Origin of the sequence: Streptomyces sp. RB17, from assembly GCF_009604455.1 — a bacterium.
Taxonomy (GTDB): Bacteria; Actinomycetota; Actinomycetes; order Streptomycetales; family Streptomycetaceae; genus Streptomyces.
The window spans coordinates 224,828-282,498 of record NZ_WEGL01000006.1; the positions used below are offsets into that span (position 1 = coordinate 224,828).

Genomic DNA, 57,671 nt, shown 5'->3' on the forward strand with positions numbered 1-57,671 from the left:
GGCAAAGGCGAGATCGTCGCCCTGGTCGGCGAGTCGGGCTGCGGCAAGTCGACGCTGGCCCGGGCCCTGGTCGGACTGGTCAAACCGACCAGCGGCCAGGTGCTCTACCAGGGCGCACCGCTGGACTACTCGGCCAAGGCGCTCAAGCAGTATCGCCGCCACACGCAGTTGGTCCTGCAGGACCCGGGCGGCGCCCTGAACCCCAAGCAGAACGTCTACGACGCCGTGGCCCTGGGACCCCGCCTGCACAAACTCACCGAGGGGCTGCCGGAGCGGGTCCACCAGGCACTGGCCCGTACCGGGCTGCGCCCGCCGCAGGACTTCGCCGGCCGCTACCCCCACGAGCTGTCCGGCGGGCAGCAGCAGCGTGTCGTCATCGCCGGCGTGCTGGCCCTCGACCCCCGGGTGATCGTCGCCGATGAGCCGGTGGCCTCGCTCGACGCGTCGGTGCGCGGGGAGATCCTCAAGCTCATCCTGCAACTGCGCGACGAGCTGGACCTCTCCGCCCTGGTCGTCAGCCACGACCTCGGCCTGGCCTGGAACATCGCCGACCGGGTCGCTGTGATGTACCTGGGCCGGGTGGTGGAGCAAGGCACCGTCGAAGAAGTCCTGCTGCATCCGAAGCACCCCTACACCAAGGCGCTGCTGTCGGTGATCCCCAGCGGCGCCGAGGACTGGCGCCCCACCCTGCTGACCGGCGAGCCGCCGGACCCCACCGCGATCCCGCCGGGCTGCCGTTTCCACCCGCGCTGCCACCGCTGGGCCACAGCGTCCGAGAAGGAACGCGCCGAAGCCGCCTGCGACCGCCGTGCCCTGCCCGTCCTGGCGGCCGATGTCTCCCACGCCGCCTGCCATCTGCTCCGCTCGAACGCCCCTACGGAGTCCGTATGACCCTGCTGCGCCCACCGGCGCTCCGCCCCGGCGACACGGTCGCCGTGATCTGCGGCAGCTCGCCCGTCGACGACCAGGAGCACCTGGAGTCCGGCCTCCGTGCCCTGACCTCCGTCGGTCTGAAGCCGGAAGTCCTCGCCTCGGCCCGCGACACCGGCAGCATGTACGACTACCTCGCCGGCGACGACGCGCTGCGCGCCCAGGACCTCACCCGCGCGCTGACCGACCCCCGGTATGCGGGCGTCCTGATGGCCTGCGGCGGCTACGGAATGCAGCGGACCCTGGAGCTGATGGACTGGAGCCTGATCGACGCCTCCTCCCCGAAGGTCCTCGTCGGCTACTCGGACGTGACCGCGCTGCTGGAGGCGCTCGCGGCGAAGCTCGGCTGGGTCTCGCTGTTCGGCCCCATGGTCGCCTGCAGCGGCATCTGGGAGGGCCCGCAGGAGTACGACTTCCAGCAACTCATGAAGCTGCTCTACACACCCGAGAGCGTCACCCGGCTCGCCTTCCCCGGCTCGCGAACGCTGGTCCCCGGCGTCGCCGAGGGCCTCACCATCGGCGGGACCGCCACCCTGCTGACGGCCGGCCTCGGCACCGACACCTCCTACCCCGCACGTGACGCGATCCTCTTCCTCGAGGACGTGGACGAACTGCCCTTCCGGCTCGACCGCGTCTTCACCCAGATCCGCCGCGCCAAGGACTACCTCGACGGCGTGGCCGGCATCGTCCTCGGCACCTTCACCGAATGCGGCGACCCCGAACACGTCGACCGACTGCTCGCCGAGCGCTTCGGCGACCTGGGCGTGCCGGTGCTCGCCGGCGTCAACATAGGCCACAACACCCGGATGCAGACCTACCCGATCGGCGTCCGCGCCCGCCTCGACGCCGACGACGGAACGCTGACCTTCCTGGACCAGGTGCTGGCCGACCGGCAGGGCTGACGCAAGCCGAGGACGGCGAGGCGGCCGGGACGAGGACCGACCTCGTCCCGGCCGCGACGCACGAGCGGGTCGTGCGGGACGGCGCTCGCCTCCGCGCGGTACGCCTCGCACCGTTCCGTCCAGATCCCCATGACCGTGTCGCCTCCCACGCCCGTGTCCGTACTTCCGCCCGGGCGACGTGGACACCAGTGGGTCCCGGAAGCAGAAGCCGCAAGCCGGGCAACCGGCTTGCGCTCCTTCGTAGGGGTCTTCCACTCGTCACGAGGTGGAGGACGTCAACCGACATACAGGCGGAGCAGGTCCTCTTCCGTCTCCCGGCGGACGATGACACGGGCCACTCCGTCGCGGACCGCGACCACCGGCGGGCGGGGAATCATGTTGTAGTTGCCGGCCGCGGAGCGCTGGTACGCCCCCGAGCAGGGCATCGCGATCAGATCGCCGGGGCGGACGTCCCGGGGCAGATCGATGCCGTCGGCGAGGATGTCGCCGGTCTCGCAGTGCTTGCCCACGACGGTGAAGTCTCCCGGGGCGGCGACGCTCGCGCGCGAGGCCAGGACCGCCGTGTACGCCGCGCCATAGGTGGCCGGTCTCGGGTTGTCGCTCATGCCGCCGTCGACACTCACATAACGGCCCTTCACCGTGCCCACCTCGTAGACGGCGACGGTCGTGGCGGCGACGATCGACCGGCCCGGTTCCAGCGCGAGGCGCACGTCGTCCGGCACCGCCGCGCGCAGGACCTCGGCGAGGTCGGCGGGAGCGGGGGCGTCTTTCTCGCCGGGCAGATAGGGGACACCGAGGCCGCCGCCCAGGTCGAGCTTGTCGATCGTGACGCCGTGCTCGCGCTCCACCGTACGCAGGAACGCCACCATCCGTTCGGCCGCGGTGCGGAACGAGCCCAGGTCGAAGATCTGCGAGCCGATGTGCGAGTGCAGCCCGACCAGGTCCAGCGCCGGCTCCGCCACCACCCTGCGGACCGCCTCCGCCGCCCCACCGGAAGCCATCGACAGACCGAACTTCGTCCGCTCGCCTCCGGTAGCCCACGAGGCGTGGGTGTCGGCCTCCACCCCGGGCTTCACGCGGACCATGACGGCCTGCCGGACCCCGCGCCCGCGCGCGGCCCGCGCGACTCGGTCCAGCTCGTGGAACGAGTCGAGCACGAAGCATCCGACGCCCCACTCGACGGCGCGCCGGATCTCGGCGACGGATTTGTTGTTGCCATGGAAGACGACCCGCCCAGGGGGCATGTTGCCGCGGCGTGCCACGGCCAGCTCGCCGCCGCTGCACACGTCAAGGGACAGCCCCAGCTCCCGCAGCCAGCCGACCACGGCCGGAGCCAGGAATGCCTTGCCGCCGTAGTGGATATCGGCGTCCGGGAACGCGGCAGTCCAGGCGGCGCACCGTGCGCGGAAATCGTCCTCGTCGAGCACGTAGACCGGCGTGCCGTACGTCCTCGCCAGTTCTGTGACACCGATTCCGCCGATTCGGAGCTCACCGTCGGTCCAACGCGCGCTCAGGGGCCACACCTGGTCCACCACACTGTTGCTAGCCATGCCGCCGAAACTAGGCACACAGCGCGCCCGGACCGAGGAAGCCTCAAGGAAGTGGATGCTCAGGCACGCTTCTGTCACGCGGGCCCGCGTCGAGGTGCACTACGTGACACACTCTGGGTCGGAGAAGCCCGGCTTTCTTCGGTGAGTACGACACCAGAAGGTTCTTGGTCTGCTGGTGGTATGGGCGTCACGCCTCGCTGACCTGTGTAAAACGTGGCCACGTGTGGCTCGTTGGAGCCGTCGGCCCGGGAATGGTCCGGAACTTGTCCTCGGCGAGATCGGCCTGGTCATCTGTTGCCGCCGCACCCCTCGGCTCGAGGACGGCTCCAAGCGGATGTGTTGGCCCGCCCTGTGCTAGGGCGAGGTGGGCAGGTGCGGGGAGCGGAGCACGAGCAGGGTGATCTCGCTGGGGGCGAAGACGCGGAACGGCGGGCCCCAGAAGCCGGTGCCGCGGCTGGTGTAGAGGAGGGTGCGGGCGCCGTGGTGGCTGAGGCCGGCGAGGGCGGGCTGGTCGATGCGGACCAGGTGGTGGAAGGGCCAGATCTGGCCGCCGTGGGTGTGACCGGAGAGCTGGAGGTCGATGCCGTCGGCTGCCGCCCGGTCGACGAACTTGGGCTGGTGTGCCAGGAGCAGGACGGGCAGGTCGGGGTCGGCGCCTTTCAAAGCTCCGGCGAGGTGGGCGCGGTGGCCCGCCAGGCCGGAGGACTCGGCGGTGACGTCGTCCACGCCGGCGACCACGAGGCTGTCGCCTCCGCGTTCGAGCAGCAGATGGCGGTTGCGCAGCGGCTCCCAGCCCAGCTCGTCCATCAGGTCGACCCAGCCCTGGGCCTCGCTGTAGTACTCGTGGTTGCCGGTGACGTATACACGGGCCCGGGTGGCCCGCACGGTACTGAGGGGGGCGGCCTGGGCGCGGCGGCGCTCGGCCGTGCCGTCCGCGATGTCGCCGGTGTGGCAGACCAGGTCGGCTTCCAGGGTGTTCACCGTCTCGCATACCCGCGCCGACCAGCGGGCGCGATCGAGCGGGCCGTAGTGGGTGTCGGTGATGAGGACGACGCGAAGGCCGTCCAGCCCGGCACCCAGTCGCGGGAGTTGCACGTCGAGTCGGCGCACGCGAGGCACGCGGCGGGCCTCGGCGTACCCCCAGCCGAGCAGTACGGCGGTTACGCCGAGGACGGCCCAAGTGACGATTCGGGCCCGGTCCTGGCTCTCGCCGACGCCGGCCACGGTCAGGGCGAGCCGCAACAGGACGCCGAGCAGAACGGACCAGGTGAACAGGACCCAGCTGGTGCCCAGCAGGGTGTCACCGATGATCGCCGCCCGGTCCTGCTGGCGCCGGCCGTGGCCGCGCACCATCGCGAGCGGCATACCGATGAGGCCGAGGGCGAACAGGGCGGTGCCGACCAGCGTGACGGGCAGCGGCCAGTGCTGGCCGCTGTGCAGGAGAACCCAGCAGGGCACGGCCCACAGCAGAACGGGGGCGATCAGGGGGATGTAGCGCATCAGGCGGTGCAGTCGGCTCTGCCGCGGCGCTCGCGCTTCACCGTCGGCGGGTCGGATGTTGCTGGTGGCGGTCACGTTTCCCCTCCCTGACCAGGCTGCCGTCTCGCGCACTGTATCCGGTCACCCTCGAGCCGGCCGGACCGGCGTTCATGGACGCGGCCCCTTCGAGCGCGCCCCGGCGGGACGATGGCCCAAGCCGATGATGGCGAGTACCGGCCTCACTGAAGCCGGTCAATGCGCCCCCGCAACAGGCTTTGTAAGATCGCCGGCCGCCGGGATCCGTGCCCCACGGTCGTACCAAGCCGGACCATACGAAACGCCGCCGAGCATCATCGAGTGCGGCTGTCAGGTCCGACGCGGTTGGTCCGATCTTGGAATGATCCACACAGATGTCCAGATGCTACGCCGCGCCACTGACAGTCAGCCACGGCTTTGAGGTCCGATGATCAGTCCCGCGGGCAGGGGAGTTGAGGGTTGGATGGAGGGTCATCATCCGCTGCCATGAGGGATCACCGGCGGTGCGATGGTCCAGGCGGGTGTGTGGCAGTACATGCGCCGGCTGGTGGCCGACGAGCGGTGGCAGTGGCGAGGGTGACCCCAACCGAGGCTTCGGCACGTAGGCGTCGGTTATTGCCGCCCAAAGTTGGCTTGCGTCGCTGGGACGGTGGGCTTGCTGCAACCGCAGTTGCCGAGCCGGCCGGCGCCGGCGCCGGACGCCGCCCTTGAGTCGCTGCTCGCGGATCCGGCCGCGGGCCCCGATGGCCGAGCGGGCCCGCGCGCACGGAAGGTCGGACGTGGCGGAGAGGCTGGTCGACATGATCGTCTCCGCCGCGTCCGGCTGACGCCCGGGGAGGGGCAGGGCAGGTGGCGTTCGGAGCTGCGGTCGATGAGTTCGGCGACGGCGGCGAAGGCGGCGCTGTCGTGGCGACAGGGATCCGGCATGTCCTGCCCGTCCAGGTACAGGTGCAGGTGCAGCTTGCCTAGTGGCAGGGCCGGCCATGCCGTGCGGCGAGGCGAGGGCCCCAGCGACCATGGCGAGCACGCTGTCGGCTATGGACGAGCCGTTCCGCGTCGACGGACGGCTCGGTGGCCGGTCAGGTCGTAGCCGCGCGCGGCGGCCTGCACGATGGGATCGGGCACCAGCTCGCACAGGACGCTTCCTGGGCGAGGGTGCGGCAGTGGACGACGTCCTTGGTGCCCTGCCGGCTGCTGGGCTTGACGACGAGCAGGCCCTGCGGTGCCTCGTCGAAGGCGGCGGGCGGGACCATGCGTGGAGGACGCCGTTCGGCCCGTGGTTGTACCGGGACGGATTCATTTGGAGCCCGCGCAGTGGCGTAGGGAGCCGTGTTGATTGCGGAGGGTAGCTCCGGTGGCGGGGTGCCGGGAGCGCAACGATGCCTCCAGGCAACCGACTTCCGGCTGTGGAAGAGGCCAAGTTTCTTGGGGCTGTGGCTTGGACGGGTCTTCGCCTCGTTCCTTGATGGATGCTCGGCACCGATAAGCGAAACTCTTGCCCGGGGTGGCCGCCCGGCAGCATGCAGCGGTCGGCCCCTGCGGCGACCGCTCGAGCTTCCGGCCGGGGAAAGGCACTGGCCAACACCGCCCTGCAAGCTGGAGCTCTTACGCTGCTGGCGCAGGGCAGCAATCCGCCGGCCGTGGCCGCAGAGCGGTGGCCACCCGGCCACCCGCTCCGAGTCATACGGTCCCACCTGGCACAGGTTGTAAACACTGTCCGTGAGCGTCCAGCCAGTCCAAGATGAGCGCGTAATGCCAGGTCAGAGCATTGTGGTCGCGGGGAGTCGACGCAGTCGGTGATAGGCGTGTGAGAGCGGCGTTCGACGAGGAGCCCCGCAGATGCGGCCCGGCGTGGCTTCTGAGTAGGTGGGTTGAAGCGTCCGTCGTGGGCACCGTTGCACTCGGGTTCTCCTCTCTCGAGTACCCGCAGCAAGGACGCGGCGCCGACACGATTCTCACGGCCGATGCGCAGCATGCGATCCGGGAACTCTTCGCGGCCGACCAGGACGTACTCAGTTCAGGAGATGCCCGTGGTCCGGGCATCTCAGCCCGTGGCGTCGCCCCGCTCGGCTCGCAGGGCGTCCCGATGGGCCGCGGGCCCCCGGCCGAACCAGCGCTGGCAGGATCGGCTGAGCACGCTCTGCTCGGTGTAGCCCAGCTCGTGGGCCAGCTGTGTCAGGCTCATGCCCGTGTCGCGGAGGTAGTGCTGGGCGACCTCTGCACGAACCTGCTCCACCAGACCCGCGAACGTCGTACCCTCGGCCGCCAGCCGGCGCTGGAGCGTCTTCGGGTGCACGGCGAGCTGATCCGCGACCAGGTTCATCGCAAGGGCGCCCGTCGGCAGCAGCTGTCGCACGAGCTCACGGACCGGGCCTGTCAGCCCGTGGCCTCGGGTGGTGATGATGCTGTCGAGGTAGTGCACCAGCGCCTGGTGGGCGAGATGGTCGTAGTTGAGCTCCCGGCCCAGGTCGGCCGTGCGCAGTACCAAGCCGGCTCGCCGCTGGGCGAACAGGACGGTACAGGAGAAGTACTCGCGATAATCGGCCTCGTCGGTGAGCGGGTCGTGCGGAAGGTGAACCTGGAGCGGGTGGTAGTCGCTTCCCATGAGGAAGCGGAAGACCTGGAGCGCGATTCCGAGTGACAGCTCCGTTACCTGGGCCAGCGGAGGCAGTCCCTCCGTGAGTACCCGGAATTCGAGGAACGTGCGCTCGGACCTTGGCAACGTCTCGACCGTCACCTCGATGGCCGGGCCGTACGCGGCGAGGTAGGTCTTGAAGGTTTCCAATGCCGCACTCATCGTCGGGGCGGTCCGCGCAGCCACCCCGACCGGCCCGAAGATCTCGATGCCCTGGCGCAGGGCGAGCCGTCGTCCGAAGTCGAGGTCGCCGGTGGCTCGAGACGCCGCATTCAGGGCGAGCACCAGGCTGCGATAGGTGATGAAGACCTCGTATTTGCCCTCGTCCTCGGAACGGACACCGGCGGAGCGGAGGATCGGCAGCGGGTCGGCCCCCCGCTCGGCGGCAAGCTCGGAGAAGTTGAGCAGACAGGTGCTCCGAATCATGGCCATGTCCTGAACTGTCAAAGAGTTGTCCTCTGCTGTCAAGACCACAGGGGTGGCGTTCCTGGAGGGTTGCGGCATTCCCGAGCCAGATTCGAATCCGAGGTGCAGTTATGTCCGAAGCGCAGCGCGGCGCAGCGGTGGTCATCCGTGGCGGCACCGTCTTCGACGGTACGGCCGATGCCCCTGGGCGGACGGCGGACGTCCTGGTGCGTGACGGCAGGGTCGAGCGGATCGGTGAGATCCGGGAGATTCCCGAGGGTGCCGAGGTGGTGGACGCCAAGGGCTGCTGGGTCACCCCGGGCTTCATCGACCTGCACACGCACTACGACGCCGAGCTGGAGGTGTCGCCGGGCCTCACCGAGTCGGTGCGCCACGGCATCACCACCGTGCTGGTCGGCAGCTGTGGCCTGTCCTTCGCGGTGGGCACGCCCGAGGACCTGGCCGACCAGTTCTGCCGGGTCGAGGCGATTCCCCGGTCGACCGTGCTGCCGATGCTGGAGCGGGTCAAGCGCTGGGACACCCCGACCGCGTACGTCGAGCACCTGCGGGACTCGGCGATCGGCCCGAACGTCACCAGCATGCTCGGCCACAACGCCGTACGCGCCCATGTGATGGGTCTGGGACGCAGTCTGGACGAGAAGATCAAGCCGACCGAGCACGAGGTCGGTACGATGCTCGGGCTGCTGCACGAGTCGCTCGACGCCGGCTACCTGGGCATGTCCTTCAACACCCTGCCGTGGGACAAGGTCGACGGCGACCGCTACCGCAGCAGGCCGATGCCCTCGGTACACGCGGACTGGCGCGAGTACCGCAGCTTCACCAAGGTGCTGCGCGAGCGCGACGCCATCTGGCAGGTCGTGCCCAATCTGCAGAACCGCCTCAACTTCCTGCCGATCATGCTGCACAGCGGCGGCTTCCGGCGGAAGCCCATGAAGACCATGATGATCTCCATGGTGGACTCCCGGGCCTTCCGTGCGTACTACAAGATCGCCGGACACCTGTCCCAGGGCATCAACAAGCTGTACGGCGGCAACATCCGCTTCCAGTCCCTGCCCAACCCCTTCGACCTGTGGGTGGACGGCCTGGAGGTCCCCATCATCGAGGAGCTCGGTGCCGGCACCGAAGCGCTGCACGAGACCGATCCGGACAAGCGCAAGGCCATGATGTACGACCCGGCCTTCCGCAGGAAGTTCAGCCGCCAGTGGCACAACCCCTTCGCCGGCCGCGCCTACCACCGCAAACTCAGTGAGCCGAAGATCGTCAACTGCCCGGACCCGTCCCTGATCGGCAAGACCTTCGCTGAGGTGGCCGCCGAGCGCGGCGTCAAGCCCTTCGACGCCTTCCTCGACCTGCAGGGCGAGTACGGCAACGACCTGCGCTGGTACACCGTGCTCGGCAACGACCGCCCCGACCAGCTGGCCTGGATCGCCAACCACCCCTCGGTGCTCATGGGCTTCTCCGACGCCGGCGCCCACCTGCGCAACATGGGCTTCTACAACTTCCCGCTGCGCCTGTTCAAGCTGGTCCGCGACCGCGCTGCCGAGGGGAAGCCGGTCATGTCCACGGAGCGGGCCGTGCACCGGGTCACCGGTGAGATCGCCGACTACCTGGGTATCGACGCCGGCTACCTCGCCGAGGGCCGTCGCGCTGACCTGGTCGTGGTGGACCCGGCCGGGCTCACCGACGAGGTCGACCAGGCGCACGAGGAGCCGATGGAGGGCTTCGACGGCATGGAGCGCCTGGTGCGGCGCAACGACGCCGCGGTGCGCGCCGTGTACGTGAACGGCCGGCTCGCCTGGGACGGCAGGCAGCCCGGCCGCGGTTTCGGTAGCGAGCGAGGCTTCGGGACATTCCTTCCGGCCACTGGCACGGCCTGACCGACTTTCGGGAGGTGGCGGTGCGGGCCGCGGAACGTGCGTCTCCGGGGCCCGCACCGCCCGTACCCCCAGCATGGCTCCACAGTTGCTGACCTGGAGTTTCGCTGGATGATCAGCCAGCTTGGAGGTGCTCATTGATCAAGCCTGCGACGGCCTGCCGACGATCGATCCGCGCTGTGAGCAGCCGCTGGGCTCGTGCCCGTGTCGGCGGCACGGCATCACGCTGATCCTCTGCGCTCTGGCCTGCCTGGCCCTGCCGGCCTTCCACACGGCCCTCACCGTGGTCCTGCTGCTGGGGTTCGGGCCCGCCGGGTTGATTTCGGGCTCGCCGGGTTGATGGGGAGCGTCGCGGCGATCACGGTCGCGGAACTCGCGCCCGGTCGGCGCCGTGGCGGCGCCCTGGGCCCGATGGACGCGGGGGTGACCACCGCCGGACTGATCGCGCCGACGCCGACCGGCCACCTGGTCGACACCCAGGGCGCGGCCGGTTACGGGCACGCCGTGCACCTCACCGGAGCCCTGTTCCTGCTCGGTGGTGCTGCCGCCGTCCTGATGATCGACGCCGCACGTGACGCGCGCCGTCTGGTCGAGTGACCCACCCCCGTTTCCGACCGCACCAGTTCGCCACCGCCAAGGAGTGAAGTGAACACCCCCACCCTCGACACCGCCGCCCTCGACCGTGTCCTGTGCGCACTGCGTGCGAACGCCCAGTCGTGGGCAGATGCGCCGCTCGCGGAGCGGATCGGCCTGCTGGAGCGGCTCCTGCCGCGGATCGCCGACGGCGCGGCCGAGCTGGCCGCGGTCGGCGCCCGTGCCAAGGGATATGGCCCCGACTCCCCTTGGGCTGCCGAGGACTGGGCCGGCGGGCCCTGGGCGCTGGCCCAGAATGTCAGCGCTCGTCTGCATGTGCTGCGGCGGATCGCCGATGGCCGCGACCCGCTGCCCGCCGGGGCGGTGCGGGAGCAGGACGGCCGGACCTGGGTGGATGTCTTCCCGGCCATCGGCTGGGACCGGTTGCTGCTGGGCGGCTATTCGGCCCAGGTCCGGATCCGTCCTGGTACCACGGCTGAGCAGGTACGGGAGCGGGCGGCCGGACAGTACTGCGGCCGCGCCGAGATCCCCGGCCTCGCCCTGGTCCTGGGCGCGGGGAACGTCGCCGCGCTGACCGCGGCCGACATCCTCCACAAGCTGTACGCCGAGGGCCAGGTCGTCGTCGCCAAGATGAACCCGGTCAACGCCTATCTGCGCCCCCACTTCGAGCGGATCTTCATCGAGTTCATCGAGCGGGGCTGGGTGCGGTTCGTCGACGGCGGCTCCGCCGAGGGCGCCTACCTCACCACCCACGACGGCGTGGACACCATCCACATCACCGGCAGCGAGCGCACCCACGACGCCATCGTCTGGGGCACCGACGAGCAGGCCGAGCAGCGCCGCCGCAGCGACACCCCGCTGATCGACAAGCCGTTCACCAGCGAGCTGGGCGGCGTCAGCCCCTGCATCGTGGTGCCCGGGGAGTGGAGCGCGGCCGACTTCCGCTACCAGGCCGAGCACATCGTCACCAGCAAGATGAACAACTCCGGCCACAACTGCATCGCCAGCCAGATCCTGGTGCTGCCCCGCTCCTGGGACGGCACCGAGCGGCTGCTGGAGGAGATCCGCACGGTGCTGCGCGCCCTCCCCGCCCGCACCGACTACTACCCCGGCGCGGAGCAGCGCCTCGCCGCGGTCCGCCAGGCGCACCCGGAGGCCGAGAACCACGCCGACGGCTGCCGGCTGCTCGTACCCGACATCACCGACCACAACGACGTGCTGCTCACCGGCGAGGTGTTCGCCAGCGCGCTGGGCGTGGTCCGTCTGCCCGGCGGTACCCCGGCCACATTCCTGCGCCACGCCGTGGACTTTGCCAATGACACCCTGCCCGGCACCCTGGGGGCCACGCTGATCGTCCACCCGGCCACCGAGAAGGCCCATCCCGAGGCGGTCGGGTCGGCCATCTCCGGGCTGCGGTATGGAACCCTCGGCGTCAATACCTGGTCCGCCCTCGGCTTCCTGCTGGGCTACACGCCCTGGGGCGCCCACCCGGGGCACACCCAGCAGGACATCGGCAGCGGCATCGGCTTCGTCAACAACGCCTACATGCTCGAGGACATCGAGAAGACCGTGCTGCGCGCCCCCTTCGCCCCCACGCCGCGCGGGCTGTTCACCGGCTCGCCGTCGCTGTCGCCGCGCCCGCCGTACTTCGTCACCAACCGCGCCGGCGTCACCACCCTCGAACGGCTCACCCGCTTCACGACCGCGCCCGGCATCGCCCAGCTCCCCGCCATCTTCGCCTCCGCCCTCCGAGGCTGACCCGTGCGGCCTCCCGATGAACCTCAACGACTTCCTGATCCGTGCCGCCGCCGACCACGGGCACCGTCGCGCGGTCGAACTCGGAGACCACGGGCTCACCTACACGGAGCTGGACGCCCTGGCCGGCCGTACCTCGCGTTCCTCGCCGCACGCGGCGTCGCCCCCGGCGACCGGGTGGGCCTGATGCTGCCTGACCCGACTGAGTTCCCCGTCCTGTAGCCGGTGCCGTCGTGGTGCCGATGAACCCCATGCTCAAGGCACGCGAGATCGTCCACCAGGTGGCGGGACTCCGGTATGGCCCTGCTGCTCGCCTGGGCTTGACTCTGTCGGGGTTCTTGGGGCGGTCGACGTCAGCTCCCGGGGGTTCGCCAGGACTTCGACCGGTGGATTCCATGTTGGTCCAGGAAGTCCTGGAAGGCCGTCGGTCGCCGTGGCGGGTGTGTTTCGCCGGCCAGCATGCCGTGTCCGTGGACGAGTTCGTTGACGGTGCTCTCCACTCCTGAGCGGACCGAGTAGCGGGCCTTTCAGTCAGGAGTCTGCTGCTCGGCGCGGACCCGGACGTGCAGGTCGCGGAGTTCTCGCGGAGGGAAGCTCAGGTTCCGGGCTCTCTGGTGGGAGGTGGTGCACCGAGTGCAGACCGGGCAGGGCCGGCACTGGCCCTTGGTGAACCGGGCCTCGGTCAGCGGCCGCGGTGGGTGAAGAGGTCGGGTAAGGGCCTTGCCAAGCCCGCACAGTTCGCGGCGACGCGACCATGCACGGCTGATGCCCCGCCCGGCGTTCTTGCGCCCGCACGGGCCGCGGTCCCTTGTCCGCCCTTGACCGACCCATGAGTGGGCGTTCCGATCGTGCCGCAGGTTGTGCGGCGGCACCGCCAGGGGATGTCGGTGCCGGATAGGGCTCCAGTGGTTCGGGACCGCCGACCTCATGAGCGCGACGGCCAGGTCGGGATCGACCGGCGCGTTCGGCGCGCACCATCGGCACGGACCCCCTCCGCGCCTGATGTACGAGTAGCGCTCCTTGACCTCCCTGCCGCACGGCACGTGCCGGCAGCGCCATGGGGGTGTCGCCGTGGGATACAGCTCCAGCGGTTCCAGGCCGGCCGAGCGCATCAACGCCACCGCCTCCTCCGGGGGTATCGGCGCCGTGCCTGAGCAGTACCGGCAGCCGCCCTGCCTGCCCGCAGCAATGTTGCCCAGCCGCGGTGTCACTTCTCTCCCGCACGCTTCATGGCGGCAGCGCCAGGGCTTATCACTTCCTGGACAGGGCTCCAGTGGTTCGAGTCCGGCATCCCGCATAATCAGCACTGGATCACGTGGATCCTTCCGTGGACGTCCCGTCCCACCCGGCCTCCTCCTGCAGTGCCCGATATCCGGGGTGAGCGTCGCACGCGGCACTGGCTACGGCCTTGTTCACGTCCAGAGCTTGGGGCGGGCTTCCTCGCGGCAGCCCTCCTGCAAGCTGCTGTCTTCTTCGTGGCGTTCGGTGTCGGCAGCTCATGGACGTCGGCAGGCCCGTTCTCACCGCGAGGAGCCTTTGTCGCGATCCGGATTCGTTCAGGGCGGCCATGAGGGAAGAGCTCCCCCGGTGCTGTCCGCGGTTCGGGCGCGGCCTACGGGTATCGGCGGGTCGCTGCGCTCGTGAGCGGGCAGCTCGTGGGGTGATGTCCTTCGGCACCATTTGGTCCGCGACTGGTCCGGGAGAGACTCCCTTGGATGTCAGACAGCAGCGCGAAGACTCCAATTAATTACAGAGTGTAGCCGTTTTTTCAGGTTGCCTGGAGCGCAACGACGCCTCCAGGCAACCGACTTCAGGCTCTAGAAGAACCCAAGCTTCTTGGGGCTGTAGGAGCAAAGAAGGTTCTTCGTCTGCTGGTAGTGCTCCAGCATCATCTTGTGCGTCTCACGGCCGATTCCGGACTGCTTGTAGCCGCCGAACGCCGCGTGCGCGGGGTAGGCGTGGTAGCAGTTGGTCCACACCCGGCCCGCCTGGATCGCGCGGCCCGCGCGGTAGGCGGTGTTGGCGTCCCGGGTCCACACGCCCGCGCCGAGGCCGTACAGCGTGTCGTTGGCGATCTTGATGGCGTCATCGAAGTCGTCGAAGGAGGCCACCGAGACGACCGGGCCGAAGATCTCCTCCTGGAAGATCCGCATGCGGTTGTCGCCCTCGAACACGGTCGGCTGGACGTAGTAGCCGCCCTTGAGTTCGCCGTCGTACTCGATGCGCTCGCCGCCGGTGAGGACCTTCGCGCCCTCCTGCCGGCCGATGTCCAGGTAGGAGAGGATCTTCTCCAGCTGGTCGTTGGAGGCCTGGGCGCCGATCATCGTGTCCGTGTCGAGCGGGTGGCCCGGCTTGATCTGCCGGGTGCGTTCGACCGCCGCCTGGAGGAACTCCGCGTAGTGGCCGCGCTGGATCAGTGCCCGGGACGGGCAGGTGCAGACCTCGCCCTGGTTCAGCGCGAACATGGTGAAGCCCTCGAGCGCCTTGTCGCGGAAGTCGTCGTCGTGCGCCCACACGTCGTCGAAGAAGATGTTCGGGGACTTGCCGCCGAGTTCGAGGGTGACCGGCTTGATGTTCTCCGAGGCGTACTGCATGATCAGCCGCCCGGTCGTGGTCTCCCCGGTGAACGCCACCTTCGCCACGCGCGGACTGGACGCCAGCGGCTTGCCCGCCTCCACGCCGAAGCCGTTGACGATGTTCAGCACACCGGGCGGCAGCAGGTCCGCGATCAGGCCGACCCAGTAGTGGATGGAGGCCGGGGTCTGCTCGGCCGGCTTGAGGACGACCGCGTTGCCCGCGGCGAGCGCCGGCGCCAGCTTCCACGCCGCCATCAGGATCGGGAAGTTCCACGGGATGATCTGCGCGACGACCCCGAGCGGCTCGTGGAAGTGGTACGCCACCGTGTCGTCGTCGATCTCGCCGAGCGACCCCTCCTGCGCACGGATCGCGCCCGCGAAGTAACGGAAGTGGTCGATCGCCAGTGGGATGTCGGCCGCCAGCGTCTCCCGGACCGGCTTGCCGTTCTCCCAGCTCTCCGCGACCGCGAGTGCTTCGAGGTTGGCCGCCATGCGGTCGGCGATCTTCAGCAGGATGTCGCTGCGTTCCGCCACCGGCGTACGGCCCCACGCCGGCGCGGCCTCGTGCGCCGCGTCCAGCGCCCGCTCGACGTCCTCCGCGGTGCCGCGCGCGATCTCGGTGAACGGCTGCCCGTTGACCGGCGACGGATTCTCGAAGTACTGCCCGCGCAGCGGCGGCACGTACTCCCCGCCGATGAAATGGTCGTAACGCGCCTGGTAGGAGACGATCGCGCCCTCGGTGCCCGGCGCCGCGTAACGAGTCATGCTGGTCTGCCTCCCGGTGCAGCGCTGCCCGCCGTTGGGCAGCTCTCGGGCGCGAGGCTAGGCGGGCGGACGTTGCAACCACGTTGCGCCGCGGGCCCGCCCCGGCGTCCGGCCGACCGGTGCCGTCAGCTCGGCCTCCAGTGCGGCAAGCCGCGACCGCACCGGCGCCGTGGGCCGCACCGCGGCCAGCGCCCGCCACACCTCCAGGTCGTCCTCGCCCCACGGCGCGTGCGCCCAGTCCGCCAGCAGATCCGGGTCGCCGTGCGCGACGAGTGCGGTCCGCAGCCCGTCGGCGAGGCGGCTGCGCAGCCGTACGATCGCCGGCGCCTGCGAACCGGGCAGCAGCGGACCGGTGTACGCCTCCGCCGCCGCCGTGACCGCGCCCGCCCTGAGCCGCCGCTCCACCACGGTGACGTCCGACTCGACCGCGGCCGCCAGCCGGTACGGCCGCGAGGCGAGCAGACCGGAACCCAACAGCCTGCGCAGCCGGGCCAGTTCGGCACGCAGCGTCACCGGCGTCACCGACTCGTCCGCGTACAGCGCGCACAGCAGCTCGTCACCGCTCAGCCCCTCGGGATGCCGGGCCAGCAGCACGAGGATCTCGCTGTGCCGACGGCTGAGCCGGATCCGGCTGCCGTCCAGGACGAGCTCGGCCTCGTCCCGGCCCAGCGCGCCGAGCAGCGGCGTGTCCACCGCGCTCCCCGGTGGATCGAGCAGCGCGAGCTGCGCCTCCGCCGCCCGCGCCACCGCCTGTACGAACCCGAGGCTGTGCGGATGCGCCAGCCCGTCCCCGCCGGTGATGTCCACGGCGCCCAGAACCTGCCCGGTGCGCGGATCGTGTACCGGTGCCGCGGCACACGTCCACGGCTGGACCCGCCGTATGAAGTGTTCCGCGGCGAACACCTGCACCGGCCGGTCCACGGCGACCGCGGTCCCCGGCGCGTTCGTGCCGACCGCGCTCTCCGACCAGCGCGCCCCCGGTACGAAATTCATCCCGTCCGCCCGGCGCCGGGTCGCGGGGTGTCCCTCGACCCACAGCAGCCTGCCGTGCGCGTCGCACACCGCCAGCAGATGCTCGCCGTCGGCGGCGAACGTGCCGAGCAGCTCCCGGAACAGCGGCATCACCCTCGCCAGCGGGTGCTCGGCCCGGTACGCGCCGAGGTCGCCGTCGGTCAGCTCCACGCTGGCCGTGCCGTCCGGCCCGACACCGGCCCGCGCGCTGCGCCGCCACGACTCGGCCACCACCGACCGCACCGGGCGCGGCACCGTGCCCGCCGTGGTGAACGTCTCGTGCGCCCGGCGCAGCACACGGACCCGCTCGGCGGGGTCGGCCCCCGGCTCCAGGGCCACCCACGGATCGGTCAAGTCGGCCTCCCCGGACGGTGAAACAGTGACGTCGGTCCCGCGACCATCGTCTTCCCGCTAGGCGAAGTTGACCAGCCTCAGGTAGCGGACCCAGTCCCAGTACGGGCCCGGATCGGTGTGATCGGTGCCGGGCACCTGGTAGTGGCCGATGATGTGCTCCCTGTCCTTCGGGAGGCCGTACTTCTCGCAGATCGCCGCCGTGAGCCTCGCCGACTGCTCGTAGAGGGCGTCGGTGAAGTAGGACGGCTGGTCCACCCACCCTTCGTGCTCGATGCCGATGCTGCGGGTGTTGTAGTCCCAGTCGCCCGCGTGCCAGGCGATGTCGGCCTCGTGCACACACTGCGCGACATGCCCGTCCGCCGAGCGGACCAGATAGTGCGCGGACACCTTCTTCTCCGGATTGCCGAAGATCGCCAGCGCGTTGGCGTACGTCTCCTGCGTGACGTGGATGATCACGCGGTCGATGGCGTAGCGGCCGGGACGGTCGGACGCGGTGTAGTTGGAGGGACTCGCAGGCTGCCATTCGGCGGGCGGGTAGTCGACGGCCCCGGCCCGCGCACCGGCGCGTGGCTCGGGGAGCAGGGCGTAGGGGACGGCGGCGAGCGCGGCGCCCTTCAGCAGCCGTCGTCTGCTCAGGCGCGGCTTGCCCTGGCCCGCCGGTAGCACCGGATCTCTTCGCTGTGCAGGTCCAACCGGATCCATGTCCATGCCCATCGGCGGGTGCCTTTCGGAGTGTGGGGGGCGTCAGGAGTTGTGGGGGTGTGTGGGGGCAGCCACGAGTCGGGAGCGCGTGTCCGGGGGCGCGGCCGCTGTCAGCCCCGCAGCGCCCGCGCGGTTTCCCTCAGCCGCGCGTGCACGCCCCGGTACGTCTCGCGGGCCGGGAGCCACTCCTTGCGGAGCTTGGCCACGCATGTGTAGTTCGTGTCGCACACGTTGGCCAACGGGGATTCCACTGCCTGGGTTGCGAATTGGTACGCGTCCGGCTCACTGAACCCGTAGTCGCGCGCCAGCCACTGCACCAGGTCGAGCTGCGATATCCGGAACGCGTCCTCCAGCGGGCGCGCCGAGCCGGTCGAGATGATGTGGGTGTCCGACTCCAGGCGGGGCCACGGTGTGGCGACGTCCTTGAGGAGCTCGACGACCACCACGGTGTTCATCGCACACTCCACGGCCACGCCGCAGGTCTCGCCCTCGCCCTGCCGTGCGTGCCCGTCGCCCAGGCTGAGCAGGGCGCCCTCGACGTTGACGCCCAGATAGCAGGTGACGCCGGCCCGCATCTCGGGGGTGTCCATGTTCCCGCCGTGCGCGTCCGGCACCAGGGCCGAGCGCACCTCGAGATTGGCGGGGGCCACGCCCACCGTGCCGTGCATGGGGTCCATGGGCAGCTCCACCTCGATGTCGCTGTCCTGGGCCTGGAAGAGGGCGGTGCGCCGGGCTCGGTCCAGCTGCCAGATCCAGACGCGTTCCGGCAGCGGGGGCTGCAGGCCGGCCGTGGTGTGCGTGGAGGTGAGGGCGCCGAAGAGCGGGACCGTCGTCGACGCCGCCCAGTCGCGGGCCGGTTCGATGGACACGAAGTGCACGGCCACGGTGTCGCCGGGTGCGGCGCCCTCGATGTGGAAGGGGCCTGTCTGCGGATTCAGGAACGGGAACTCGCAGACCTCGGAGACGAGGTCCTTCTCGGAGCGCACCCGGCCGGCGAAGCAGTCCTCCGTGTACAGGTCGAGAACCGTGCCGGGCGCGATCCGCGCCACAGGCGGCGCACCGCCGAACGTCCAGGCGAATTCGTCCGGTTCCGGGCGCACGGTGAGGATGCGAGGGTCGGTCATCGTGGAGGTGGTCCCTTCTGGACGAAGGCGGTGGGGAGCTTGCGGACGGGGCGCCCGCGGGTCACCGGGGCACGGTCCCGTCGTGCCGTGGCCCGGCCGGGTCGTACGCGTCGAGGTGCACCCGAGCGGTCTCGGCTATGCGCTCGGGGTGACGCCGTATCAGCAGGAGCAGCACCACCACGCCGGCCGCCATCCAGATGCCGACGATCGGGCCGGCGTAGGACACCGGGGCCGTCAGTTCGGTGACGAAGTCGAAGACCGGAAGACCGGCGGCCGTCAGCAGGGCGGGGACGAAGGCCGCGATGCCGAGCACCGGGAACAGCAGATGCCGTACCGGCTTGACGGCGGCCCGGCCGGACCGCAGGAAGTAGCCGGCGCAGGCGAGGTTCACGACGATGTAGACGCCGACGACGACCGTGACGATCACGGTGGCCAGCAGCAGGAACGCGGTCACGGGGTCGTAGCCGAAACCGAGTCCCAGGACCGCCCCGACCGCCACGAGGGTCTGCAGTGAGATACCGGCCACGGGGGAGCGGTGCCGGGGGTGGAGCGTGGCGAGCAGGCGGGGCAGGACCCGGACGCGGGCCAGGGCGAAGGCCGTACGGGTCGAGACGTTGGCGCACGCGTTGGCGTTGGCGATCGTGGAGTTGATCACTGCCAGGAAGACCAGCACCCAGAACAGGCCGAAGGATGCCCGGGCGACGCCGTCCCAGGAGGCCGCACCCGAGGCCCCGAACTTCGCGAAGCGGTCCGGGCCGAAGTAGACGGTCATCGCGTACGTCGTGATCACATAGAACAGGCCGATGCCCAGGGCCGCTCCGAGGACCGCCCGGTGCATCGTCCGCCGGGGGTCGCGTGTCTCCTCGGCGAGCGGCGCCGCGGCCTCGAATCCCGCGAACGCCAGCACCGTGTACACGGACCCGGCGAACACACCACTGATCCCGGCGTAACCGTCGGCGGTGTGCGAAGTGCCGAACACCGACAGGGTGTTGGCAACGCCCGCCTTGCCGATGAGCAGGACCGCGAACACCAGGAAGACGAGGATCTCGAAGACACCGAGGACGGTGCCGAAGCGGGCCGATGCCCGGACGCCCAGGTAACCGGCGACGGCGATGATGCCGGCGCCCGCCAGGGACCACGGCCACCACAGGTCCGCCGGGTACGAGGACCACTCCTCGTGCAGCGTGCCCGCCGCCGTGAAGCCCAGTTGGAGGAGCAGCAGCGGCGGGACCAGCATCTCCACGAAGACGTAACCCCAGCCGACGAGGAACCCGACCGCGGGGTGCAGCCCCCGCGCCGCATACGTGGCCACCGAGCCCGCGGACGGCAGCTCCCGGGCCAGCTCGGCCACGCAGGACGCGGTGAACAGACAGGCCACCAGGGCGATCAGCACCGCCAGCGGCAGGCTGCCGCCGGCGAAGGCGGCACCGGCCGGGATGGACGCGGCCACGGCGGCCGCCGGCGCCATCGCCGTGACGCTCTGGAACAGCACCTCGCGCAGCCCGACGGCGTCGCGCCGCAGCGCCCCGGTCCTCTCCTCCTGCATGTGTGTCCCCCGATGCCCGTCAGCCCACCGCCACCCGACGTGTGTGAAGTACCGTCAACCGTCCGGCCCCCGAGGACCTTGACGATCCGTCGGCCGTGCCTCGCGTGAATCACGGTACGGCGCGGGCGGGTTGGGCAGAAGAGCGCACACCGCATCCGTGGAGAAGCCTCCACTTGTGGAAAACCCGGCCACCCGATCGGGTGAACACCGGCAGCCGCTATCCCCTCGATGCCGGGCGGCCCGGAGCCCCTGACGACTCGACCCGGGACCTCAGGAACGCTCCGCCACCACCGCCGGATCGTCCAGGACGCCCCGGACGACCGAGTGGGCCGCGCCCAGCAGGGGGCCCTCGGGGCCCAGCCGGGACACCGTCACGGGGCAGGGCGGGCCCGCCGTGCGGCTCGTCAGCTCCGTCTCCAGGGACGGCAGCAGCCAGGGGGAGAGGCCGGCCAGTGCGCCGCCCAGGACCACCGTCTCGGGGTCGAGGAGGTTCACCGCCCCGGTGAGGGCGATGCCGAGCGCCGTACCGGCGTCCCGCAGGGCTTCCCGTACGCTCTCGTCGCCCTGCTCGGCGCGCTCCGCGAGCAGGCCCACCAGGTCCTCGCGCGGCTCCAGCCCCGCCGCGCGCAGCACCGCCTCCTCGCCCGCGTACTGCTCCAGGCAGCCCCGGCTGCCGCACGGACAGGGCGGTCCGTCCGGCCGCACCGGTACGTGACCCAGCTCGCCCGCGAAGCCGCGGGTACCGCGCAGCAGCCCGCCGTCGACGACGACCGCGGCGCCGATGCCGATCTCGGCCGACACGTGCAGGAAGTCACGCGGCGCGCCGTCTCCGAGCCACAGCTCCGCGAGCGCGCCGAAGTTGGCCTCGTTGTCCACGGTCAGCTGCCAGTCGCCGGGCAGCAGTGCGCCGAGGTCGGTGTCCTGCCAGTCGAGGTTCGGGGCGCGTACGACGGTTCGGCCGTCCCGCGCCACGAGTCCGGGCACGGCGACCGCGACCCCGGCGGGCCACAGCGCCTCCCGCTCCGCCTCCGCGACGACCCGGCGGACCAGCTCGGTCAGTTCCGCGCCCACCTGTGCGGGCGCCCGGCCCCGGTTGGCCCCGTGCCGTACTGCCCGCGCCCGGACCGCACCGCGCAGATCGACCGCGCACACCGCGAGGTGGTCGACACCGATCTCGGCGCCGATCCCGGCCGGCCCGCGGCTGCTCACCGCGAGTGCCGATCCCGGCCGGCCCACCCGGCCCGGCCGCTCCGGGCCCAGTTCCTCCAGCAGGCCCCACCGGATCAGCTCGTCCACCAGCGTCGACACGGCCGCCCGCGTCAGCCCGATGCGCGAGGCGACCGCGGCCCGCGAGAGCGAGACCTCCGCGCTGACGGCGTGCATCACGCGGGCCAGGTTGCGCCGGCGCATGCCCTGCTGGGTGTCCGGCAGGGCGCGGCCGGCACCCGGCGGGCGGGCCTCGTGCAGCGGTGCGGTCATGCCTGAAGTCAGTCCTCGGTGTCTGTCGCCCGGCTCATGCGCGCGGGGTGGTCTGCGTCCCCCGCTCCAGCAGCGGGGCCGCGTCGGAGAGTACCCCGGTGATCCGTTCCAGCGTCTCCTGGTCCCGTTCCACGGCGTCCAGCACCGGCCCCGCGGCCGTGTTCCAGCGGCGGGCCACCGCGGCCGGGTCCTCGCCGGTGAGCAGGCCGGCGGCCTGTGCCGCGGCTCCGAGGGCGACCAGCTCCCGGGCCTCGGGGACCTGGACCGGCCGCCCGGACAGCCGCCGTACCGTCTGCTGCCAGGCCGTCCCGCGTGCCCCGCCGCCGATCAGCAGCAGCGGGCTGCTGCGGTCCGCCTCCTCGTCCAGGACCAGGTCGAGCGCGCCCAGCAGCGCGTGCACGGCGCCGTCGTACGCGGCCTGCAGCAGCTGCCCGGCGGTCGTGTCATGGCGCAGGCCGTGCAGCAGGCCCGAGGCGTTCGGCAGGTTCGGGGTGCGCTCGCCGTCCAGGTACGGCAGCAGGGTCACGGAACCGCCGGGCTCCACCGCCTCGCGGTCCAGGCCCATCAGCGCCGCGACGCGGTCCACGGCGAGCGTGCAGTTCAGGGTGCAGGCCAGCGGCAGCCAGTCGCCATGTGCGTCGGCGAACCCCGCCACCGTGCCGGTCGGGTCGGCCGGGCGGTGCCTGGAGACGGCGTACACGGTGCCGGAGGTGCCGAGGCTGAGCACCGGGGTGCCCGGCCGCAGGCCGAGTCCGAGCGCCGCCGCCGCGTTGTCGCCGGTGCCCGGGGCGACCAGCGTTCCCTTGGAGAACGGCAGGTCGTGGCTGTCGCGCACGGTGCCGGCCACCTCTCCCGGCCGCACCACCCGGGGCAGCAGAGCCGGGTCGAGACCGACGTGCGCCAGGGTCTCCGCGTCGTACGTCTCCGTGCCGGACGCCCACCAGCCGGTGCCCGACGCGTCGCCGCGGTCGGTGGTGCCCTGCCCGGTCAGGCGCTCGGTGAGGTAGTCGTGGGGGAGCCGTACCGCCTTGGTCGCACGGACCGACTCCGGCTCGTGCTCGGCCAGCCACGCCCACTTCGTGACCGTGAACGACGCGCCGGGCACGCTGCCCGTGCGCTCCGCCCAGGCCTTCGGCCCGCCCAGTTCCTCCACCAGCCGGCGGGCCTGCGGTGCCGAGCGGACGTCGTTCCACAGCAGTGCCGGACGCACCGGATCGCCCCGCTCGTCCAGGGTGACCAGGCCGTGCTGCTGGCCGCCGATCGAGACCGCGGCGGCCTCGTGCGCCGCGTCACCGCACTGGCTCAGCGCCTCGCACAATGCGTCCCACCACTGACGTGGATCGCTCTCGCGGCCCGCGCCGGTGGACACGGTGTGCGGCGCCTGGCCGCTCGCCACCACCTGGCCGGTGGCCGCGTCGACGACCAGTGCCTTCGTGGACTGGGTGGACGTGTCCACGCCGACGACGAGCGGACCCTCGGCTGCTGACATGGGGCTCTCCCTTTTCCGCGATGTTCCGCGACATCTGTGACTTTCGGCGGCTCTGCGGGACAAAGACATCTTGTCTCTTCCCAGAGGCGCGGGTGCATACTAATTTGTAAACCGCCATGACGAAATAGTCGCAACGCAGCAAGGAGCCGCGGCATGAGCTACCAGCCCACCCCCGAGGACAGGTTCACCTTCGGCCTGTGGACCGTCGGCTGGCAGGGAAGGGACCCGTTCGGCGACGCCACCCGCCGTGCCCTGGACCCGGTGGAGACGGTGCAGCGCCTGGCCGAGCTGGGTGCCCACGGTGTGACCTTCCACGACGACGACCTGATCCCGTTCGGGTCGTCGGAGACCGAGCGCGAATCGCACATCAAGCGGTTCCGCCAGGCCCTGGACGCCACCGGCATGACCGTGCCGATGGCCACCACCAACCTGTTCACCCACCCCGTGTTCAAGGACGGCGCCTTCACCGCCAACGACCGCGACGTGCGCCGCTACGCACTGCGCAAGACCATCCGCAACATCGACCTCGCGGCCGAGCTGGGCGCGAAGACGTACGTCGCCTGGGGCGGGCGTGAGGGCGCCGAGTCCGGCGCCGCCAAGGACGTACGAGTCGCCCTCGACCGGATGAAGGAGGCCTTCGACCTGCTCGGTGAGTACGTCACCGCCCAGGGCTACGACCTGCGCTTCGCCATCGAGCCCAAGCCGAACGAGCCGCGCGGCGACATCCTGCTGCCCACCGTCGGCCACGCCCTGGCCTTCATCGAGCGCCTGGAGCGCCCCGAGCTGTACGGCGTCAACCCGGAGGTCGGGCACGAGCAGATGGCGGGCCTGAACTTCCCGCACGGCATCGCGCAGGCCCTGTGGGCGGGCAAGCTGTTCCACATCGACCTCAACGGCCAGTCGGGCATCAAGTACGACCAGGACCTGCGGTTCGGCGCCGGTGACCTGCGGGCGGCGTTCTGGCTGGTCGACCTGCTGGAGAGCGCCGGCTACGAGGGCCCGCGGCACTTCGACTTCAAGCCGCCGCGGACGGAGAACCTCGACGGCGTGTGGGCCTCGGCGGCCGGCTGCATGCGCAACTACCTCATCCTCAAGGAGCGGGCCGCCGCCTTCCGCGCCGACCCGGCGGTCCAGCAGGCGCTGCGCGACTCGCGGCTGGACGAGCTGGCCCGGCCCACCGCCGCGGACGGACTGCAGGCCCTGCTCGCCGACCGCACCGCCTTCGAGGACTTCGACGTCGAGGCCGCTGCCGGGCGCGGCATGGCGTTCGAGCGGCTCGACCAGCTCGCCATGGACCACCTGCTGGGCGCGCGGGGCTGAACGCACGGAGGGCCGGGGTGCGGCACGCGCCGCGCCCCGGCCCTCCGTCAGTCCGGTTTCCGGACTGTCCGGTCGAGGGGCGTCACAGTCCCTCGGGCAGCCGGACGTAGACGACGGTCGTCCTGATCCCGCTGTCGACAAGTCGTCCCTGCGCGTCGAAGGCGCCTGCGCCGTCGGTCATCCCGAAGTCGTTGTCATTGATCAAGGCGAGCGTGTCGTGGTCCACGCGCGCGATGCCCTCGATCTTCTGCTGCACGCCGTCGACCTTGTTCAGGTCGACCACGAGCCGCTTGGCCAGCACCGGCACGCCGGCGGCCGCCGGATCGTCCAACTGCTCCAGGGACGGCGAGGTCGCGTCGTCGTCCCAGGGGCCGCCCAGGATGCTCGACCTGCGCCCCAGCTGGACCAGTTGCAGCCGGGCCGCCTTGTCCGTGCGCTCCTCGACGAGCAGCCGGTCGCCGCCCACGGCCACCACCGAGGAGATCTTCAGCTCGGAGGTGTCGTTCTCGCTCGGGTCGACGACGTTCACCGGGTCGAATCCGTACGCGTACTCGGCGGTGACGGCCTTCTCGCGCGGCGAGAAGCGCAGCAGCCGGGTGGTGCGCGAGGCGTCCCCGGCGTCCGCGTCCGGCAGCGACAGCGGGCTCTGCAGGGCCATCACCAGGTCACCGTCGGGAAGCTGCGCCAGCCCCTCGAACCCCCGGTTGATCTTGCGGTGCAGGAAGATCGACGGCAGCGCCTCGACCACCGGGTAGTCCGCGCCCTTCAGGCCGAGCCCCTTGGGCACGTACCGGGTGAGCACCTTCCCGTGCGCGGAGACGTGGACGAGCGAAGGGCCGTACTCGTCGACGAGCCAGAACGTGCCGTCGGCGGCGCGCACGATGCCCTCGGTGTCCAGGCCGTTCGGATCATACGAGAGCGGCGTCTTCGCGTCGTAGGTGTACGGCGCCTCGTCGCGGCTCTGCTGATCGGGCAGCCCGGTGACGGCCTTCCCGGAAGAGGTGGTCAGCGGGATCGCGTCGACGACCTGGACCGTGTCTCCGCAGACCCGGATCTTCACGATCGCGGGGTCGAATCCCGGCACCGGGAAGGTGCGGCGCTTCTTGCCGTCCACCTTGATCTGCCCGTTGGGGCCGCGGTCGGTGACCGTCCAGTACTCGCCCTTGCGGCCCGCCGGGTAGATGTCACTGCCGATGCCGCCGAGCTTCACCCCGTGGTCGTCGTCGACGCTGCCGGGCAGCAGCGCGTTGCTGAACGAGCCGAGCGGAATCTCGCCGAGCGTCGCCGTGCGGATGACGCGGGCGTCCCGCGACGGTGCCGCCGCGGCCGTTCCCGCGGCCACGAGAGCGGCCGCCAGGGCCAGCGGCAGGCCCGTGGCGACGGAACGGTGGACGCGGCGCCGGCCGGCATCGTGCGGGGACATCGGGCCTCCTGGAGACAAGTTCGTCGACAGCGGCCAGATTTGGGCCCCGTGAGGAACGCCGTGCGACCGCTGGGTGAACAGGCAGCGTCTGCCGCTCGTCGGATCGCGGTGCCTTGTCTGGTGACGTGCCGTCAAAGGCCTTCTCGCTCCTCCGACTCGGTGTCGAGCCGTGCCGTCGCCACTGCCGTCGCCGGATCACGGTCCGGCCCGCCCGCAGGAATCCACTGACCCGATTCCTCGCGATACGGCCACCAGCGGCCGTCCCGGCCGAGGCGCAGCTGGAGCCCTTCGCCCGGAACCGTCCACCGGTTGCCGCGCGTGTCGAACGGCGGCCGTTCGCCCTCCTCCCAGGCGGCTTCGAGTGCCGCACGCGCGCGTGCGAGCAGCACGCCCTCCACCTGCCACTCCTCGTCGAGAACCGGCAGCGCCGCCACGCCTCCGGCACGCCAGGCGCGGACAGCCGTCGCCAGCCCCTCGCGACCACGGCCCGACTTCTCCGCGAGCCGCTCGGTGACGGCATCGCAGGGCGCCCCGCACGCGAGCCGCACGGCGTCCTGCGCGGAGGTCAGGGCAGTGCCGTCCCAGGGAACCGAGCGGAGGACCTGCGCGAGGAGCCGGTACGCCTCCACCGCGGTGCGGCCCGCAAGGTGCTCCAGCGCCAGGGGTTCGATCCCGGGCGCCGGCGCAGTCCCGGCGGCGAGGGACGGTGGCGTGCCCGGCGTCCGCGGGAGGGCCGGCAGCTCGGGCAGCGGAGGCAGGATGTCCCCCGCCGCCCATGCCTGCGCCGCGTCCACGCCGCCGACGACGGACGGGGAGGGCTCCGAGCAGGGCGCCGCACTGCGCACGTGCAGTTGCGTCAGGAACGCGTCCTTCTCGCGCCCGCGCAGCAGCAGAAGCAGAAACGGATCCTCATCCAGCAGCCGCGCCACCTGGTGACACAGCGCGGCGGTGTGCCCGCAGTGGTCCCACGTCCCGCAGTCGCACTCGGGCTCCAGATCGCCCAGGCCCGGCAGCAGCTCCACCCCGCCGACCGCGGCGTCCTCGATCAGATGCGGAGGCAGCTCGCCGTCGAGGAGCGCGGCCATGTGCCCGGCCCGCTCCACGGCCGCGTCCAGGAACCGTCCCCACTCCTCCTCGGACAGCTCCGGCACCAGGACGTCCGCCCGGTGGGCCGCGCCGCCGCGGTCGCGTACGACGGCGGTGACCCGGCCCGGCCGCACGGTCACCGCGCCCACTGCGCCCGCCCGCGCGAGCCGGCGCCCCGCCCTGACCGCCGTCGCGTCCAGCGCGGCGTCCTCCAGGGCACGCAGCCAGGCGCGACCCCACCAGCTCTGCGCGAACCCACGCCCGCGTGCCGGCGGCAGTGCGGCGAACGTGCGCCCCGCCTCCGCGTCCTGCTCGCGCTCGTCGTCGTAGTGGCTCATCGCCCCTCCCCGCGCAGTTCCACCAGCGCGGAGAGTTCCGCGTCACTCAGCTCCGTCAGCGCTGCCTCGCCGGCTCCGAGCACGGAATCCGCCAACTCCCGTTTGCGTCCGAGCATTTCCGCGATGCGGTCCTCCAGGGTCCCCTCGGCGATCAGCCGGTGGACCTGCACCGGGCGGGTCTGCCCGATGCGGTACGCGCGGTCGGTGGCCTGGGCCTCGACCGCTGGATTCCACCAGCGGTCGTAGTGCACGACATGTTCGGCCCGGGTGAGGTTCAGGCCCGTCCCGGCGGCCTTCAAGGACAGCAGGAACACCGGTGCCTCGCCGTCCTGGAAACGCCGCACCAGCTCCTCGCGCGCGGCGACCGGGGTGCCGCCGTGCAGGAGCAGCGACGGCACCCCACGGGCCGACAGGTGCCGTTCGAGCAGCCGGGCCATGCGCACGTACTGGGTGAAGACGAGCACGCCCGAACCCTCCGCGAGCATGGTGCCGAGAAGTTCGTCGAGCAGCTCCAGCTTCCCCGAGCGTCCCGCGAGCCGGGGCTCGTCCTCCTTGAGGAACTGCGCCGGGTGGTTGCAGATCTGCTTCAGGCCGGTCAGCAACCCCACGATCAGTCCGCGGCGGGCCATGGCGTCGGCCGCCGCGATCCGGTCCAGCGTCTCGCGGACCAACGCCTCGTACAGCCCTGCCTGTTCGGGGGTGAGGGCCACCGGATGATCGCTCTCGGTCTTGGGCGGCAGCTCGGGGGCGATGCCGGGGTCCGACTTGCGCCTGCGCAGCAGGAACGGCCGGACGAGCCTCGCGAGCCGCTGTGCGGCGGCCGGGTCGAGGCCGCCCTCGACCGGCTGCGCAAAGCGTGCGCGGAACGTGCCGAGGCGCCCGAGCAGGCCGGGAGTCGTCCAGTCCAGGATGGCCCACAGTTCGGTGAGGTTGTTCTCCACCGGCGTGCCGGTGAGCGCCACGCGCGCGCGTGCCCCGATGCGCCGCAGCGCCCGAGCGGTCGCAGAGTAGGGGTTCTTCACGTGCTGTGCCTCGTCGGCCACCACCATGCCCCAGGGCAGTGCGGCGAGCCGCTCGGCGTCCAGGCGCATCGTGCCGTACGTGGTCAGGACGAACTCCCCGTCCGCGACGGCTGTGAGAGTGCGTCCGGGACCGTGGAATCTGCGCACCGGCACACCGGGGGCGAACCGCTCGATCTCGCGCTGCCAGTTGCCGAGCAGGGAGGCAGGGCAGACGACGAGCGTGGGACCGGCGGCCGAGGCGTCCGTCTGCCGGTGCAGATGCAGCGCGATCAGCGTGACCGTCTTGCCGAGGCCCATGTCATCGGCCAGACAGCCGCCCAGGCCGAGAGACGTCATGCCGGCCAGCCAGTCGAGACCGCGGAGTTGATAGTCGCGCAGCGTGGCGGCCAGCCCGGGAGGCTGCCCGACAGTGCGTGCGGTACCGGTGTCCGTGAGCCGTTCCCGTAGCCGGTCCAGCCACCCGGAGGACCGCACGTCCACCTGGTGGCCGTCGACCTCCGCCGAGCCCGTCAGAGCGGCGGCCAGTGCCTCCACGGGGGCGAGGGTGCCGTCCTTCCGGGTCCGGGCGCGGTGTGCCTGCCGCGCGTCGACCAGGACCCATCCGTCGTGCAGCCGCACCAGGGGACGCTTGGCTTCCGCGAGCCGGTCCAGCTCGTCCCGGGACAGCTCCCGCCCGCCCAGCGCGAACCACCAGCTGAAGGGGACCATGGCGTCCGGCGAGAGCAGGGACACGGGTGTCGCCGTATCCCGCGGGGCGGTCGCTCCGTCGTCAGGCGGGCCGACCGTCGCGTGCATCGTGAGGTCGCGCGACAGTTCCTTCGGCCAGTGGACGTCGACTCCCACCGCGGCCAGGGACTGTGCGCCCTCGCCCGACAACTCGGCGATCTCGTCGTCGGCGAGGTCCACGGCGTCGGGGACGGTGGCGGAGAGCAGTGGGGTCAACGGCGGCCAGGCGTGGGCGGCGCGGCGCAGGGCCAGCAACGCGTCGGCACGCGTGCGTGGGCCGACCGGTTCGGGTACGGCTCCGGTGCCGGTCCACAGGGCGGCGGCATCGAGGACGTCCGACGCTCCGCTCACGCCGTGCACCTGCAGCACCGCACGGAACCGGACGGGCGCGTCGTCCGCCTGCGCGGCGTCGAGCCCGGGGACCTCCACGCGCAGCGACAGCCGTACGCCCGCGTCATGACCTGCGGCGATGTCATCGGCCCAGGCCCGAAGCGCGGGCAGCCGCTGGGGCTCGGGCGCCGCGTACGCGAGGCCGCCGGTCACCGCCTCGGCCGCGGGGGAGCGCGGGAGCACGTCGGCGACCGCGTCCAGGAAAGCGCGCAGCAGCCGCTCCGGTTCCGGGAGGCGGGGCTGCCCTTGGACCGCGAGCGGTACCGCATGGGCCTCCGGGGGCATGGCGACGGCGAGTTGGCGCACCAGCTCCGCGTCCCGCGCGGACAGCGGGCCCACCCGCCAGGCGTCGTGATCGTCGGGGGAGAGCCCCGGCAGCAGCAGGCCACGGGCCAGGAAGTGCAGGGCCAGGTGGCAGGCGTAGGCCCAGAAACCGCACGAGCGATGTACTTGGCGCAGTGCACGCGCGTGTCTGAGCAAAGGCAGGGCGCGTCGCACGGGCAGCAGGAGCGCGGGCGTGCGGACCTGCTCGACGCCGCCGTCCGCCGTGGGCTTCACGATCTCCAGTTCCGCCAGAGAGACGTCGGCGGCGACGGATTCGGCTACGGCGGGAGGGGCCTCGCCGTCCGGTCGCCAGAAGGCGATCCGGCCGGTGCGCGCCGGGTCGGACGGCAGGAACACCGTGCAGCAGCCGGCCAGTTCGGCGAGCTCGGGGGGTGGCGCCGTGGGAATGGTCTGCACAGCTCTGCCGCACTCCTCAAATTTGACTACTGGGGGTCGGGTCGCCGAGGGTACAGCACGAGGGGACCGGCCCGGGCATACTGGCCTCGTGATCCGGGCCGCTTCACAATCTGTTCGAGGGGTGGCCAACGATGGTGGCGCTCGCGGGCACATCATTCCCCTAAGGGGTGGGCCTCAGGGATGTCTCAGGGGCGAGCCCTGGAACCGCGGGGAGCGGGGGGCCGTTTTCAGAGCAGAGAGCGGCCGGTGGCCGCGAAGGAGGCGACGCTCATGTCCAACAGTGCGAAGATCGCCGTCGGGGGTGTGGCGGTCGGGCTGATTCTGCTGATCTGGCTGCCCTGGTGGGTGACGTTCCTGATCGTGGTCGGGGTTCCGGCGGCCGCGTATCTGGCGCTGGACCCCTCACAGCGGCGCAGGCTCCGCCGGGTCTCGCGCAAGGAACTCGGCCGCTGACGGGACCGTGGACGCCGCGGACGGATCCGGCTGCCGAGACGTGAGAGCCGCCGGCTCACCGCCCGTGGACGCCGTCGGGGACGTGCAGGGGTGACTTCGGGGGCGGGCGGGCTCCAAGGCCCGCCCGGCCTTCGGGGCAGCGCCTGGCGGTCGGGACAGCGCTGAGCAGCCGCCAGGGTGCCTCGCAACGTACGGCTGCCGGGTCTTGCCCGGTCCGTACGGTCGTCGCGGGACACGCGGACTCGCGGACTCGCGGCGGCCCCGGCCACCGCGAGTCCGCGCGCAGGCGGCGCCCTCGCGTCTGATCCCGCGTTTCCGCCGGGGGCGTGCGGTCGGCGTCTGGTCCCGCGTTCTCGTGGGCCGCATGGTCTTCATGGCCGTCGGACGGTCCTGGGGCCGTGCGTGCCCGTGCGGTCGTCGTCCGGTGTCGGGGCCCGGCGCGGGTCGTGCGGTCGTCGTCCGGTCCCGCGTTTCCGCGTGGGTCGTGCAGTCGTCACCCGGCCTTTGGAGGGGCCAGGTGCGGGCCGTCCGGTGCTGGAATGGCCGGCGTGCCGCCGGTGGCCGTCGGCGGCGCCCGTACGCGCGTCCAGCGGCAGGCGGCCGGCCGCAGTGACGTCCCAATCAGGCGGTGTGCCGTAGGACCGCCCTCGCCGCCGGCCTGGCGCCGTCCGGCCTCAGAGGGGCCGTACGGCCATCTTGTCGAGTGCCTCCAACAGGCCCGGCAGCTCGGGGCCCCGGCCCACCGGCAGGACCTCGCCGGGTTCCTCGTCGAGCAGGACGAAGGCGATGTCGTCGGTGCGGGCCACGAGCGACCACCCTGGGCCGTCGGCGCGCAGCGTACGGGCGTCACCGGGGGCGAACGACGAGCGCACCCGGCCGAGCGGCGGCGGCGACTCGACGTAGGCGCGTGCCTCCGCGAGCACCCGCCTGACCCTCTGGTGGCCGCTCTGGGGCACGCTCTGCCCGCCCTCAGGCGACGAATCCTCGGCCTCCTCCGGCTCCTCCCGCTCGGCCGGCTTTTCCGGCCCGTCCGGCGTCGCCTGGCCGTCCGGTGTCGAGAATGCCTCTGTGTCGATCTGCTGCCGCCACGTCGCCCACTGCAGGGCTATCTCGTCGGCGCCCAGGCGGCGCTGGGCCGGTCCCCAGGTGCTGGTGTCCGGCGGACTCAGCGCAGGCCGGTCCACCACCCCGGGATCGGGGTCGTGCGGGGCGGGGACACCGGGAGCCGCCACCGCGACGGCCAGCGGCCAGCCCGGCAGGGCGGTCACGACGGCGCGCTCGTCCGGGGACAGTTCGTACTCCATGCCGCAGTCCCAGGACGCGATCGCCACGGCGACCAGCGAGACGTCGTCGATCACGACCGTCCAGCGCGCACCGCCGCCGTCCTGGCCCAGCACCAGCCCGTACCCGTCGGCGAGCGGCGCGAGTCCCAGCGCCGCACATGCCTCCGGATAGTCGTCGCCCAGCACGCTCGGAAACTGTGCCGGCGTCAGCAGCACCGCCGTCAGTACGTACAGCGCATCGTCCGCGGCGGCGACGGCCTCATCGGCGGTCCCGGCCATCCCTGCCTCCCAGTGGTTCGTCCATCGGCGCGCACCCTAGTGCGAGCGGAAGCCGCTTGTCACGACTCCTCACACCACGCGGAGCTGCAGGTTTCCGCCTGGACGGGGGCGAAACGACCACGGCGGACGGGGAGCTTCCGCTCAGCCCGTGGGGAGCCCGAGGAGATCACGGGCCACCGCCGCAGGCGACTCGTCGCGTTCCCGGGCCAGTGCGACGACGGCCCGGCAGGCGAGTTCGCTCACCCCGAACGACAGCGCCTCCGGCGAGACCCAGGCAGCCGCCTCCTCGATCCGATCCTGATCGTCCTCCGCGCGCGCCACGACATAAGTGGCCGCGGCTTCGAACAAGTTGTGCGCACGTCCCTCCCGAGTGCCCACCGGTTGCTCGCGCGTGGAGGTGCGCAGTCTGGCGGCGTACTTGCGTATCTGGCCGAACACGCGGACCACCCTCCCCCCGAACGGGGTCTCGTCGTCGATCCTTCATCTGCTCTCTTTCAACGTAGAGTTGTACTTTCCGCGGCAGAAGGGGGACGACGTGGTGAAGCGTTTCGAGCGGCTCGGGCACATCCGCCGGCTGGACCCCGTGGCGGACGCCGTGGAGATCTACCGGCTCAGTGCGGCGTTCGAGTTTCCCTGGGACTACACCCGCGCCCTCGAGCTGGCCCTGTACCGCACGTACGCCGTGCCCGGCATCGGGCGGCTGCTCGCGCGGACGGCGGAGCTGACCGAGCGCACGCAGAAGCGGTACGACGACACCGTGCTGCTCCTCGACACCGTCGTCGAGCACGGTTTCGCCTCCGCGCAGGGCCGCACCGCGATCCGCCGCATCAACCAGATGCACCGCAGCTACGACATCAGCGACGACGACATGCGATATGTGCTCAGCACCTTCGTCGTGATGCCGAGGCGCTGGATCGACGCCTACGGCTGGCGGCGGCTGTCGCGGCACGAGATCGTCGCCGCCACCGAGTACTACCGCACCCTCGGCCGGCACATGGGCATTCCCGGCATCCCCAAGACGTACGAGGAGTTCGAGGCGCTCCTCGACGCGTACGAGGAGGAACACTTCGGCTGGGACGACCAGGCCCGGCGTGTCTCGGACGCCACACTCGACCTCATGGCGTCCTGGTACCCACGTCCGTTGGCGCCGTTGCTGCGCACCGTGACGCTCGCTCTGCTCGACGAGCCGCTGCTGCGCGCCTTCCGCTACACCCCGCCCGGCGCGGTCACCTCGGCGTTCGTGCGTCGAGCCGTACGCACGCGTGGCCGGCTCGTCCGGCTGCTGCCGCCGCGCCGCGCCCCGCACTTCGCCCGCCAGAACCGGGAGGTCAAGGGCTACCCGGGCGGCTACCGGGTGGCCGAGCTGGGCACCCGCCCGGTGCCCGGGCTGGGCGGCTGCCCGGTGCGCCACCGGGACGGGTCAGCGGCCGACGTCGTCGAGTGAGGCGAGGGTGTCGCGCAGCCAGGCCAGTTCGGCCCGGCTCGTGGCACGCGCGATGGTGAGGATCCCGCGCCGGAACGGGTCGTCCAGTTCCTCGGCGCGCAGCGGCCGGTCGCCGTCGTAGAAGAAACTCGCCGGCTCCTCCAGAAAGGCCAGCCGGCGCCGCAGTACGCCCGCCTGGGCGGCAGGATCCTCCAGGTGCCGCAGGAACGCGAGCAGGGTGAACCACTGGTTCTCGTCGGTGATCTCGCGCTGCGCGGGCTCGGCGAGCCGGCGCCTGAGCTCACGTCTGCCCTCCTCGGTCAGCCTCAGTACGTGGCGTGGGGCGGCCACGGCTCCCGGCTCGGTGGCCCGGACCAGCAGGCCCGCCTTCTCCAGCCGCTTGATCGCCGGGTACAGCGTGCTCTCGGCGACGGGCCGGACATGGCCGGTGAGAGCCGCGATGTGCCGGCGCAGGACGTATCCGTGCAGCGGGGCGTCGTAGAGGAAACCGAGGATGGCGAGTTCGAGCACGGCCGCATTCTCGCGCGGGACGCTGTACCTCGCCAACTTGATACTTCCTTGCAGGTATACATCGGTCTCGATGTATATTTGGGGCGTCGGAGGATGCCAGGGAGGGCAACGTGAAGCAGGCCGTGTTCGACAATGAGGGCAGCCGGATCCGCTGGACCGAGGCGCCGGGGGCGGAGCCCGCGCGGGTGTATGTGCACGGGCTCGGCTCGATGTCCGCTGTCTATCACGCGCACATCGCGGCCCGTGCCGAACTGGCAGGTCGGCGCAGCCTGTTCATCGATCTGCCGGGACACGGCCTGAGCGACCGGCCCGAGACGTTCGGTTACACGCTGGAGGAGCACGCCGACGCGGTGGCGGTCGCGCTGGACGAAGCCACCGTCCGGGGCGCCGAGTTGATCGGACACAGCATGGGCGGCGCGGTGGCCATCGTGCTCGCCCACCGGCGGCCCGACCTCGCCTCCCGGCTCGTCCTCACCGAAGCCAACCTGGACGCCTTCCCGCCGCTCACGGCTGCCAGCAGCGGAATTGCCGCCTATCAAGAGGACGAATTCGTCGACGAGCAGCACGCGCGCGTGCTGCAGGCCGTCGGTCCGCTGTGGGCGGCCACCATGCGGCTCGCCGACCCGCGCGCCCTGCACCGCAGCGCCGTCGGCCTGCGCCAGGGATCGGACCCGGTGATGCGCACGATCCTGGAGAAGCTGCCCGTCGAGCGGGTCTACCTCCAGGGTGAGCTGAGCGGAGAACTGGCGGGCCGGGAGAGCCTGGAAGCCGCCGGGGTGCGCGTGGTGACGGTGCCGGGCGCCGGTCACAACGTCATGTTCGACAACCCCGACGCCTTCGCGGCGGCCGTCGCCGGAACGGACTGACCCGCCCGGCTTTCGGCGATGCGAAGTTCAGTCCTCGCGCGTGCGCACCGCGAGCGCGAGGAAACGGGCGTCCTCGTCGACGTACGACGTCATGGTCCACCCCGACCGGTGCAGCAGCGGACCGAGGTTGGCCTCGGCGCGTAGGTCGCCTGGTGTGATCTGCCGGCCCTGACGTGCCGCCAGCGCCGCGCGGCCGATGGGATGGAACAGCGCGAGCATGCCGCCGGGCCGCACCACCCGGACCAGCTCCCGCAAGTTCTTCTCCGGGTGCGGCAGATGGGCGATCAGGCCGGCCGCGAACACGGCGTCCAGCGACCCGGACCGCAGCGGCAGCGCGGCGACGTCCGCGAGCAGCAGCCGCCCGTCCCGGTTCCGGCCTGCCCGCACCGCCGCTTTGAGCATCGCCGGCGTCAGATCGGCCCCCAGTACCACCCCGGAGGCGCCCACGGCGGCCCGCAGCGGCGGCAGGGCGCGCCCCGTGCCGCAGCCGGCGTCCAGCACGCGGTCACCCCGCCGCAGCCCGAGATCGGCGACGGCGGCCGCAAAGGTGGGGCCGTCGCTGGGGAACCGGCTGTCCCAGTCGGCGGCGCGGACGGTGAAGAACTCCTGCACGTGTGTGTGGTCGTCGGTCATGTTCCGCATAATTCCTCACCGTCACGGGGGATACATAGGTGCACATGTTCGGGCCGGACCCGATCGTTCCGTCGCATCCGCCTGTCATATTCCAACACCTTTCGAAATGCGCCCCCTATGTGCGCCCGTGCCCCCCTAGCGTCCCTTGGCCATGGGACACCTGGACCACGCCGCCTTCGGCTGGCTGACCCCCGTGCTGTCGTACGTCATGGCCTGCATAGGCGCCGCGCTCGGACTGCGCTGCACCGTCCGCGCGCTCGGCACCACCGGCCGCTCGCGCCGCAATTGGCTCATCACTGCGGCCTCCGCCATCGGGACGGGCATCTGGACCATGCACTTCGTGGCCATGCTCGGCTTCCGCGTCAGCGGCACCGACATCCGCTACAACGTGCCGCTCACCATCCTCAGCCTCCTCGTCGCCATGGTCGTCGTCTGGGCCGGCGTCTTCGCCGTCGGCTACAGCCGCGACCGCACCCGGGCGCTCCTGCTCGGCGGACTCACCACCGGGATCGGCGTCGCCAGCATGCACTACCTGGGCATGGCGGCGGTCCGGCTGCACGGCGACATAAGGTACGACCCCGTCCTCGTCGGAGTGTCGGTGCTGATCGCCGTCGTGGCGGCGACCGCGGCCCTGTGGGCCGGACTCAACATCAAGTCGCCCCTCGCGGTCACCGTCGCCTCCCTCGTCATGGGAGCGGCCGTCAGCAGCATGCACTACACCGGGATGTTCGCGGTGAGCGTGCATGTGAACCCCTCCGGCGAGGCCCTGCCCGGGGCCACGGCGATGCAGTTCATCTTCCCCCTCGCCGTCGGCCTCGGGTCCTACCTGTTCATCACCTCGGCCTTCGTCGCCCTCTCGCCCACGGCCGACGAGCGAGAGGCGTCCGCCTTCGCCCAGCGGCCCGTCGAGAGCATCGCCCGCTAGCGGGAGCCCGGCCCGAGCGCCCCGACCCACGTCCCGAGCGAGGAGGCCATGCGCCCACCCCGTACCACCCCGAAAGCCGGCACTCCGGCGCACCCGCCGCGCGGCCGCCGCGCACACGCCGGACCGCCCGCCGCCGAGGAGACCGACCGCCCCCTCGGCACCCCGCCGGCCAAGGCACGCGCGCGTGGCAACCGCCGGCATCTGCGCCCCCGCACCGTGCGCGCCAAGGTGGTCAGCCTGCTGATGGTGCCGGTCGTCTCCCTGCTCGCCCTGTGGGCGTACGCCACCGTCACGACCGCCCAGGACGTGGCCCGGCTGCGCCAGTCCCAGCAGGTGGACGCCGAATTGCGCACCCCGGTGGCCGCGGCCGTCACCGCCCTCCAGGCCGAACGCACCGCAGCCGTGCGCTACGCCACCGCGCCGGGCACGGGCGACGGCACCGACCTGCGCAGCCTGGCCGCCCGCACCGACCGGGCGGTGGCCAAGCTGCGGCTCGGCGGCAACAACACCGTCGCCGACAGTCAGGAACTGCCCGCCGGTGTCTCCGGCCGCCTCGACGCCTTCGTCACCGGTGCCGAGCACCTGCGCGCCCTGCGCACGGCCGTACTCGACCGCAAGGCCGGCTGGGACACGGCGTACGCCCAGTACACGAAGACCATCGGCGCGGCCTTCACCGTGGACGGCGCCCTCACCGACATCCAGCGGGACGACGTCGGCTCGGACGCGCGCGTGCTGCTCGAATTCAGCCGGGGCGCCGAGGCACTGGCCCAGGAGGACACCCTGCTCGGCAGCGCGCGGAGCGCCGGGCAACTGCAGGGCGAGCGGCTACGGCTGTTCGACGCCGCCGTCGCCGCGCGCCGTACCCTCACCGACGCCGCGGTCGCCGATCTGCCCACCGCCCAACGCGCCGCCTGGCAGGACCTCGCCGACAGCGACGCCTACACCGCTCTCGGTGCCGCCGAGGACAAGATCGTCGCCGCCGGTCCCGGCAGCAGGCCGACCGACGCGGCACCGCAGGCCGCCTGGAGCGTCGCTCACGCGCGCGTGCAGGACGGCATGCAGGGCATCGCGGCGGACACGGGCCGGGCCGTCGCGGGGCGGGCCGACCCGTTCACCCGCGGCCTGCTCAGTCCCGCGGGCGCCGCCGTGCTCCTCGGCCTGGCCGCCGTCGCGGCATCGCTCGTCATCTCCGTCCGCATCGGACGCGCCCTCGTGGTCGAACTCGTGAGCCTGCGCAACGACGCCCTGGAGATCGCCCGCCGCAAGCTCCCCGAAGCGATGCGCAGACTGCGCGCGGGCGAGGAGATCGACATCCAGGCGGAGGCGCCGGCCGGACCACCCGCCGAGGACGAGACCGGGCAGGTCTCGGAAGCGCTGACCACGGTCCACCGGGCCGCCCTGCGCGCCGCCGTGGAACGCGCCGAACTCGCCAGCGGCATCTCCGGCGTCTTCGTCAACCTGGCCCGCCGCAGCCAGGTGCTGGTCCACCGCCAGCTCAGCCTCCTGGACAGCATGGAGCGCCGCTCGGACGACCCCAACGAACTCAGCGACCTGTTCCGCCTGGACCACCTCACCACGCGCATGCGGCGGCACGCCGAGAGCCTGATCATCCTCTCCGGCGCCGCACCCGGTCGGGCCTGGCGCATGCCGGTGTCCCTGACGAATGTCGTACGGGCCGCCGTGTCGGAAGTCGAGGACTACGCGCGCGTTGAGGTACGCCAGCTCCCCGAGGCCCATGTCATCGGTGCCGCCGTCGCCGACCTCACCCATCTGCTCGCCGAACTCGTCGAGAATGCCGCCCAGTTCTCGCCGCCCCACACGCGCGTGCGTGTCACAGGCGAACCCGTCGGCAACGGCTACGCCGTGGAGATCGAGGACCGGGGACTCGGCATGGGCGCCGAGACTCTCGCGGAGGCCAATCGACGCATCGAACAGTCCGAGGCCCTCGACCTGTTCGACAGTGACCGGCTCGGACTCTTCGTGGTCAGCCGGCTCGCCTCCCGGCACGACGTCAAGGTGCATCTGCGGACCTCCCCCTACGGAGGCACCACCGCGGTCGTCCTGCTGCCGACCGCCCTGCTGCACGGCGGCGCGGCCGAACGTCCCTCCCACCAAGGTGAGCAGCCCCGTCAGGAGCCGGAACGCGACTACGCGCGCGTGCCCGACACAAATCCGCGCCAGGACGCCGTCGCCGCACGGTCGGACCGCCCGGCTCTCGCGGCCACCGCTGCCGGCCCGCACGGTGCCGCCGACGAGCCCGGCCCGCAGGGAACCGGCCATGAAACCCCACCCCCCGGAGTCACCGCCTTGAGGCTGCACCGACCGCCGGACGACTCCGAGAGCTCCGACGACCTCCCACGTCGTGTCCGCCAGGCGAGCCTCGCACCCCAGCTCCGGCAGCAGCCTCCCGAAGCACCCGCGCCCGGGACCGCACGGCACAGCGACGAACGGCGCACTCCCGAACTGGTGCGGGACCGCATGGCCGCCTACCGCGACGGCTGGGCGCGCGGCGGCGGCAGACAGCCCGGGCGCGGCGCCGCCCGGGGACCCGAAACGGGCAGTGACAGCAGCGAAGGAGACCCGGCATGATCCAGGACCCGAACGCGAGGGCCGGACAGCGCCCCGGCGAACTGGACTGGTTGCTCGACGACCTGGTGATGCGCGTGAGCGAGGTACGGCACGCCGTCGTGCTCTCCAACGACGGACTGGCCGTCGGCGCCTCGACCGCCCTCGCGCGGGAGGACGCCGAGCACCTCGCCGCCGTGGCCTCCGGCTTCAACAGCCTCGCCAAGGGCGCCGGACGGCACTTCGGAGCGGGCGGCGTGCGGCAGACCATGGTCGAGATGGACGACGCGTTCCTGTTCGTGGCCGCCGCCGGTGACGGTTCCTGCCTCGCCGTGCTCACCGCCGTCTCCGCCGACATCGGGTTGGTCGCCTACGAGATGGCGCGCCTGGTCAAACGGGTCGGCGAGCACCTGTACACGCCGCCACGGGTCGCCGCGCAGCCGCCCGCGGCCGGATGACCCGGAACGGGCGGCACAGATGACCGAGAACCAGAGCGCCGGTGAGTGGGAGCCGGGCAGTCAGTGGTACGACGGCGAAGCCGGACCGCTTGTGCGCCCGTACGCGATGACGGGCGGGCGCACCCAGCCCGGTCCCACCGGGGTGCGCTTCGACCTGATCGCCCTCGTCACCCTCGACCCCGCGGCACCGGCGCTCGAGGACGCCGCGCTCGGCCCCGAGCACCGGACCCTCATCGAGCTGTGCCGCACGGAGACACAGTCCGTCGCCGAACTCGCGGCGGACGCCGACCTTCCCGTCGGCGTCGTCAGGGTGCTCCTCGGCGACCTCCTGGAACTCGGCTGCGTGGTCATCAGCCGTCCCGTGCCGCCGGCCCACCTGCCCGACGAGCGGATTCTGCGCGAGGTCATCGAGGGGCTGCGAGCGCTGTAGATGAACGTTCCGAAGGCGCCGTACGCCGCGCAGCAACCCGATCCGAACGCGTTCCGCCTCCGACCGGACGCGAGTCAGTCACATCAGGTGCATTCCGGTCCGACAGCCCGCAGGTGCGGCTCCGTTGTCATGATGCTGCCTTCGCGCCCGCGGCAGACGGGCGCCGACCGCAGCCGGCCCTCCCGAGAGAAGTGATCATGGTCACCGAGCACTCCGAAGCCGTCGGCGACACGTCCGCCCTGGCGCTGAAGATACTCGTCGCCGGCGGGTTCGGCGTCGGCAAGACGACCCTGGTCGGGGCCGTCAGCGAGATCCGGCCGTTGCGCACCGAGGAACTCCTCAGCGAAGCAGGGCAGCTGGTGGACGACACCGACGGCGTGGACCAGAAGGTGACCACCACCGTCGCCATGGACTTCGGCCGCATCACCATCCGCTCCGGCCTGTCCCTCTACCTCTTCGGCACACCGGGACAGGACCGCTTCTGGTTCCTCTGGGACGAGTTGTCGCAGGGCGCCCTCGGCGCCGTCGTCCTCGCCGACACCCGGCGCCTGGAGGACTGCTTCCCCGCGGTCGACTACTTCGAGCACCGGCGCATCCCGTTCGTGGTGGCCGTCAACTGTTTCGCGGGCGCCCGCGCCTACGGCGCACACGACGTCTTGCGCGCCCTCGACCTCGACCGCGGCACCCCCGTGGTGCTGTGTGACGCCCGTGACCGGGACTCCGGCAAGGAAGTCCTGATCCGGCTCGTCGAGTACGCCGGGCGGATGCACACCGCCCGGCTCCTGGACTCGGTCGGCTGATCCCGGCGCTCAGGCCGCCAGATCCTTCACGGCGACCACTTGAACGACCGGGACCCGGACCACCAGCTCGCCCGGAACGCCGTTGCGGGCGCCGTACTCCTCGGCGCGTTCCTCGCCCATGTACCGGGCGGCGATCCGGGTGGCCCAATGACGCACCTCGTCCAGGTTCTCCGACAGCCGGGCGCGGCCGTTCAGCACCACGAAATGGAACGGTGGCCGGTCGTCGTCCACACACAGGGCGACCCGTCCGTCCCGGGCGAGATTGCGCCCCTTCACCGTGTCCTTGCCCGTGTTGAAGACCAGTTCGTCCCCGTCCAGCAGAAACCAGATCGGGGCCACATGAGGGCTCCCATCGGCGCGAACGGTGGACAGCTTGCCGGTCCGGGTGCCGTGCGAGACGAACACCCGCCATTCCTCGTCGGTCATCTTCTGTGCCATCCTCCCATCCTGCTTGCCCGGACGCCGGACGTGGGGAAGGCTGGCGGGGAGTTCCTCCAGCCAGGGGGAGACGTCACACGGGGAGACGGAGATGGCGCAGAACCAGGGACTCGGCTGGCTCCTGGACGATCTGACCGAGCGAGTGGACGACGTGCGGCACGCGCTGGTCCTGTCGAACGACGGACTGGTCACGGGCGCGAGCTCAGGCCTACGCCGTGAGGACGCCGAGCATCTGGCCGCCGTGGCATCCGGGTTGCACAGCCTGGCCAAGGGATCGGGACGTCACTTCGGTGCCGGCGGGGTACGCCAGACCATGATCGAGTACGACGACGCGGTGCTCTTCGTGACCGCGGCCGGCACCGGCAGCTGCCTGTGCGTGCTCAGCGGCGCGGAGGCCGACATCGGCCAGATCGCCTACGAGATGGCCCTGCTCGTCAATCGCGTGGGCGAGCACCTCGGCGTCGACGCCAGGCAACCGGAGCGCGCCCCCATCACAGACGTCTGACCTGCGTTTTCTCCTCACGTTTCGGAGTTATCCACAGGGCCGCCACGCCCTGCACGGCATTGGCTACGGTGGGTGCACGGCGAACGCACAGGGCGTGACCCACGACTCCACGGGGGAGTACGACCATGTCGGCAACCACCTTCAGCCCGTCCCGGCCCACCACCTGCACCCCGAGTCATGCCGCCCGGGAACTGGGCCTCAAGCGAGGCGAGTTCGACCTCGCCGTGCACCTGGGCCACATCCGGACCGTTCCCGACGAGGGCGGCGGAGGAGGTCGCCGGGTGGAGCGCGCGGAGATCGACCGCCTTCGCGCACAGGAGGGCTACCCGGACACCCTTCATGAGCGTGTGCGGGTGGTGGGCACCACCGAGGGCGCGGCGCTGATGGAGATCCCGGCCGGGCGATTCACCCGCCTCGCCCGCCTGGGCCTGCTCGTCCCGGTGAAGTGGTATCTCAACCGCTACCGGGCCGTGGTCTGGCTGTATCTTGCAGAAGACCTGCGGGACTTCACCTCGGCCACCGAGAACGCCCACCTGCTCAAGGGGCGTACGCCGGAGACCCTGCGGAGCCAGCTGGAGGCCGGGGTGGACGTGCGCGCCCGCAACTGGCGGGGGCGTCACCTCGGGTTTCTGCTGAGGCAAGCAGAGGAGCCGTGGGTTCGGGCCGGCGCCGTGGCAGCCCTTCTCCCGCCTCTCGAGATCGCCGACGTCGTCCGGGATCCGTACGACCGTGCCTATCTGAACCGGTTCCGGCCCGCGCCGCCGGTTCAGGGCACTCCGGGGTCGCCTGCGGCGCACCTCGCCGAGCGGATCGTGACCGCGCAGGACACGGACGAGATCGAGTGGCTCCGCGGCGAACTGGCCCACATGCTCGAGGAGGCCCGCGCTCTCACACCGGCCCCGCGCCCGGCCGCACGTCGCGCCGCGCCGGCCGTGCGAGCTGTCGCCCGGCCCGTCCCGCCCGTGGCCCGCACGGTCGCACGGCCCACGGAGCCGGCGGTGCCGGTGCCGTCCGAGCCCGGGGCGGAGCCGGCCGGGGCCGGGGCCCACGAGCCACTGCTGGGACCGCCGGAGCCGACAAGGGGGCCGGTGACGGTGGCGTCCAGGCCGAGCGGTGGCCCGCGGCCGGGACCGCCTGAGGCGGAGGACGAGTCCGTGGTCCGAGCATTCGAGTGGCACGCACCGGTGGTGCCGGCGGCCACGCCGTCGTCGGCGCGCCGGGGAAACCGCCGGGCCGAGCGGGCCCCCGCGCGGTCCGACCGCGGCCTGCGCGGCTGGCTGCGGCGCAGAAGCCCTCGGCCCTCGCGCGTCTGAACCACCCGGCCGCAGCGCCTGGCCGCCGGCTCGCTACAGGGACCTGAACAGGCCCTCCTGGACGACCGAGACGAGCAGACGCCCCTGCAGGTCGTAGATGCGCCCGCGTGCCAGACCTCGGCCACCGGTGGCTATCGGCGACTCCTGGTCGTACAGGAACCACTCGTCCGCGCGGAACGGCCGGTGGAACCACATGGCGTGATCCAGCGAGGCCATGTCGAAGTTCCGCGGCCCCCACAGCGGTTCGACCGGGATGCGGACCGCGTCCAGGAGGGTCATGTCACTGGCGTAGGTCAGCGCGCACGTGTGCACCAGCGGGTCGTCCCCGAGCGGTCCGACCGCGCGCATCCACACGGCGCTGCGCGGTTCGGCCCCCTCGATGTCCTCGGCGTTCCAGCGCAGCCGGTCGGCATAGCGGATGTCGAAGGGCTGGCGGCGCGCCATCCGCTCCAGCTGCTCCGGCAGTGCGCCCAGGTGCTTGCGGATCTCCTCGGAGACCGTCGGCAGCGACTCCGGGTCCGCCACCTCACGGGCCGGCGGCAGCTGGTGCTCGAACGGTCCTTCCTCAGGCTTGTGAAAGGAGGCGGTCAGATTGAAGATCGTGCGGCCCTGCTGCACGGCCGTGACCCGGCGCGTGGTGAACGACCGGCCGTCGCGGACTCGCTCCACCTGGTACACGATGGGCACGCCGGGACGGCCCGGGCGCAGGAAGTACGCGTGCAGGGAGTGCACCGGGCGGTCGCCGTCCGTGGTGCGGCCGGCGGCGACGAGCGCCTGGCCCGCCACCTGGCCGCCGAAGACCCGCTGCAGCGACTCCTGCGGGCTTCGGCCACGGAAGATGTTGACCTCGATCTGCTCCAGGTCGAGCAGGTCGACCAGTCGCTCGGCCGGGTTCGTCATCGGTGGGTCTCTCCTTGGCTCACCACTGGTCGAAAACCGCTCACAGCTGGCCCACGTCGGTGACGCGGACGATCGCACGGCCCTCGGCGTCCGAGGCCGCGAGGTCGATCTCGGCGCTGATGCCCCAGTCGTGGTCGCCGGCGGGATCGTCGAAGATCTGGCGGACGCGCCAGATACCCTTCTGCGGCTCCTCGTTGATGACCAGCAGCTTGGGACCGCGGGCGTCGGGGCCGGTGCCGAGGTCGTCGTACTCGTCCCAGTACTTGTCCATCGCCTCGCCCCAGGCGTCGGCGTTCCAGCCGGACTCGGCGTCCATGTCGCCGAGCTCCTCGACCTGGTCGAGGGCGGCCAGTTCCACGCGCCGGAACATGGCGTTGCGGACCAGGACGCGGAAGGCGCGCGCGTTGGCGGTGACCGGCTTGACCTCGTCGGCCTTCTCCTGGGCCTCCTCGGCGGTCATCTCCTCCGGGTTCGCGAGCTGCTCCCACTCGTCCAGCAGGCTGGAGTCGACCTGGCGGACCATCTCGCCGAGCCACTCGATCAGATCCTGCAGATCCTCGGACTTGAGATCGTCGGGGATGTTGTGGTCGAGGGTCTTGTAGGCGCTGGCCAGGTAGCGCAGCACGATGCCCTCGGTCCGGGCCAGCTCGTAGAAGGACACCAATTCCGTGAAGGACAGGGCTCGTTCGTACATGTCCCGGATGACCGACTTCGGCGACAGCGGATGGTCGCCGACCCACGGGTGGCTCTTGCGGTAGGTGTTGTACGCGTGGAAGAGCAGCTCCTCCAGCGGCTTCGGGTACGTGATGTCCTGGAGGCGCTCCATGCGCTCCTCGTACTCGACGCCGTCCGCCTTCATCGCGGCGACGGCCTCACCGCGCGCCTTGTTCTGCTGGGCGACGAGGATCTGCCGCGGGTCGTCCAGGGTGGATTCGACGACGGAGACCATGTCGAGGGCGTAGGACGGCGACTCGGGGTCGAGGAGTTCGAACGCGGCGAGGGCGAACGTGGACAGCGGCTGGTTGAGCGCGAAGTCCTGCTGCAGGTCGACCGTGAGCCGGACGATACGGCCCTCGGCATCGGGCTTGTCGAGCTTCTCCACGATCCCGCCGTCGAGCAGCGAGCGGTAGATGGCGATCGCCCGGCGGATGTGCCTGAGCTGCTGCTTGCGCGGCTCGTGGTTGTCCTCCAGGAGGTGGCGCATGGCCTCGAACGCGTTGCCCGGGCGGGCGATCACCGACAGCAGCATCGTGTGTGTCACCCGGAAACGCGAGATGAGCGGCTCCGGTTCCGATTCGATCAGCTTCTGGAAGCTGTTCTCCGTCCAGCCTACAAAGCCCTCCGGCGCCTTCTTGCGCACCACTTTGCGCCGCTTCTTCGGGTCGTCGCCGGCCTTCGCCAGCGCCTTCTCGTTCTCGATGACGTGCTCCGGCGCCTGCGCCACGACGAGCCCCGCCGTGTCGAAACCGGCCCGGCCGGCCCGCCCCGCGATCTGGTGGAACTCCCGTGCCCGCAGCGTGCGCACCCGGCTGCCGTCGTACTTGGTGAGAGCCGTGAACAGCACCGTGCGGATGGGGACGTTGACGCCCACGCCGAGCGTGTCCGTGCCGCAGATGACCTTCAGCAGGCCGGCCTGGGCGAGCTTCTCCACCAGGCGCCGGTACTTGGGCAGCATGCCGGCGTGGTGGACGCCGATGCCGTGCCGTACGTAACGGGAGAGGTTGCGGCCGAACTTGGTGGTGAAGCGGAAGTTGCCGATCAGCTCGGCGATCTGGTCCTTCTCCTCGCGCGAGCACATGTTGATGCTCATCAGCGCCTGCGCCCGCTCCACGGCTTGCGCCTGCGTGAAGTGCACGATGTACACCGGGGCCTGCTTGGACTCCAGCAGATCGGTGAGTGTCTCGGTGAGCGGGGTGAACTTGTACTCGTAGGAGAGCGGCACCGGGCGGGTTGCCGAGCGGACCACCGACGTGGGTCGGCCGGTGCGGCGGGCGAGGTCCTTCTCAAAGAAGGACACATCACCCAAAGTGGCCGACATCAGGATGAATTGCGCCTGGGGGAGCTCCAGAAGAGGGATCTGCCAGGCCCAGCCGCGGTCGCCCTCGGCGTAGAAGTGGAACTCGTCCATGACGACCTGGCCGACGTCCGCGTCCTTGCCGTCGCGCAGCGCGATGGACGCCAGCACCTCGGCGGTACAGCAGATCACGGGCGCGTCGGCGTTCACGGAGGCGTCGCCGGTCAGCATGCCGACGTTCTCGGTGCCGAACAGCTTGCACAGCTCGAAGAACTTCTCCGACACCAGCGCCTTGATCGGCGCCGTGTAGAAGGTGACCTCGTCCCGGGCCAGCGCGGCGAAGTGGGCGCCCGCGGCGATCATGCTCTTGCCGGATCCGGTGGGCGTCGAGACGATCACGTTCGCCCCGGAGACCACCTCGATCAGCGCCTCCTCCTGGTGGGGGTAGAGGGTGAGGCCGTGCTCCTGCGCCCACGACTCGAAGGCTTCGTACAGGGCGTCGGGGTCGGCGGTCGGTGGCAGCTGATCGATGAGGGTCACGCACCCATCTTGCCTGGCCTTGCCCCCGAGAGGGGAATCGGCTGCAGGCGGGAAGATCACGGCCGCTACGCTGTGTCGCCGACGCAGCGTCAGCGCACCAGGTCAACTGGACAGCGGCACACGAGGAATGGGGCGGGAAGCGGCCATGATGGGACCAGCACACTCACTGTCGGGGGCCGCGGCCTGGCTCGGCGTCGGAGCGGCAGCCGCCGCGGCAGGTCACCCGATGCCCTGGCCGGTGCTTCTCTGCGGCGCCCTGATCTGCGCCGGCGCCGCGCTCGCCCCGGACCTCGACCACAAGGCGGCCACGATCTCCCGGGCCTTCGGGCCGATCTCGCGCTGGATCTGCGAGATCGTGGACAAACTGTCGTACGCCGTCTACAAGGCGACCAGGGGGAAGGGCGACCCGCGCCGCTCCGGAGGCCACCGTACGCTGACGCACACCTGGCTGTGGGCGGTCCTGATCGGCGCCGGCTGCTCGGCGGCGGCGATAGCGGGGGGCCGCTGGGCCGTGCTGGCGATCCTGTTCGTACACATGGTGCTGGCCATCGAGGGGCTGCTTTGGCGGGCGGCGCGCGGCTCCAGCAGCGATGTCCTGGTCTGGCTGCTGGCGGCGACCAGCGCGTGGATTCTCGCGGGCATCCTGGACAAGCCCGGCAACGGCGCCGACTGGCTGTTCACGGCACCGGGCCAGCAGTACCTGTGGCTGGGGCTGCCGATCGTGCTCGGCGCGCTGGTGCACGACATCGGGGACGCCCTGACGGTGTCCGGCTGCCCGATCCTGTGGCCGATCCCCTTGGGCCGCAAGCGCTGGTACCCCGTGGGCCCGCCGAAGGTGATGCGGTTCCGGGCCGGGAGCTGGGTGGAGCTGAAGGTGCTGATGCCCGTGTTCATGCTCCTCGGCGGCGTGGGCTGCGCGGCGGCCCTCAACGTCATCTGAGGCACCCCTCGCATCCTGGGCACCCGTCGCATCAAAGGCGCCCGGCACCTGGTCCGGGATGCCCCTCGGGATCAGGTAGCCCCGCCGGCCTCCGGCCCGCCGTACCGGCGCTCGAAGCGGGCGATACGGCCCTCGGTGTCGACCGCGCGCGCCTTGCCCGTGTAGAAGGGATGGCTCTCCGAGGAGATCTCCACGTCGATCACGGGGTAGGTCTCGCCGTCGTCCCACTCGATGGTCTGTTCACTCCGCGCGGTCGAGCGGGTCAGGAACGCGTAGCCGGCGGCCCGGTCGCGGAAGACCACGGGGTGGTAGTCGGGGTGCTTGTCCTGCGGCATGGCGCCTCCTCGTGCGGGGCGGTCGGGCAGGGCGTGGGCGGATCGGCCGGGGCCTCCGGGTCAGCCGGGCAGGGAGTCCTCGTCGACGATGTGCATCGCAGCCTCCTCGGCGGAGGCGGCGGCGCCGTCGATGCCGACGTCGTTGGCGATGAGGGCGGCCTCCTCGTCCTCGTGCGCTCCCTCGTCCGGGGCCACCAGCCGGCCGGAGCGGAGGTTGCCGACCTCGTTGTCGAGGGGTTCCCCGTCGGTGTCGCGGTCACCGATGTCGTCGCCGTCGCGGGCGACGAGGTCGGGCTGCTCCTCGGCGAGCCGCTGGTCCAGGGTCTCACCCGCCCGGCGTTCAGCCGCCGTCACCCCGATGTGCTCGACCGCCCAAGGCCGCTCGGGAGGGGACCAGCCACGGTCGAGCGGGTCGGCGACGCCGTCGAAGTCCAGCGTGTCCTCGGCGTCGAGCACACCCGTGTCCTCCCGGACCTCCCTGGGATCGGGATCGGGCTGGTAGACGTCGTCCCCCCAGCCGTCGACGCTGTCCACGAGTACCTCCAGGTGGTGAGGACGGCCAGGTGCCACCACTACGGGTGGCGGGCCGTCGGCACGCGCGGCACGAAGGTCACACCCTGCGAACCGGATGGTTCCGGGGCGTTCCCCGCATCGGTGCCGTTCTCCAGCCTTCCACCCCTGCTCGGGACCGCGCAACGGCACGAGCGCGAGACAGTGCCCGCACCCGGCTACCGGCACCGGTCACACCCCCCGGAGCGCCCGCTCACCATGCCCTCGCCGCCCGAGGTCCCGGCAGGCGTGAGTCCGCATCTGCCCGCTGTGACCTGGTTCGGTCAAGCGTTGGCGGACCTTGCCGGGCGTCTGTGTGCCGTGCCCTGGCTGTCCGAGGTCCCGGCAGGCGTGAGTCCGCATCTGCCCGCTGTGACCTGGTTCGGTCAAGCGTTGGCGGACCTTGCCGGGCGCCTGTGTGCCGTGCTCTGGCTGCCAGAGATCCCGGCAGACGCGACTGGGCATTCGGCTGCTGTGGCCTGGTTCGGTCAAGCGTCGACGGACCCTGCCGGGTCCCCGTTCGCCCTGGCCGGGCTGCCCGTAGTGTCGGGAGACGTGGCTGTGCACCTGCCTGCCGCGCCCCGGTGGGGCGCAGCGCCAGTGGTGGCCTCCTTCGTGGGCCCATCCCTGTGGGACGGGTCGTCCCGGGAAACGACAGCCGTGGTCGCGGCACCCGGCGGTGCGCAACCGGTCACCGACGGCCGCGCCGCCGCGATCGCGGGGACCGGCCTTGCCCGCAGTCGCTGCGTCGCGGTACCGGTCGACGCGCTCGCCGGATCCTCATCCGTGCCAGGACCGCCACAGCGCGGCGTACGCGCCGTCCGCCGCGACCAGCTGGTCATGGCTGCCCAGCTCGCTGATGCGGCCGTCCTCCACGACGGCGATCACGTCCGCGTCATGGGCGGTGTGCAGGCGGTGGGCGATGGCGACCACGGTGCGGCCGTCCAGCACCCGGGCCAGGGAGCGTTCCAGATGCCGGGCCGCGCGCGGGTCCAGCAGCGAGGTCGCCTCGTCCAGGACCAGAGTGTGCGGATCGGCGAGCACCAGCCGGGCCAGCGCGATCTGCTGGGCCTGTGCCGGGGTCAGCGCAGCGCCGCCGGAGCCGACCTCGGTCTCCAGACCGTCGTCCAGCGCCCGTGCCCAGCCGTCCGCGTCGACCGCGCCCAGCGCCGCCCACAGCTCGGCGTCGGTCGCGTCGGTGCGGGCCAGCAGGAGGTTGTCGCGCAGGGAGCCGACGAAGACGTGGTGCTCCTGGTTGACGAGGGCGACGTGCGAGCGGACGCGTTCCGCGGGCATCCGGGACAGCTCCGCGCCGCCCAGGGTGATCCGGCCGTCGCGGGGTGTGTAGATGCCGGCGAGCAGCCTCCCCAGGGTGGACTTGCCCGCGCCCGAGGGGCCCACCAGGGCCAGCCGGGTTCCCGGGGCGACCTCCAGGGAGACCTCGCGCAGCACGTCGACGCCCTCGCGGTAGCCGAAGTGCACCCGGTCGGCGTGCACGGCCCGCCCGTCCGGCGCCAGCGAGGTGTCTCCGGCGGTCGGCTCGATGTCCCGCACGCCGACCAGCCGGGCCAGCGACACCTGGGCGACCTGCACCTCGTCGTACCAGCGCAGGATCAGGTTCACCGGGTCGACGAGCATCTGCGCGACGAGGGCGCCCGTGGTCAGCTGTCCCACCCCGATCCAGCCGTTCAGGACGAATGTCCCGCCGACCATCAGCACCGAGCCGAGCACGATGACGTGCACGGCGTTGATGACCGGGAAGAGCACGGACCGCAGCCAGAGCGTGTAGCGCTCCCACGCCGTCCACTCCTTGATCCGCCGCTCCGACAGGGCGACGCGGCGATCGCCCAGCCGGTGTGCCTCGATGGTGTGGCCCGCGTCCACCGTCTCGGCGAGCGCGGCGGCGACGGCCGCGTACCCCGCGGCCTCGGAGCGGTAGCCGGAGGGCGCCCGCTTGAAGTACCAGCGGCACCCGGCCACCAGCACCGGAACGGCGAACAGCACCGCGGCAGCCAGCGGCGGAGCCGTCACCACCAGCCCGCCGAGCAGCAGCAGCGCCCATACGACACCGATCGCCAGCTGCGGCACGGCCTCGCGCATCGCGTTGGCCAGGCGGTCGATGTCGGTGGTGATGCGGGAGAGCAGATCTCCCGTCCCCGCCCGTTCCAGCACGCCCGGCGGCAGCCCGACCGACCGGACCAGGAAGTCCTCGCGCAGGTCGGCCAGCATCCGCTCGCCGAGCATCGCGCCCCGCAGCCGCACCTGCCGGGTGAACACGGCCTGCACGGCCAGTGCGAGCACGAACAGCCCGGCGATCGGGCCGAGATGAAGATCCCGCGACCGGTCGGACACCCGCTCGACCAGGCCGCCGAGCAGGTACGGACCCACCATGGAGGCGATCACGGCCACCGTGTTGACGCCGATGAGCAGCAGGAACGCCCGGCGGTGCCGCCGGAACAACTCGGCGACATAGGCGCGCACGGTCGCGGTCGCGCCGACGGGCAGGGTGGTGGCGGTCGTCGGGGCCGCCGGGTCGTACGCCGGTGGCGCAACGCCGATCATGCGCTCTCCTCGATCTCTTCCAGCTCCGGGCGTGCGCCCACCAGGGCGGCCTCGTCGGTCGGGGCCAGTTCGTCGTCCGTCTCCCGGGTGACCACGGCCCGGTATCGGGGCTCGCTGTCGACCAGTTCGCGGTGCACACCGACCGCCACGGCCTCGCCCTCGTGGACCAGGACGACCCGGTCCGCGCGGTCGAGCAGCAGCGGCGAGGAGGTGAACACCACGGTCGTGCGTCCCGACCGCAGCCGGCGCAGTCCGTCCGCGATCCGTGCCTCGGTGTGCGAGTCGACGGCGGAGGTCGGCTCGTCCAGCACCAGCACGTCGGGGTCGGTGATCAGCGACCGGGCCAGCGCGAGCCGCTGGCGCTGGCCGCCGGACAGGGACCGTCCGCGCTCCGTGATGCGGGCGTCCATCGGGTCGTCGGCGTCCAGGGACCCCTGGACGAGCGCGTCCAGGACGTCGTCGCACTGCGCCGCGGCCAGTGCGTCCGCGGCCCGTACGGCTCCCGAGGTGGGCACGTCGAGCAGCTCGCGCAGCGTGCCGGAGAGCAGTACCGGGTCTTTGTCCTGGACGAGGACGGCGGTGCGTGCGCTGTCCAGGGGCAGGTCGTCCAGAGCGACCCCGCCCAGCAGTACCGAGCGGCCCGGCTCGGTCGGGTGGCCGCCCAGCCGCTCCGCGAGCCGGCCCGCCGAGTCCGGATCGCCGCAGACCACGGCGGTCAGACGGCCGGCGGGAGCGAGCAGACCCGTGCCCGGGTCGTACAGGTCGCCGCCCGGCACCTCCGCCTCGAGGGTGCCCTCGGTGGCCGTGGACCGCTCCAGCGACAGCACACGGGCCGCTCGTTTGGCCGAGGGGCGGGAGAAGGAGTAGGCCATCGCGATCTCCTCGAAATGGCGCAACGGATAATTCAGGATCATCACGGCGCTGTAGACGGTGACGAGCTCGCCGACGGTGATCCGGCCCTGGCGGGCCAGGTGGACGCCGTGCCAGACGACGGCGATGAGCAGCAGCCCGGGCAGCAGCACCTGGACGGCGGAAATCAGCGACCACATCCGGGCGCTGCGCACCGCTGCGTGCCGTACCTCCTGCGAGGCGCGGCGGTAGCGGTCGAGGAACAGTTCCTCGCCGCCGATGCCGCGCAGCACCCGCAGCCCGGCGACCGTGTCCGAGGCCAGCTCGGTGGCCCGGCCCGCTTTCTCCCGCTGCGCATCGGCGCGGCGCGTGGCCCGGGGCAGCAGTGGCAGCACCGCGAGCGCCACCACGGGCAGTCCCACGGCGACGACCACGCCCAGCGCGGGCTGGTAGAGGAGAAGGCCCACACAGACCACCACGACCGTCAGCGCGGCCGCGGTGAACCGGGAAACCGCCTCGACGAACCAGCCGATCTTCTCGACGTCGCCGGTGGAGACCGCCACCACTTCGCCGGCGGCGACCCGCCGGGTCAGGGCGGAACCCAGCTGGGACGCCTTGCGTGCAAGCAGTTGCTGGATGCGGGCGGCGGCCGTGATCCAGTTGGTGACGGCGGCCCGGTGCAGGAAGGTGTCGCCGAGGGCGATGCCCGTGCCGCACAGCAGCATCAGACCACCCGTCAGAGCGAGGCCGGTGCCGGAGCGGTCGACGACTGCCTGGACGGCGAGGCCGACACAGAACGGCAGGGCCGAGACGGAGACGAAGTGCAGCAGGCCCCAGGCGAGCGACTTCAGCTGTCCGCCCAGCTGGTTCCGCCAGAGCCACCACAGGAATCGGGGGCCCGAACGTGCGTCCGGGACGCCGGGATCGGAGTACGGAAGGTCTTGAATCTGCATGACGTCCCAGTGGCTCGTGTCAGGAGGGAAGGGATGGCGAGGGGATGGGGTGACGGGGGAGGCGGCGAAAAGCGGTGACAAGCCGTGAAAGGTTCGCGTCGTCCAGTGGTGAATTTCAAACGGTTTTCCTGGCGGAGGAGCGAAATCCACGGCTTCCGGCCACAGGCCACCGGGCCCGGTGGCGGCCGGGGTGGCCGGTGGCCGGGGAGGACTCTCATCAGGCAGGTGGCCGGCCGGTCGACCGCATGCATCAGGCCGTCACCCGAATGTCCAGAAGATTGCACTATCAACTGGTACGTGATGCCACGATGGTGGCGTGCGGATCCACAGTGTGCGGCGAATGACGGTCGCGGTGACGGCTTTTGGAACACTGCTGGCGACTGTGTCGGCGTGCGCCACCGACGCCTCCGGCCCCGCCCGCGCCGACGGGGCGACGGGCTCCCGAGGCCGGGCCGAGCCGAGCCCGACGGTGCCGGCCGCGGCGTCGACCGCGGTGCCGACCGCCCCCACGTCCGATCCGACCCGCGTCCCGGGCGTCGGTGACCGGCTGCTCCGGCAGATCCCCGATGACTCCGGCCAGGTCGTCGCGGTGTACGGCGAGGACGAGGACTCCGCGGATTCCACGGTCGTGCTCTACACACGCGAGGGTCTGGAATGGCGGCCCGTGGCCAGCTGGCCGGCGCACAACGGCAGGAACGGCTGGACCACGGACCATCACATGGGCGACGAGCGCAGTCCCGTCGGCGTGTTCGGTCTCTCCGACGCGGGAGGTGTGCTCGACGACCCGGGCACCCTGCTGCCGTACGACCAGGACGCGGCGGCCTACGCGCCCCCGAACGACTGGGACGAGGCGCACCAGCACGACTTCGACTACGTCATCGCCATCGACTACAACCGTCTCCCGGGCACCCCGCCGAACGACCCCACGCGCCCCGAGGGCGACGACAAGGGCGGCGGCATCTGGCTGCATCTCGACCACCGCGACGGCACGTCCGCGTGTGTCAGCGTGTCCAAGGACGCGATGGAGTTCCTGCTGCGCACGCTGGACCCGGACCGGCATCCGGTGATGGTGATGGGAGACCGGGCGGCACTGCGCGCCTGACGCACCCTGCGTGGACGACGTCCCGCGGCCAGGACGGGCCAATCCCTGTCCCGTGATCCGACGTGCCCGAACGGCGGCTCGGTCTGCCCGTGCCCATGGACGTGCCGGCCGAGCGGCTCGGCGGCACCGGGCTCGAGGTATGACTCGGCATCACCCGGAGGGCGACTCCGATCGCCGCGTTCGGCGCCCGATCGCGCCGTTCGCGCCGAGGCGTCATTGCGGGTCGGCCCCGACTGGCCGTAGAACACCGGCCATGAGAAGACGGATAGTCATGTCCATGCTTGCCGGAGCGACCCTCCTGGCGAGCGCGCTCTTCGGCACCGGCGCCGCTGCCGCCCAAGCGGCCGACATCCCGGCCGAGTTCGGAACCGACTGGCACGACCCGGTCACCGCGGCACCGCCCGTCGAGCGACCGCACACCACGTCGTGCCGGGTCACCCTCGCCGACGCGCGGTTCCGTGACTTCACGCCGTACCGGGGCGAGTACACACCGCCGCAGGGCTGCGGTGACCACTGGAGCAAGGTCGTCCTGCGGCTCGACGGCAAGGTGAAGGGCCGTCAGTACGACCGCCTCGGCTATCTGCATGTCGGCGGCGTCGAGATCCTGCGTACGTCCACCCCGGAGCCCTCGCCCGACGGCATCGCATGGCACGTCGAGAAGGACGTCACCCGCTACAGCGACACCTTCCGCACCCCGCAGGACGTCGAGATGCTGATCGGCAACGTCGTGGACGACACCTACACCGGCGTCATCGACGTGCACGTCACCCTGACCTTCTACGCGGGCCGCCCCGCGCAGCGGACCCCCGACCGCGTGCTCACCCTCGCCGACACGCCCGACGGCACGACCCTCACCACCCCGCGCAACAGCGAGCGGATCGTCGCCGAGGTCTACGCGACCGGTTCGGGCGGCGGCTGCGAGGAGTTCTGGTACCTGACGGTGGCCGACCCCGCGTCGTACTCCTGCAAGGCCGATCACGGCCCCTACCGCGAGGTACAGATCAAGGTCGACGGCCAACTCGCCGGAATCGCCGCGCCGTTCCCGAACGTGTGGACCGGCGGCTGGTCCAATCCCTTCCTCTGGTACGTCGTTCCGGCGCCGGGCGCTTTCGACGTCCGGCCGATCGATTACGACCTCACACCCTTTGCGGGCCTGCTCAATGACGGGCGTCCGCACCGCGTCGAGGTCTCCGTCGTGGGCGTGCCCGCGGGCCAGTCGGGCTGGAGCGCACCGGTGAACGTCCTGGTCTGGCAGGACGCGCACCGCGCCCATGTCACGGGGGCACTCACCCAGAACGCGGCGACGGACCTCACCAACTCCTCGACCTACACGCCCGGTTCGGAGAACCGCGTGAACACCGAGGCCGGACACCGGCTCACCGTGTCCGGATACCTCGACACCTCGCACGGCCGCGTGACCACCACCGTCACCCGGACACTCGCCAACACCTCCGTCCACCGCTGGACCGACGGCGAGAACACGGACGGACTGGACGCGACCTGGTCCGACGACCAGACGGTCACCGTCGGCGGACACGGTCCCGCGCGGACGACACGCACCGACCGGACGTACACCATGAACGGCGCGACGACCATCGGTACGGACGACCGGCTGCGCACCGTGCTGACGCTCGGCGACCGCGCGTCGGTCACGGAACACGGCGGCCGGCGCACCGCGTGGTCGCGGCTCGACGACACCTATAGCGGCGACGCGGCGTACACGATCAACGTCCCGCGCGACCAGCGGCACGCGGTCGGCACGTCGAGGGAGCGCTACCGGCTCTACGGCTCCGACGGCTGCTACGACCGTTCGCTGACCACGGTGCAGGGAGTGCTCACGGAGGATCGCGAACGCTGCTGAAGACGGCGATGCGGAGTGCGCCACTCACGCGGTGATGATGTACACCGGTGTGAAACGGGTGTCTCCGAAGGGATCGAAACGGAAGTCGCTCTGCGTGGTACGGGCGGGCCGTGCACCGGGAGTGGTGTGCGGCCCGCCGCGCTGTACGCCGAACCCGGTGCGCCGTACGCCGAGCCGGCCGCGCGGTGCGCCGAACCCGGTGCGCCGGTGTTCAGCAGCGCTGGCCGCCGTCCCCCTCGATGAGGGTGTCCAGCAGCACGCCGAGCACCTGGCGCTCCTTCTCCGTCAGCGGCGCAAGGATCTCCTCGGCCGCCGAGCGGCGTGCGCCGCGCAGCTTGCGCAGCGTCGTACGCCCCTCGTCCGTCAGCTCGATCCGGGTCACCCGCCGGTTCGCCGGATCCGGCACCCGCCGTACCTTCCCGCTCGTCTCCAGCCCGTCGACCAGCGTCGTCACCGCGCGCGGCACCACCTCCAGGCGCTCGGCGAGGTCGGCCATGCGCGGGGGCGAGGCGTAGTGCGCGAGGGTGCGCAGCAACCGGGACTGGGCCGGGGTCACGCCCAGGTCGTGCCGTTCCAGATGGCGCTTCTGGATCCGGTGCACCCGGCGGGTCAGCCGCAGCAGCTGCTCGGCGAGCAGGCCGTCGGGATCTGGGGAGCTCATGCGGGAACAATATCAGGATGCCGTTCATTGTGAGTATAGGTAACAATGAGCTACGATCCGTTCGTCATCGTCGGTCGATCCCCGGCCGGCGCCCGTTCACCTCCGTAGGAGCCCATGCATCCCGAGCGAGAACCCTCCTGGACCCCGCCTGCCGACGCCAAGGAACAGCCCCGGCAGGTGCGCCGCATCCTGAAGCTCTTCCGTCCCTACCGCGGGCGGCTCGCGATCGTCGGCCTGCTGGTCGGCGCCTCCTCGCTGGTTTCGGTGGCCACACCGTTCCTGCTCAAGGAGACCCTGGACGTCGCGATCCCCCGGGGCCGTACCGGCCTGCTCAGCCTGCTCGCGCTCGGCATGATCCTCAGTGCCGTCCTCTCCAGCGTCTTCGGCGTGCTCCAGACGCTGATCTCGACCACCGTCGGCCAGCGCGTCATGCACGACCTGCGCACCGCCGTCTACGGCCGCCTGCAACGCATGTCGCTCGCCTTCTTCACGCGCACGCGCACCGGCGAGGTGCAGTCCCGGATCGCCAACGACATCGGCGGCATGCAGGCCACCGTCACCTCCACCGCCACCTCCCTGGTCTCCAACGCCACCAGCGTCGTCGCCACGATCGTCGCGATGGTCGCCCTCGACTGGCGGCTCACGATCGTCTCGCTGCTCCTGCTGCCGGCGTTCGTGTGGATCAGCCGCCGTGTCGGCAACGAACGCAAGAAGATCACCACACAGCGGCAGAAGCAGATGGCCGCGATGGCGGCCACCGTCACCGAGTCGCTCTCGGTCAGCGGCATCCTGCTCGGCCGCACCATGGGCCGCTCCGACTCGCTCACCGCGTCCTTCGCCGAGGAGTCCGAGCGCCTGGTCGACCTGGAAGTGAGATCGAACATGGCCGGGCGCTGGCGCATGGCCGTGATCACGATCGTCATGGCCGCGATGCCCGCCATCATCTACTGGACGGCGGGCCTGGCCCTGCAGTTCGGCGGACCCAAAGTCTCGCTCGGCACCATCGTCGCCTTCGTCTCGCTCCAGCAGGGGCTCTTCCGCCCGGCCGTGAGCCTGCTCGCCACGGGTGTTCAGATCCAGACCTCCCTCGCCCTCTTCCAGCGCATCTTCGAGTACCTGGACCTGCCGATCGACATCACCGAGCGTGATCGGCCCGTCCACCTCGACCAGGTCAAGGGCGAAGTCCGCTTCGAAGGCGTCGAGTTCCGCTACGACCATGACGACAAGGCC

General features: G+C 71.5%; 47 protein-coding genes and 1 pseudogene (2 of these 48 running past the window's edge). 22 read left to right on the forward strand and 26 right to left on the reverse strand.

The genetic code is table 11. The features are described from left to right. On the forward strand, window positions 1-891 hold the 3' portion of the coding sequence (locus SRB17_RS26250) for an ABC transporter ATP-binding protein (protein WP_153542979.1). The gene continues 105 nt to the left of window position 1, outside the view; 891 of the gene's 996 nt are visible here — the last part of the coding sequence; its start codon lies beyond the left edge, outside the window; the stop codon is at window positions 889-891. Next, on the forward strand, window positions 888-1,832 hold the full coding sequence (locus SRB17_RS26255) for a S66 peptidase family protein (protein ID WP_153542619.1): 945 nt from the start codon (window positions 888-890) through the stop codon (window positions 1,830-1,832). Before SRB17_RS26250 ends, SRB17_RS26255 begins: the two co-directional genes overlap by 4 nt. Before the next feature lie 275 nt (window positions 1,833-2,107). Here SRB17_RS26255 and lysA read toward each other — a convergent pair whose 3' ends face one another. From lysA to SRB17_RS26275, 4 genes are all read right to left on the reverse strand, one after another. Then, the gene (gene lysA / locus SRB17_RS26260; RefSeq protein ID WP_153542620.1) at window positions 2,108-3,382 is read right to left on the reverse strand and encodes a diaminopimelate decarboxylase; all 1,275 of its coding nucleotides are present in this window, start codon (window positions 3,380-3,382) and stop codon (window positions 2,108-2,110) included. Window positions 3,383-3,736: 354 nt separating this feature from the next. Next, entirely contained in the window at window positions 3,737-4,957 is a 1,221-nt protein-coding gene (locus SRB17_RS26265; RefSeq protein ID WP_323376254.1) for a metallophosphoesterase, read from the reverse strand. Window positions 4,958-5,976: 1,019 nt separating this feature from the next. Beyond that, window positions 5,977-6,150: a hypothetical protein gene (locus SRB17_RS26270; RefSeq protein WP_153542621.1), complete on the reverse strand. Its 174-nt coding sequence runs from the start codon at window positions 6,148-6,150 to the stop codon at window positions 5,977-5,979. Window positions 6,151-6,941: 791 nt separating this feature from the next. Further along, entirely contained in the window at window positions 6,942-7,964 is a 1,023-nt protein-coding gene (locus SRB17_RS26275; protein ID WP_153542622.1) for an AraC family transcriptional regulator, read from the reverse strand. A 104-nt stretch (window positions 7,965-8,068) separates the two neighbouring features. Between SRB17_RS26275 and SRB17_RS26280 the strand changes: the two genes are divergently transcribed. The 5 genes from SRB17_RS26280 to SRB17_RS26300 all read left to right on the forward strand — a co-directional run bounded on the left by SRB17_RS26280 (window position 8,069) and on the right by SRB17_RS26300 (window position 12,368). Continuing rightward, complete coding sequence (locus SRB17_RS26280; RefSeq protein WP_153542623.1) at window positions 8,069-9,835, forward strand: N-acyl-D-amino-acid deacylase family protein; 1,767 nt, start codon at window positions 8,069-8,071, stop codon at window positions 9,833-9,835. 121 nt (window positions 9,836-9,956) lie between these two features. Beyond that, the gene (locus SRB17_RS26285; RefSeq protein WP_153542624.1) at window positions 9,957-10,172 is read left to right on the forward strand and encodes a hypothetical protein; all 216 of its coding nucleotides are present in this window, start codon (window positions 9,957-9,959) and stop codon (window positions 10,170-10,172) included. After that, entirely contained in the window at window positions 10,172-10,429 is a 258-nt protein-coding gene (locus tag SRB17_RS26290; RefSeq protein ID WP_153542625.1) for a hypothetical protein, read from the forward strand. Before SRB17_RS26285 ends, SRB17_RS26290 begins: the two co-directional genes overlap by 1 nt. Before the next feature lie 48 nt (window positions 10,430-10,477). Continuing rightward, window positions 10,478-12,184 carry an aldehyde dehydrogenase family protein gene (locus tag SRB17_RS26295; RefSeq protein ID WP_323376255.1) on the forward strand — a complete coding sequence of 569 codons (1,707 nt, stop codon included), beginning with the start codon at window positions 10,478-10,480 and terminating at the stop codon, window positions 12,182-12,184. Window positions 12,185-12,200: 16 nt separating this feature from the next. Beyond that, entirely contained in the window at window positions 12,201-12,368 is a 168-nt protein-coding gene (locus SRB17_RS26300) for a hypothetical protein (protein WP_153542626.1), read from the forward strand. A 1,630-nt stretch (window positions 12,369-13,998) separates the two neighbouring features. Here SRB17_RS26300 and adh read toward each other — a convergent pair. From adh to xylB, 7 genes are all read right to left on the reverse strand, one after another. After that, a complete protein-coding gene (adh, locus tag SRB17_RS26305) occupies window positions 13,999-15,522 on the reverse strand; it encodes an aldehyde dehydrogenase (protein ID WP_153542627.1) in 1,524 nt (507 codons plus the stop codon). A 57-nt stretch (window positions 15,523-15,579) separates the two neighbouring features. Further along, window positions 15,580-16,887 carry a GAF domain-containing protein gene (locus SRB17_RS26310; protein WP_153542628.1) on the reverse strand — a complete coding sequence of 436 codons (1,308 nt, stop codon included), beginning with the start codon at window positions 16,885-16,887 and terminating at the stop codon, window positions 15,580-15,582. A 57-nt stretch (window positions 16,888-16,944) separates the two neighbouring features. Continuing rightward, on the reverse strand, window positions 16,945-17,553 hold the full coding sequence (locus tag SRB17_RS26315) for an N-acetylmuramoyl-L-alanine amidase (RefSeq protein WP_323376256.1): 609 nt from the start codon (window positions 17,551-17,553) through the stop codon (window positions 16,945-16,947). A 146-nt stretch (window positions 17,554-17,699) separates the two neighbouring features. Further along, window positions 17,700-18,713, reverse strand: a complete 1,014-nt coding sequence (locus SRB17_RS26320) for an acetamidase/formamidase family protein (protein ID WP_153542630.1) — start codon at window positions 18,711-18,713, stop codon at window positions 17,700-17,702. Window positions 18,714-18,774: 61 nt separating this feature from the next. After that, window positions 18,775-20,259, reverse strand: a complete 1,485-nt coding sequence (locus tag SRB17_RS26325; RefSeq protein WP_153542631.1) for an APC family permease — start codon at window positions 20,257-20,259, stop codon at window positions 18,775-18,777. Between the two features lie 270 nt (window positions 20,260-20,529). Then, complete coding sequence (locus tag SRB17_RS26330; protein WP_153542632.1) at window positions 20,530-21,738, reverse strand: ROK family transcriptional regulator; 1,209 nt, start codon at window positions 21,736-21,738, stop codon at window positions 20,530-20,532. 34 nt (window positions 21,739-21,772) lie between these two features. Next, the gene (gene xylB, locus SRB17_RS26335; RefSeq protein WP_153542633.1) at window positions 21,773-23,227 is read right to left on the reverse strand and encodes a xylulokinase; all 1,455 of its coding nucleotides are present in this window, start codon (window positions 23,225-23,227) and stop codon (window positions 21,773-21,775) included. A gap of 153 nt (window positions 23,228-23,380) precedes the next feature. Between xylB and xylA the strand changes: the two genes are divergently transcribed. Beyond that, on the forward strand, window positions 23,381-24,547 hold the full coding sequence (gene xylA / locus SRB17_RS26340; RefSeq protein ID WP_153542634.1) for a xylose isomerase: 1,167 nt from the start codon (window positions 23,381-23,383) through the stop codon (window positions 24,545-24,547). A gap of 82 nt (window positions 24,548-24,629) precedes the next feature. On the opposite strand, the gene SRB17_RS26345 is transcribed toward xylA, so the two are convergent. The 3 genes from SRB17_RS26345 to SRB17_RS26355 form a co-directional block, all read right to left on the reverse strand. Next, window positions 24,630-25,970: an esterase-like activity of phytase family protein gene (locus SRB17_RS26345; RefSeq protein WP_153542635.1), complete on the reverse strand. Its 1,341-nt coding sequence runs from the start codon at window positions 25,968-25,970 to the stop codon at window positions 24,630-24,632. Window positions 25,971-26,101: 131 nt separating this feature from the next. Then, a complete protein-coding gene (locus SRB17_RS26350) occupies window positions 26,102-27,394 on the reverse strand; it encodes an SWF or SNF family helicase (RefSeq protein WP_153542636.1) in 1,293 nt (430 codons plus the stop codon). Next, window positions 27,391-30,273 (reverse strand): DEAD/DEAH box helicase, encoded by a 2,883-nt coding sequence (locus SRB17_RS26355; protein ID WP_323376257.1) that lies wholly within the window; start codon window positions 30,271-30,273, stop codon window positions 27,391-27,393. The genes SRB17_RS26350 and SRB17_RS26355 overlap by 4 nt, the downstream gene beginning before the upstream one ends. Window positions 30,274-30,543: 270 nt before the next feature. Between SRB17_RS26355 and SRB17_RS26360 the strand changes: the two genes are divergently transcribed. Then, window positions 30,544-30,726 (forward strand): hypothetical protein, encoded by a 183-nt coding sequence (locus SRB17_RS26360; RefSeq protein ID WP_153542637.1) that lies wholly within the window; start codon window positions 30,544-30,546, stop codon window positions 30,724-30,726. 674 nt (window positions 30,727-31,400) lie between these two features. Here the strand turns inward: SRB17_RS26360 and SRB17_RS26365 are convergent. Then, the gene (locus SRB17_RS26365; RefSeq protein WP_153542638.1) at window positions 31,401-32,288 is read right to left on the reverse strand and encodes a hypothetical protein; all 888 of its coding nucleotides are present in this window, start codon (window positions 32,286-32,288) and stop codon (window positions 31,401-31,403) included. Between the two features lie 141 nt (window positions 32,289-32,429). After that, window positions 32,430-32,726 carry a hypothetical protein gene (locus tag SRB17_RS26370; protein ID WP_323376258.1) on the reverse strand — a complete coding sequence of 99 codons (297 nt, stop codon included), beginning with the start codon at window positions 32,724-32,726 and terminating at the stop codon, window positions 32,430-32,432. A gap of 100 nt (window positions 32,727-32,826) precedes the next feature. Between SRB17_RS26370 and SRB17_RS26375 the strand changes: the two genes are divergently transcribed. Next, window positions 32,827-33,732, forward strand: a complete 906-nt coding sequence (locus SRB17_RS26375; RefSeq protein WP_323376348.1) for an oxygenase MpaB family protein — start codon at window positions 32,827-32,829, stop codon at window positions 33,730-33,732. Here SRB17_RS26375 and SRB17_RS26380 read toward each other — a convergent pair. Continuing rightward, window positions 33,709-34,242: a PadR family transcriptional regulator gene (locus tag SRB17_RS26380; protein WP_323376349.1), complete on the reverse strand. Its 534-nt coding sequence runs from the start codon at window positions 34,240-34,242 to the stop codon at window positions 33,709-33,711. The two genes, SRB17_RS26375 and SRB17_RS26380, sit on opposite strands and share 24 nt — an antisense overlap. Before the next feature lie 110 nt (window positions 34,243-34,352). Here SRB17_RS26380 and SRB17_RS26385 point away from each other — a divergent pair, with 110 nt between their 5' ends. Beyond that, window positions 34,353-35,108 (forward strand): alpha/beta hydrolase, encoded by a 756-nt coding sequence (locus SRB17_RS26385; RefSeq protein ID WP_323376259.1) that lies wholly within the window; start codon window positions 34,353-34,355, stop codon window positions 35,106-35,108. Between the two features lie 27 nt (window positions 35,109-35,135). On the opposite strand, the gene SRB17_RS26390 is transcribed toward SRB17_RS26385, so the two are convergent. Beyond that, window positions 35,136-35,741, reverse strand: coding sequence for a class I SAM-dependent methyltransferase (locus SRB17_RS26390; protein WP_153542641.1), 606 nt, complete (start codon window positions 35,739-35,741; stop codon window positions 35,136-35,138). Between the two features lie 151 nt (window positions 35,742-35,892). Here SRB17_RS26390 and SRB17_RS26395 point away from each other — a divergent pair, with 151 nt between their 5' ends. From SRB17_RS26395 to SRB17_RS26415, 5 genes are all read left to right on the forward strand, one after another. Continuing rightward, window positions 35,893-36,666, forward strand: a complete 774-nt coding sequence (locus tag SRB17_RS26395) for an MHYT domain-containing protein (protein ID WP_153542642.1) — start codon at window positions 35,893-35,895, stop codon at window positions 36,664-36,666. Window positions 36,667-36,714: 48 nt separating this feature from the next. Further along, window positions 36,715-39,255 (forward strand): nitrate- and nitrite sensing domain-containing protein, encoded by a 2,541-nt coding sequence (locus SRB17_RS26400; RefSeq protein ID WP_194294145.1) that lies wholly within the window; start codon window positions 36,715-36,717, stop codon window positions 39,253-39,255. Beyond that, complete coding sequence (locus SRB17_RS26405) at window positions 39,252-39,689, forward strand: roadblock/LC7 domain-containing protein (protein WP_153542643.1); 438 nt, start codon at window positions 39,252-39,254, stop codon at window positions 39,687-39,689. Before SRB17_RS26400 ends, SRB17_RS26405 begins: the two co-directional genes overlap by 4 nt. Window positions 39,690-39,708: 19 nt before the next feature. Then, window positions 39,709-40,119 (forward strand): DUF742 domain-containing protein, encoded by a 411-nt coding sequence (locus SRB17_RS26410; protein ID WP_153542644.1) that lies wholly within the window; start codon window positions 39,709-39,711, stop codon window positions 40,117-40,119. Between the two features lie 197 nt (window positions 40,120-40,316). Beyond that, window positions 40,317-40,919, forward strand: coding sequence for a GTP-binding protein (locus SRB17_RS26415; protein ID WP_153542645.1), 603 nt, complete (start codon window positions 40,317-40,319; stop codon window positions 40,917-40,919). Between the two features lie 9 nt (window positions 40,920-40,928). Here SRB17_RS26415 and SRB17_RS26420 read toward each other — a convergent pair whose 3' ends face one another. Further along, window positions 40,929-41,357 carry a PPOX class F420-dependent oxidoreductase gene (locus tag SRB17_RS26420; protein WP_153542646.1) on the reverse strand — a complete coding sequence of 143 codons (429 nt, stop codon included), beginning with the start codon at window positions 41,355-41,357 and terminating at the stop codon, window positions 40,929-40,931. Between the two features lie 91 nt (window positions 41,358-41,448). Here SRB17_RS26420 and SRB17_RS26425 point away from each other — a divergent pair, with 91 nt between their 5' ends. Continuing rightward, complete coding sequence (locus tag SRB17_RS26425) at window positions 41,449-41,862, forward strand: roadblock/LC7 domain-containing protein (RefSeq protein ID WP_153542647.1); 414 nt, start codon at window positions 41,449-41,451, stop codon at window positions 41,860-41,862. Window positions 41,863-41,987: 125 nt separating this feature from the next. Next, window positions 41,988-42,842 (forward strand): annotated as a pseudogene (locus SRB17_RS26430) (DUF6397 family protein); the annotation flags it as partial. 366 nt (window positions 42,843-43,208) lie between these two features. Here the strand turns inward: SRB17_RS26430 and SRB17_RS26435 are convergent. Beyond that, window positions 43,209-44,075 (reverse strand): acyl-CoA thioesterase, encoded by an 867-nt coding sequence (locus SRB17_RS26435; RefSeq protein WP_153542648.1) that lies wholly within the window; start codon window positions 44,073-44,075, stop codon window positions 43,209-43,211. A 40-nt stretch (window positions 44,076-44,115) separates the two neighbouring features. Then, window positions 44,116-46,629, reverse strand: a complete 2,514-nt coding sequence (locus SRB17_RS26440) for a DEAD/DEAH box helicase (RefSeq protein WP_323376260.1) — start codon at window positions 46,627-46,629, stop codon at window positions 44,116-44,118. 145 nt (window positions 46,630-46,774) lie between these two features. On the opposite strand from SRB17_RS26440, the gene SRB17_RS26445 reads away from it, so the two are divergent. Next, complete coding sequence (locus SRB17_RS26445; protein ID WP_153542649.1) at window positions 46,775-47,569, forward strand: metal-dependent hydrolase; 795 nt, start codon at window positions 46,775-46,777, stop codon at window positions 47,567-47,569. A 71-nt stretch (window positions 47,570-47,640) separates the two neighbouring features. Here SRB17_RS26445 and SRB17_RS26450 read toward each other — a convergent pair whose 3' ends face one another. From SRB17_RS26450 to SRB17_RS26465, 4 genes are all read right to left on the reverse strand, one after another. Beyond that, a complete protein-coding gene (locus SRB17_RS26450; RefSeq protein ID WP_153542650.1) occupies window positions 47,641-47,904 on the reverse strand; it encodes a type B 50S ribosomal protein L31 in 264 nt (87 codons plus the stop codon). Between the two features lie 60 nt (window positions 47,905-47,964). Then, window positions 47,965-48,438, reverse strand: a complete 474-nt coding sequence (locus SRB17_RS26455) for a DUF5709 domain-containing protein (RefSeq protein WP_323376261.1) — start codon at window positions 48,436-48,438, stop codon at window positions 47,965-47,967. Window positions 48,439-49,233: 795 nt separating this feature from the next. Beyond that, complete coding sequence (locus tag SRB17_RS26460) at window positions 49,234-51,015, reverse strand: ABC transporter ATP-binding protein (protein ID WP_153542651.1); 1,782 nt, start codon at window positions 51,013-51,015, stop codon at window positions 49,234-49,236. After that, window positions 51,012-52,817, reverse strand: a complete 1,806-nt coding sequence (locus SRB17_RS26465) for an ABC transporter transmembrane domain-containing protein (RefSeq protein ID WP_153542652.1) — start codon at window positions 52,815-52,817, stop codon at window positions 51,012-51,014. Before SRB17_RS26465 ends, SRB17_RS26460 begins: the two co-directional genes overlap by 4 nt. 340 nt (window positions 52,818-53,157) lie before the next feature. Between SRB17_RS26465 and SRB17_RS26470 the strand changes: the two genes are divergently transcribed. Further along, window positions 53,158-53,919: a L,D-transpeptidase family protein gene (locus tag SRB17_RS26470; RefSeq protein WP_153542986.1), complete on the forward strand. Its 762-nt coding sequence runs from the start codon at window positions 53,158-53,160 to the stop codon at window positions 53,917-53,919. Between the two features lie 253 nt (window positions 53,920-54,172). Continuing rightward, complete coding sequence (locus tag SRB17_RS26475; RefSeq protein ID WP_323376262.1) at window positions 54,173-55,780, forward strand: peptide-N4-asparagine amidase; 1,608 nt, start codon at window positions 54,173-54,175, stop codon at window positions 55,778-55,780. Window positions 55,781-55,991: 211 nt separating this feature from the next. Here SRB17_RS26475 and SRB17_RS26480 read toward each other — a convergent pair whose 3' ends face one another. Then, on the reverse strand, window positions 55,992-56,441 hold the full coding sequence (locus SRB17_RS26480) for a MarR family winged helix-turn-helix transcriptional regulator (RefSeq protein WP_153542654.1): 450 nt from the start codon (window positions 56,439-56,441) through the stop codon (window positions 55,992-55,994). Between the two features lie 114 nt (window positions 56,442-56,555). On the opposite strand from SRB17_RS26480, the gene SRB17_RS26485 reads away from it, so the two are divergent. Further along, window positions 56,556-57,671: the 5' portion of an ABC transporter ATP-binding protein gene (locus SRB17_RS26485; RefSeq protein ID WP_153542655.1), read on the forward strand. It continues 693 nt past the right edge of the window; 1,116 of the gene's 1,809 nt are visible here — the first part of the coding sequence; it begins with the start codon at window positions 56,556-56,558; the stop codon falls past the right edge of the window.

Excerpts from the sequence above, each read along its gene's own strand:
- SRB17_RS26255 (WP_153542619.1), top strand. The coding sequence starts at position 888 with ATGACCCTGCTGCGCCCACCGGCGCTCCGCCCCGGCGACACGGTCGCC.
- lysA (WP_153542620.1), bottom strand. The coding sequence starts at position 3,382 with ATGGCTAGCAACAGTGTGGTGGACCAGGTGTGGCCCCTGAGCGCGCGT.
- SRB17_RS26270 (WP_153542621.1), bottom strand. The coding sequence starts at position 6,150 with ATGGTCCCGCCCGCCGCCTTCGACGAGGCACCGCAGGGCCTGCTCGTC.
- SRB17_RS26275 (WP_153542622.1), bottom strand. The coding sequence starts at position 7,964 with ATGGCCATGATTCGGAGCACCTGTCTGCTCAACTTCTCCGAGCTTGCC.
- SRB17_RS26280 (WP_153542623.1), top strand. The coding sequence starts at position 8,069 with ATGTCCGAAGCGCAGCGCGGCGCAGCGGTGGTCATCCGTGGCGGCACC.
- SRB17_RS26290 (WP_153542625.1), top strand. The coding sequence starts at position 10,172 with ATGGGGAGCGTCGCGGCGATCACGGTCGCGGAACTCGCGCCCGGTCGG.
- SRB17_RS26300 (WP_153542626.1), top strand. The coding sequence starts at position 12,201 with ATGAACCTCAACGACTTCCTGATCCGTGCCGCCGCCGACCACGGGCAC.
- adh (WP_153542627.1), bottom strand. The coding sequence starts at position 15,522 with ATGACTCGTTACGCGGCGCCGGGCACCGAGGGCGCGATCGTCTCCTAC.
- SRB17_RS26320 (WP_153542630.1), bottom strand. The coding sequence starts at position 18,713 with ATGACCGACCCTCGCATCCTCACCGTGCGCCCGGAACCGGACGAATTC.
- SRB17_RS26325 (WP_153542631.1), bottom strand. The coding sequence starts at position 20,259 with ATGCAGGAGGAGAGGACCGGGGCGCTGCGGCGCGACGCCGTCGGGCTG.
- SRB17_RS26330 (WP_153542632.1), bottom strand. The coding sequence starts at position 21,738 with ATGACCGCACCGCTGCACGAGGCCCGCCCGCCGGGTGCCGGCCGCGCC.
- xylB (WP_153542633.1), bottom strand. The coding sequence starts at position 23,227 with ATGTCAGCAGCCGAGGGTCCGCTCGTCGTCGGCGTGGACACGTCCACC.
- xylA (WP_153542634.1), top strand. The coding sequence starts at position 23,381 with ATGAGCTACCAGCCCACCCCCGAGGACAGGTTCACCTTCGGCCTGTGG.
- SRB17_RS26345 (WP_153542635.1), bottom strand. The coding sequence starts at position 25,970 with ATGTCCCCGCACGATGCCGGCCGGCGCCGCGTCCACCGTTCCGTCGCC.
- SRB17_RS26350 (WP_153542636.1), bottom strand. The coding sequence starts at position 27,394 with ATGAGCCACTACGACGACGAGCGCGAGCAGGACGCGGAGGCGGGGCGC.
- SRB17_RS26360 (WP_153542637.1), top strand. The coding sequence starts at position 30,544 with ATGTCCAACAGTGCGAAGATCGCCGTCGGGGGTGTGGCGGTCGGGCTG.
- SRB17_RS26365 (WP_153542638.1), bottom strand. The coding sequence starts at position 32,288 with ATGGCCGGGACCGCCGATGAGGCCGTCGCCGCCGCGGACGATGCGCTG.
- SRB17_RS26390 (WP_153542641.1), bottom strand. The coding sequence starts at position 35,741 with ATGACCGACGACCACACACACGTGCAGGAGTTCTTCACCGTCCGCGCC.
- SRB17_RS26395 (WP_153542642.1), top strand. The coding sequence starts at position 35,893 with ATGGGACACCTGGACCACGCCGCCTTCGGCTGGCTGACCCCCGTGCTG.
- SRB17_RS26400 (WP_194294145.1), top strand. The coding sequence starts at position 36,715 with ATGCGCCCACCCCGTACCACCCCGAAAGCCGGCACTCCGGCGCACCCG.
- SRB17_RS26405 (WP_153542643.1), top strand. The coding sequence starts at position 39,252 with ATGATCCAGGACCCGAACGCGAGGGCCGGACAGCGCCCCGGCGAACTG.
- SRB17_RS26410 (WP_153542644.1), top strand. The coding sequence starts at position 39,709 with ATGACCGAGAACCAGAGCGCCGGTGAGTGGGAGCCGGGCAGTCAGTGG.
- SRB17_RS26415 (WP_153542645.1), top strand. The coding sequence starts at position 40,317 with ATGGTCACCGAGCACTCCGAAGCCGTCGGCGACACGTCCGCCCTGGCG.
- SRB17_RS26420 (WP_153542646.1), bottom strand. The coding sequence starts at position 41,357 with ATGGCACAGAAGATGACCGACGAGGAATGGCGGGTGTTCGTCTCGCAC.
- SRB17_RS26425 (WP_153542647.1), top strand. The coding sequence starts at position 41,449 with ATGGCGCAGAACCAGGGACTCGGCTGGCTCCTGGACGATCTGACCGAG.
- SRB17_RS26435 (WP_153542648.1), bottom strand. The coding sequence starts at position 44,075 with ATGACGAACCCGGCCGAGCGACTGGTCGACCTGCTCGACCTGGAGCAG.
- SRB17_RS26445 (WP_153542649.1), top strand. The coding sequence starts at position 46,775 with ATGATGGGACCAGCACACTCACTGTCGGGGGCCGCGGCCTGGCTCGGC.
- SRB17_RS26450 (WP_153542650.1), bottom strand. The coding sequence starts at position 47,904 with ATGCCGCAGGACAAGCACCCCGACTACCACCCCGTGGTCTTCCGCGAC.
- SRB17_RS26460 (WP_153542651.1), bottom strand. The coding sequence starts at position 51,015 with ATGATCGGCGTTGCGCCACCGGCGTACGACCCGGCGGCCCCGACGACC.
- SRB17_RS26465 (WP_153542652.1), bottom strand. The coding sequence starts at position 52,817 with ATGCAGATTCAAGACCTTCCGTACTCCGATCCCGGCGTCCCGGACGCA.
- SRB17_RS26470 (WP_153542986.1), top strand. The coding sequence starts at position 53,158 with ATGACGGTCGCGGTGACGGCTTTTGGAACACTGCTGGCGACTGTGTCG.
- SRB17_RS26475 (WP_323376262.1), top strand. The coding sequence starts at position 54,173 with ATGAGAAGACGGATAGTCATGTCCATGCTTGCCGGAGCGACCCTCCTG.
- SRB17_RS26480 (WP_153542654.1), bottom strand. The coding sequence starts at position 56,441 with ATGAGCTCCCCAGATCCCGACGGCCTGCTCGCCGAGCAGCTGCTGCGG.